The following is a 56796-nucleotide window of genomic DNA, read 5'->3' on the forward strand; positions in this document are numbered from 1 at the left end:
CCGGTCGACCGTACGCGGCCGAGGCACGCGGCGCGAACAATCGGACATGCGAAAACCCAGATCGACGTTGAACGGGCGGACCAGACGCAGATCCAGCACGCGCAGCCCGGTGCGGTCGCTGATCCGGGCCAGTGTGGCATCCACATGCGCCCGGTCGGGGCCGGTGGCCACGAACCACAGGTTCCAGTCATCCTCGCGCTGGTAATTGTGGTTCACGCCCGGTTCGGCGTCGATCAGGGCGGCGATCTGTTCCACCTTCTCCTCGGGCGCGGCGACGGCGGCCAGGGTGCTGGCCGAGGCCACGCCGGGCGCGACCGTCGCGCCGACGCGGGTGATGCGCCCGGCGGCGCGCATGCGGTCCAGGCGGTCGATCACTTCGGCCTCATCCAGCCCCAGCGCCGCGGCCAGCACTTGGAACGGCCGGTCGGTGACGGGAAAATCGCGCTGCCAGTCATCCAGCAGCCTTCGGTCGATCGGGTCGGTGATATGGCATCGCTTACAGCCCCGTTCTGTGCGCACGCGCGGTGAAGAAGATGCCCGAGGGCTGTCGGCCGGGATTTCCCGCAGCTTTTCAAAGCTGTGGGTGTCATAGACCATGATCTTGTTGGCATCGCGCACGCTGATCCAGACCTCGTGCCCACGCGGGGTGAACTCCATGTGCAGCACCGCCGGGCCGGGTTTGAACTCGTGGATGACCTGTTTGCTGACCGTGTCGATCACCTGGATCGTGTCGTTCAGCGGGTGGGCGAAGTTCACCCAGACCTGCCGGCCGTCGGGCCGCGCCATGGCAAAGACGGGCTGGCCATACGTCTGGGTGCGCCCGGTTTCCGTGAGTGTGTCGGCATCGACCCAGAGCACTTGGTGATGGCCGACGGCCGGCAATACGAATTCGGCGCCCGTATGCGCCCAGCCTTCCAGATGGGGCATCTTGTAGACGGGCATCTCTTGTTGGCCGCGCCCATAACCGGGCAGCACCCGGATCGGTTCGGGCGTGTCGTCCCACAAATCCAGAGCGGTCAGCCCGTCCTGCCCGAACAGGCCGGTGATGTAGGTGCGGCCATTGGCGGTGATCAGTGCGTCATAAGGATTTTTACCCATGTCGGTGATCTTGGTGATCTGAGGGTCGGTGCCGCGGGCGAAATCGGCGATCCAGGTCTCGCCCGTATCCCACATGGTGAACACGAAACGGCGGCCGGGTGCATCGACAAGGCCGATGGTCTTGCTGCCGGTAGGGATGTCGGCCACCAGATCCAGCGTGTCGGCGTCAAAGACGCGCACCCCGCCGGGTTCATAATTCGACACCGCCACCAGCTTGCCATCGTCAGAGATCGCCCCACCGATGGCGTTGCCGGCCTGTACGACGCGCTTGGCGATCTGACGGGTCACGATATCGACTTTGGTCAGCCCGCCGTCGCGCCCGAACACATAGGCAAAACGTTCATCCGGCGAATAGACCAGCGAGGCATGGGACAGATCGCCCAGCCCCTCGATCCGTGCCAGCGCGGCGCGGTCGGACTGATCGACCAGCAGGACCGAACCGGCGGCCCGCTCGATCACCAGCCCCAGGTCTCCGGTGGCGGTGGGTTCGGCATGGGCTGCGGTCATCAGCAGCGATGCCGCGAGGCCAAGGACAAACTGTTTCATTGCGCCTCCGGTTTCAGCAGATAACGGGTGATCCATTCGGCCTCTTCCTCGGTGATAAGGGGCCGCCAGGGCGGCATGGCCGTGTCGGGGATGCCGTCCAGGATTACGCCGGTCAGGATTTCGGGGTCATAGTGCTGCAGGTTTCCCGCACGCAGATCGGGGCCCAGCCCGCCTTTCAGGGTCAGTCCGTGGCAGGACCCGCAATCCTGATGCACCAAACGTTTCAACGCGTTGGGATCCAGCGTGTCGGCGGCAAAGGCCGAGGTGGCAACCAGCACGGCGGCGGTCAATACCGCGCGCCCGGACCAGTCCCGACGGGCCGGTTCAATGGGCAGAGTCCTAGCCATGAGCGTGCTCCAGCAACTCTGCAACGGGCCGTTCGGCATACAGCGACACGACCTTGCCGATAATGAACAGGGTGGGGGCGGCCAGACCGGCCGCGCGCACGTCGGCGGCGACACGGTCCAGACGCGAGACAAGGCGGCGCTCGTCCGGGGTGGTCGCCTTGCCGACGGCCAGGACGGGGGTCGATCCCGGCAGATTCTCGGTCATCAGGCCCATGGCGATCTGGCCGATATTGGCGACGCCCATGTAGATGACCAGGGTGGTGTCAGGGTCCGCCAGGCGCTTCCAGTCGAGGTCCAACACCTTGTCGGCCTGACGATGGCCGGTGACATATTGCACCGATGTGGCCAACCCGCGATGGGTCAGCGGCACGCCGGTCGAACAGCTTGCCCCCTGCGCCGCGGTGATGCCGGGCGCGTATTCCACGGCGATGCCATGGTCCGTCAGAAACGCCGCCTCTTCCGAACCGCGGCCAAAGATCATCGGATCGCCCCCCTTGAGGCGGGCAACTATGTGGCCCGCGCGGGCCTGTTCCAGCAGGATCTGGTTGATCCGGTCCTGGGGCACGGTATGGCATTTGGGCGCCTTGCCCACGGGGATAAGCCGCGCGCCGGGGGCGTGCATGGCCAGGATCTCGTCCGAGACCAGGCGGTCGTAGACCACCACATCCGCCTCGCGCAGCATCCGCAGGGCGCGCAGGGTCATCAACTCGGGGTCTCCGGGTCCGGCGCCGATCAGAAAAACCTTACCGCTCATGGTGCAATCTCGCTTGGTCTGAATGTCATCGGGACCCGGGTGTTCCGGTCGGTTCCGAGCGCGGACAGAGCGGCGGATCGGGACGTTGCTGGGGTGGCCGGGCGTGTCATGGCCGCAGACTGGCGCATTCGCAAAGGGGCCTCCTTGACATAAGTTAAGGAGCGCGGGATTTGCGCCCGCGCTCCTGTTGTTTGCCTGTATGTCTGCCTGCGTTCAGGGTTCGACGGTGACCATACCGACCATGTTCTGGGTTTCCCAATGAGGGCCGCACAGATAGTCCTGCGGGCCGGGCTCAAGGAACGTCATATCGATCGTTTCCTCGGGGAAGATGCGGTCGGATCGGGCTGACTGCCATCTTTAAGCAGCACCGAATGGCTGGTGCGCTTGTCCACGTTGACCCAGCGAACCGTGGTGCCGGGCTTGACCGTGATCCGGGCCGGGCAGAAGTTGTACTTGTACATCAGCACCACCTCGGCATCCTGCGCTGCGTCAGAGGGTTCGCCGAAGAGTTCGACATAGCGCTCCTCGGCCTCGGCGCAGATCTGGTCGGTTTCATCGGCCAGGGCAGGGCCGCAACAAGGGCCAGGACTGCGGTCAGAAGGGGCTTGGTCGTCATGGTCGCATGTCTCCTCGGTTGGGAAAAGGGCCGGATCGCCGGCCCCTTTTCGTTACTGTTTGACCACGTTGATGTCGGCGCTGTCGTCATCCAGCGCGAGGCTGGTGTTCAGCGTGACGTGGTGGAACCGCGCCGCCGTATGGTCATCGTGGATGGCAAAGCCCACCGTGTAGGTCTTGCCCGGCTCCAGCGGGACGTCGCCCGGCGCGCCCGAGTTCAGCGGACGTGAGAACACCACCGTCCACATGCCGCCCGACAGGCTGGCCGAGGCCGAGATCTCGCCATCATTGACCACGCGCTGTTCCAGCAGATAGCCGTTGGTGGCGCTGCCGTCGGCATAGACGCGCATCAGGTCAAGGAAAGTGCCGTCCTGCAGGTACTGCGCGATCTGCTCTTCGGCCTGCAGCTTGTCCCAGCCGCCCAGCGGCTTGCCGCGCCGGCCTTTGACTTCGACCTCGGTGCGGCTTTCGCTGATGTACTTGGTGACGGTGTCCTTGGCCGTCAGGCGTCCAGCCACGTCCGGGTTGGCGGCGATGGTTTCGACATCGGGCGCAAAGGGCATATAGGTGTTGTCGGCGTGGCACGAGGCCCAGCACCCCACCTGTTCGCCCAGCTCGATCCCGGTACCGGTGATCATCATGGCGACCTTGATCGGGTTGTCCGGGTCCATCTTGCCGCCGTCGACGAAGGGCACGGGATTGTGACCCGCATCCGCCCATTGCAACCGGATATACAGGTTTTCGTCGTCATGCGCGGCCTGAACCGTGGCGTCGATCACCCCGCGCTTGCCGGGGATCGGGGTCGGTTCGAGATCACCGCCGGCGACAATCTTGTTGCCGATCGCGTCCAGTTCCTTGGCGTGGCAGGTCGAGCACTGGTCGCCACCCTTGGTCAGCGGGCGTGCGCCGCCGTGGGTCTTGCCGTTCTGTACCCATTCGAACGAAGCCTGTCCCGGATAGAACAGTTTCAGATCGGTGCTGGCCACGGCGTTCCAGTCGATGTTGCCGCCCACGTCGCTACCGCCCGCGGCCGCGGCGTCGGTTGCGGTGCCATCGGCCTTGGCGCGCTCCTCGGCCACAGCCGCGTCGACCGCGGCGGCGATCTGTGCCTGCACAGCCTCCTGCTGGGCCTTGCGGGCGGCTTTCTCGGCCTCGGCTTCGGCGGCCTCCTTGGCTTCGATCCGTTCCAGGCTGGCCAGGTATTCCGGCGGGATCGGACGGGCGAAGGCCGGGTTCGGGGCTTCGAGCTCTTCCAGGAAATCTTCGGGTGCGCGGTCACGGATGTTCGAGTGTGCGATACCCTTGTGGCAGTCGATGCAGGTCTGGCCGACCTCCATCGCGTTCAGGTGCTGCTGCCGGGCGCGGGGCTTCTGGAACTCGGGCATCATCGACTCGAAATCGTGGCAGTTGCGGCACTCGCGCGAGTCGGTCTTTTTCATCCGCTGCCATTCGTTCATGGCCAGATGGATGCGCTTGGCCTCAAACTTCTCGGGCGTGCTGATCGAGCCGACCATCTTGCCGTACAGCTCTCTCGACGCTTTGATCTTGCGGATGATCTTGTGGGTCCAGTCCTTGGGCACGTGGCAGTCCGAACAGACCGCGCCCACGCCCGAGCGGTTCACGTCATGGATCGTGCCCTTGTACTCGGTATAGATGTAGTCGCGCATCTCATGGCACGAGACACAGAATTTCTCGGTGTTGGTGGCTTCCATGGCGGTGTTGAACCCGCCCCAGAAGATGATGCCGGCGACAAAGGCGGCGGCGATGCCGGCCACGGGCATTCCCCACAGGAAATACCGGCGCCAGATCGGTTTTTTCTTTTCCGGTTCGGACTGGGTCATGTCCAGGCTCCGTTTTGGCTGTCTTGTCTGGCCTTGGGTGTCAGGCCGGTGAAATTGGCTGAGGTTTCACCGGGCCAGAGCGGCCCCGCGAACGTGGAAAGGGCGGGCGAGGGGCCCGCCCTTTCCTGTGTTTGGTCCGAACCCGTCAGGTGACGTGGTTCGAGCGGTTGTAGACGTTGAACTTGCCGGTCGGCGCATAGAGCCCGTCGATGCGGCCGATCTCTTCCAGCGTCTTGGCGTCGAAGATCACGATCTGACCGTTGGGCTCCTTGGAGTCCGACAGGTTCCACTTGGAGACCCAGACCTCGGTGCCGTCGGCATTGAATTCAAAGTGAACGGCGGCACTGCCTTCGTCTTCGGTGATCTGGATGGTTTTCACGATCTCGCCGGTCTCTTTCGAGATGACCTGCACCGACTGCTGGATTTCCGGCTCGGGGTGTTTGGTCTGGTCAGCCCAGATGTAGTCCGAGTTCGGGTGGGTGCGGACAAACAGGCCGGGGCCGTCCGTCTCCACTTCGTAGCAGACCTTCCAAGCCTGATCCGGGTGGCCTTCGGGGTCGTTGCCCCAAACGGTCACGGTACCCACACCCAGGTGGGTCGTACCGGCGACGGGTCCACAGTTCGGATCGACCCAGTTTGCGCCCGGTCCGGGGTGCGGCAAGGCAGCGGTGTCGATCATCGCTTCCAGCTTGTGGGTTTCGGTATCGACGACCACCATTTTGTTCGACGCGTTCGCGGCGATCTGGAAATAGCGGCCTGTCGGGTCAAAGAACCCGTCATGCAGGAACTTGGCGCTGTCGATCTTATCGATGCGCAGGTTGTCGAGGTCTGTGTAATCGACCTGCCACAACTGGCCCAGTTCTTTCACGGCGACGATCCAAGTGGGTTCGTTCGGTGTCGTGTAGATCGCGGCCACGCGGCTCTCTTCGACATAGTCGCCGTCCACGTTCACGCCGCGGGTCGAAACGACCTTGAGCGGTTCCATGGTTTTGGCGTCAACGATCGCGAAGTGCGGCGGCCAGTAACCACCACCGATGACGTATTTGCCATCGCCGGAAACTGCGACGTCGCGGGCGTCATAGGCGATCTTGACCTCCGAGACCAACATCTTGTCCGGCGTCTGCCAGAGGTCGATCTTGGTCATCTTGCCGTCGCGACCCATGGTGTACCAGAAACGGCCCGGGTGTTCCGGTTCGGTCAGGTTGTGGTGTTCGGACGCTTTCAGAACGTGCACGGCATAGCCGGTGGGGATGTGGGTCAGCACCTCTTGGTGTCGCCGTCGATTACGGCAACCTTGCCCACGTCACGTTCGATGACGACGAAGAAGTTCTCCAGTTGCGACCGTGCAGCGGCTCGGTCGGATAGTCTGCCTCTTCGACATAGACCTTGCGGGTCGCCTTCATCTGTTCCAGCGACATTTCCGGCGGCTTGGGCGCGTCCATCATGATGTAGGTCGCCATGTCGCGAATCTGCTCCTCGGTCATGATGTCCGAGAAGTTGTTCATGCCGCCTTCGGTGCCCCACGCGATGATCTTTTCAAGGCGCTCCTGGCCCAGTTGCAGGGTGCCGCCTTCGGTCACGGTGCCGTCGGCTGCGGTTTTCTTCCAGTGCGGCTCGAGGTTCTTGCCGGTGGCGCCCTTGCGCAGCACGCCGTGGCAACCGGCACATTGTTCGAAGTAGAGCTGTTTCGAAGCCTCGAAGGCCTCGTCGCTCAGGGTTGGCTCTTCGGCGAATGTCGGAGCAGCGACGCTGCCCAACAACATGGCCAGACCGACCCTGAAGGCGCGGCCGGTGGTGTAATGGCTGATTCCAAGTGACATGATCACTCTCCGTTTGCTGGTGAGGCAGGCCGGACACTGCGCCGGGACGGCGTCTTCTCCTTGACGAAAGTCAACGGAGGGGGTGTTCAGACGGAAATGGGGCCGAAAAAGCCATGAAAATAAGTGCTTTTGGGGTCATGTTTTCGCCGACGCTTGATTTTGGTTAAGGGGGGCGGGCCCGGCGGTTGCTAGTGCTTGGCCATCGAACAGTTTGGCCAAGGAGAGCAGGCATGCCATCGGCAATCACGCGCGTTATGGGTGAGGGGTTCCGGGTCTTTTTTCTGTTTGCAGGTCTTTACGGCGTGTTTGCCGGTTTGGCCTGGGGAGGGTGGCTGGCAACGCTGGCCGGGGTCGAAATGTGGACCGAGGCGCCCTATGCCATGAGCCCGCCGATGTGGCACGCGCACGAGATGGTTTTCGGCTATGCCAGTGCCGCACTGGGCGGGTTCTTTCTGACCGCCGTCCCCAACTGGACCGGCGCCCCCGAGGCGCGGCGCTTGTTTATTGCCGCTGCAGCGGCGCTGTGGTTGGTCGGGCGCGTGGCACTGTGGTTCTCGGGTGCGATCGACCCGGTGATTGTCGCGGTGCTCGACCTCGCCTTCGTGCCGGTTCTTGCCGCCAAGATCGCCACCCAGTTGATCCGGCGACCAAAACCGCAGAATATGATCTTTCTTCTGTTGCTGGCCTACATCTGGGTCTCAAACCTGTTGACCCATCTGGACTGGATCGGTGTGACAGCCGGAACCCTGGATGTCGGTCTGCGCACAGGTTTGCTGGCCTTGTGTTCCATGATCGCCATTCTGGGTGGTCGGATCACTCCGGCCTTTACGCGCAACGCAATGAAGCGCGCAGGCGTGCCCGAAGCTGAGTGGCCTGTCAGTCGCGATTGGATGGAAAAAAGCAATATGGTCTTGGCCCTGCTGCTGCCCGCTGCGATGCTGATCTTCGGGGCCGGGTACGCAGTCGCGATAATGGCACTGGTCCTCGGAGTGATACAGGGCTTGCGCCTGTCAGGTTGGCGGGGGGCTTGGGCGCTCCGGCAGCCGATCCTGTTTGCGCTGCATCTGGCCCTGGGGATGCTGGGCCTTGGCTTGGTTCTGTGGGGAATGAGCCTGTTGGGCCTCGGCAGCGAACTCGGTGCGCTGCATGTGTTGGGCATCGGCTGTGTGGGCGGGATGACCCTGGCGGTCATGAGCCGCGCTGCGCTTGGCCATAGCGGCAGGGCGCTGGTCGCCCCCGCTCCGGTGGTCGTCGCCTACGGAGCGATGGCTTTGGCTGCGATCTTGCGCTGGATTGGGTCCGGGTTGGACGCGCAATTTCTGACCACCATGCTGGTCGCCGACGGGCTGTGGATCAGCGCGATGGCGCTGTATGTGGTGGCGATGTGGCCGGCCTTGGTGGGTCCGCGTGCAGTACCGTCCTGAGAGGCTCAGGCCCGGTCGATCAATGGTCGCGCGTTTTTGACATGCCGATGGATCATGTGCCGCGCACGCTTGCCGGTTTCGGGAATGGGCCGAGCGGCGATCGGGACATGATCCGGGTCGTCAAGTTCGGGGAATATCTCGAAGATCTCGTCTCGGGCATCGCAGCCAATGCTTTTGAGAGCCTCGGGCCCGGTGTACAGGCTTTCCGACGGAGCCCCCTCGGCGGTCACGATTTCATGGCGGTCGAACAGAATGTGGTAGTACGTCACGCTGCTGGCAGTTTCATCGACATGAACGCCGGGAACGCCGACCAGCTTATGGGCGGGGATCAGCACTTCTTGGGCGTCGAACATGCGCACGGCAATCGCCGAGCGGACCAGCATCCGGTGCTGCGGAGAGACCCGCAGATCGCGCCGCGGTAGACCCGCCCCCAGCGCACCCGCAGACACGCAGACCGGCCGCAGCCGTGGCTTGGCTCGCAGCTCGGCCGACGTCAAGGTGCGCGAGCCGATCCAGCGAATCGGTTGCGGGCCGTGATCGAGCGTCAGAACCAGGTCGCCTTCCGCCAGATCTTCTATCGCCTTGGCGCCGGTGGGCGTATCGATCAGCGTACCGGCGGTAAAGCAGGGCACGTCGACGATCGCTGTAGGATCGGTGGTGTCCGGCGCGTTCGACGGGGTCACATTCGAACGAATGAAGGAATAGGCGGTACCGGGTACCAAAGGTTCGGACGTGATGTATCCTACAAGACTTCCTTCAACCTCGACCCGAAAAACATCGATCGTACCGCCGCCCGGTTTGGTCAGGGCGTAGGATTCTTCCAGATAGATAGCGCCGGAATCAAAGGTGGTTGATCCGTCAAGACTGGTGACAATGCCTGTCTGTGTCAGGTCATCGCCGACTTCGTTGTTGAAACGGTCGCCGTTAAAATCAGTTCCATTGTCCGGGTCCCCGTTCACGAGCGTTCCACCGGCCGCATCGGTTACGTCAAATACCCGGCGATCGGTGTTCGGATCGTAGCCTGAACTCAGAGTGATGGTCCCGGAGTTAAACCCGGTAAAACTAAGTGAAATCACCCCCGGCGCGTAGCCGATATAGGAATAGTTCGCCATCTTTTACTCGTTCACTCACTCATTCAAAGACACTGGAACCGCACAACACAGACCCGGCAACTCCATCTGACTTGGCACCCTGATAGACGCGGTTCAAGGCGATTTCGGGGCATTTCACGCTTATTTTAAGGGAATGTAGCCTATTGGCCGCGTGCGGGGCAGAGTCTTGACTTTCGTTAAGGCGGCAAACCGCCCATCCCGCCATTGTCCCACTACCAGCAAAGCGGCGCAAAGGAGAGCGCAATGCGAGAAGTCATGACCAAGAGCATGGCCCGCAACATATTCTATGGCGGGTCACTGTTCTTCATCTTAATCTTTCTGGCCCTGTCGGCCCACTCACACCTCTACATCGTCAATTCGCCGAACTCGGCGAAGCTGGATGAAAGCGTGATCCGGGGCAAGCATGTCTGGGAAAAACACGCCTGCATCAACTGCCACTCGATCATGGGTGAGGGTGCCTATTTCGCCCCCGAGGTCGCCAACGTGATGACCCGCTGGGGCGTTCTGGACGACCCGGAATCGGCCTTTGAATCCCTCAAGGGCTGGATGGAGGCGCAACCCACCGGCATTCCCGGTCGCCGGCAGATGCCCCAATTCAACCTCAGCGACGAAGAGATCCGTGATCTGGCCAACTTCCTGATCTGGACGGACAATATCGACGCTCAGGACTGGCCCCCGAATGACGCGGGCTGAGAAGGGAACGGAGCAATGAAATACGAATCCCAAAAAGTGGCCTATGCCTATTTCGCATTCGCAATGGCCCTGTTCGCGATCCAGGTGATCGGCGGTCTGCTGGCCGGCTGGATCTATGTAGCCCCCAACTTTCTGAGCGAGCTTCTGCCGTTCAACATCGTGCGGATGCTGCACACCAACGCGCTGATCGTATGGCTGATCACCGGCTTTTTCGGCGCGGCCTATTTCCTGATCCCCGAAGAGGCCGAGCGCGAGATCCACTCGACCAAGCTGGCCTATATCCAGCTGGCGATCCTGATTCTGGGCACGCTGGGTGTGGTGCTGACCTATGTCTTCAACCTGTTCGAAGGCAACTGGCTGCTGGGCAAAGAGGGGCGCGAGTTCCTTGAGCAACCCAAATGGGTCAAGGCCGGCATCGTCGTGGCGGCGCTGATCTTCCTCTACAACGTGTCGTTGACCGTTCTTAAGGGCAAGAAGACCGCCATCACAAACATCCTGCTGCTGGGCCTGTGGGGTCTGGCTCTGCTGTTCCTGTTCGCCTTCTACAACCCGGGCAACCTGTCGCTGGACAAGCAGTACTGGTGGTATGTCGTCCACCTGTGGGTCGAAGGCGTGTGGGAGCTGATCATGGCCTCGATCCTGGCCTACCTGATGCTCAAGCTGACCGGTGTTGACCGCGAAGTGGTCGAGAAATGGCTTTATGTCATCGTCGCCGCCGCGCTGTTCTCGGGCATTCTGGGTACCGGGCACCACTATTACTGGATCGGTACGCCGGGCTACTGGCAGTGGATCGGGTCGATCTTCTCGAGCCTCGAGGTAATCCCGTTCTTCGCGATGATGGCCTTTGCCTTCGTCATGGTCTGGAAAGGCCGTCGGGACCATCCCAACAAGGCCGCACTGCTGTGGTCGCTGGGCTGTGCCACGCTGGCCTTTTTCGGCGCCGGTGTCTGGGGCTTCCTGCACACGTTGCACGGGGTGAACTATTACACCCACGGCACGCAGATCACCGCGGCTCACGGGCACCTGGCCTTCTACGGCGCCTATGTCTGCCTCAACCTGGCGATCTTCACCTATGCGATGCCGATCCTGAAAAACCGGGATCCGTACAACCAGGTGCTGAACATGGCCTCGTTCTGGCTGATGACCAGCGGCATGGTCTTCATGACCTTCGTGCTGACCTTCGCCGGTACCGTCCAGACGCACATGCAGCGCGTGGTGGGTGACTACTACATGGATGTGCAGGATCAGATCGCGATCTTCTACTGGATGCGCTTCGGCTCCGGTCTGGTCGCGGTCATCGGTGCGCTGCTGTTCATCTACTCGATCTGGGTTCCGCGCAAAGAGATCGTCGAACCAGGACCGGTCGAACGCGAGCGTCTGGAAAGCGATCCTGACCATGTGGCAGCGGAGTCATGAACATGGATGGATCGATGCAACTGGGAAAGGGGGCGGCAGACGCCCCCTTCTACCTGCCCCAAGGCGATGAATGCGACGTGTTCGCCGCCGCCTATACCAACAAGCTGCCGGTCCTGCTGAAAGGGCCGACAGGTTGCGGCAAGACCCGCTTCGTGGCCCATATGGCCGCCAGCCTTGGCCGGCCGCTCTATACCGTGGCCTGCCACGACGACCTGGCCGCCGCCGACCTGATCGGGCGTTACCTGCTGAAGGGCGGCGAGACGGTCTGGGTCGATGGTCCCTTGACCCGCGCGGTGCGGGAAGGCGCGATCTGTTACCTTGACGAGGTGGTCGAGGCGCGCAAGGACGTGACCGTGGTGTTGCACCCGCTGACCGACGATCGTCGCATCCTGCCGATCGACCGCACCGGAGAAGAGCTTGAGGCCGCGCCCGGCTTCATGCTGGTGGCGTCCTACAACCCCGGCTATCAGAACATTCTGAAAACCCTCAAACCCTCGACCCGGCAGCGGTTCATCTCGCTGGAATTCGACTTTCCCTCGCCTCAGATGGAGGCCGAGGTGGTCGCGCAGGAAAGCGGACTGCCGCTGGAACGCTGTAAGCCGCTGGTGCGGCTGGCGGGAAAACTGCGCGGGCTCAAGGGTCAGGACCTCGAGGAAGGCGTATCCACCCGCCTGGTCGTCTATGCCGCGACGCTGATCGCGCAGGGCATGTCCACCGACCGCGCCATCCTTGCCGCCATGATCGAACCTCTGACCGATGATGAGGATATCAAACGCGGGCTCCTCGATCTTGTCACCGCCGTCTTTGGGTGAGGCCGGCGATGGTCAGGATCGACTTTGAGCCATGGGAACCCGAAGAAACGATCGGGAAACTGTGGCACACCCTTGCCAGCCGCCTTGATGCACCAGAGGTGCACGAAGGAGCCGCGGTCGACCTGTCGCAGGTCGCGGGGCGGCTGGCCGTTCTTTTCCGGGGGCTGGGCGGCAGTCCGGGCGTCGAGCTGCGTCCGGTTTCGCCTGAGCTCTCGCGCCACCGGCTGAGCTGGCGGCGCAAGCTGGCCACCGAGGCCGAGCTGATCCCGCGCGCCAGTTTCGACGGCGAGGTCCTGCGCCTGCCCGATCGGCTGGCCGTATTTCCCGCGCGCGAAGCCAATGGCGCGCTTTATGTCTGGCTGGCGGCGGTGGCCGCCCATGCCGGAACCCGCATCGACGAGGACGATCCCCTGCGCGCCGATCTGCGCGCCCTGCAGGCGGCCGGCGCGATGGTCGCCGCAACGCTCGAAGACGCGCCGGGCCTGCGCCCGCTTTACGCCGAGCTGTGCAAGGGCTTGCTGTATCAGCGCGACCTGCCCGGCCTGCCCCCGGCCGAGGCCGCCGTCGAAGACCTGATCCGCCGGATGCTGGGCGACCCAGCGCCCCTGTCCGCCCGCGCCCAGGCCTACGACGCCCTGGGCGATGACGTGGCCGCCCCGCGCGGGTACCAGCCGTTCCGCCCGGTGCCCCTGTGGCCCGAGCTGCGCGCGGTCGCCTTTTCCGAACACACCGAGGTCGAAAGCCGCGACACCGACGGCCCACCCGAGGAATCGGGCGAAAAGACCCACCGCGCCCGTCGCCGCAAATCCGACCAGGCCGAGCGGCAGGACAGCCTGATCCTGCACAAGTTCGAGGCGATCCTCAGCTGGGCCGAGTTCCTCAACCTCAACCGCCGGGTCGACGATGACGATCCCGACAACGCCAAGAAGGCCGCCGACGACCAGGATGAGATCGGGTTGGGCCAGATCTCGAAGGCCCCGCCGACCCGGCTGAAACTGCATCTGGATCTCGCGCCCGAGGACGTGAACCGCGAGCGCCTGTCGGGGCGTGTGCTGTACCCGGAATGGGATGTGCGCACGGGGCAGTATCTGCCCGATCACGTCAACGTTCTGACCTCGGAAGCCGAGATCCGCGAGGATGCCGCCGAGTTCGGCAAGGACCCGGCCACCGCTCGCCGGATCCGCGCCGTCAAGCGCCAGTTCGAGGCGCTGCGTCCGGGCCGGGTGATGACCCGCGGCCATCTGGACGGCGACCAGCTGGATATCGAGGCCGCCGTGCGCAGCGCCGTGGACCGCCACGCCAATGGCGAGGGCAACGAGCGCGTCTGGATGCAATCCCGCCCCGAGGCGCGCGACCTGGCGGTGTCGATCCTGCTGGATGTCAGCCGCTCGACCGAAAGCGCGGTCGCGGGGCGTGCGGTGATTGACATCGAACGCGAGGCGCTGGCGGCGCTGGCCTGGGGTCTGAACGCCTGCGGCGACGATTTCGCCATCCACGCCTTCAGTTCACTGAAACGCCAGCGGGTCTATGTGCAGCGCTGCAAAAAGTTTAATGAGCCCATGACCGCCACCGTGGAACAGCGTATCGCGTCGCTGCGGCCGGGCCATTACACGCGGCTGGGGGCGGCGATCCGTCATGTCTCGGCCGATCTGGCGGCGCAGGCGCGCAAGCGCCGGCTGCTGCTGGTGATCACCGATGGCAAGCCCAATGATCTGGACCACTACGAGGGCCGCCACGGCATCGAAGACACCTGCATGGCCGTGCGCGAGGCGCGCCGGGCGGGGCAGTCGGTCTTTGGCGTCACCATCGACAAGACCGGCAAAAGCTGGTTCCCGCGCATGTTCGGGCAGGGCGGGTTCGCGGTGATCCCCGACCCCAACCGCCTGACCATGGCGCTGCCGCAGATCTATCGCCAACTGGTCGGCGCATGAGCGATGCGTCCCTGATCGACGAGCTGCCCGGCGAATTGCTGATGTGGGTTCTGATCGTTTCGGAACTGTTGGTGTTCGGGGCCGGGCTGACCGCCTTCATGGGCGTCCGCCTGACCGACCCGGCAGGCTTTGCCGAGGCGCAAGCCCATCTCTACCGCACCGGGGCCGCGCTCAATACGGGGGTTCTGGTCACCTCGGGCTTTCTGGTGGCGCGGGCCCTGCGCTGGCGACAGGCGGCACGCCGCGGCGCCGCAAGGCTGGCCCTGATCGGCGCGGCCCTGCTGGGTGTGGTATTCCTGATCATCAAGGGCGCGGAATATGGCGGCAAGGCCGCGCAGGGCATCAGCTACGAGACCCACCCGTTTTTCCTGTTCTACTACCTTCTCACCGGGTTTCACGCCGCGCATGTGCTGGCCGGGGTCGCCATTCTGCTGCTGGTCGCCTGGCGCGACGATCCCCGCAATATCGAGGCCGGCGGCCAGTTCTGGCACATGGTCGATCTGGTCTGGATCCTGCTGTTTCCGGTGATCTACCTGCTGGGGTGACGCGATGCCGAGTTTTTCCTTTGTCCGAGACACCCATGCGGATCGCCTGACCCGCGCCTGGGCCGGCCTGATCGCGCTCAGCCTGGTCTCGGCCCTGCTGACCCTCGTGCCCGTTGGGCCCCGGCTGGTCGGGGGCGGCATCCTGCTGCTGGCCTTGTTCAAGGCCCGCATCATCCTGGCGCGGTATCTCGACCTTGAATGCAGCCCGGCCTGGCTGCGGGGCTTCACGCTGGTGCTGAGCACCTTTGCGGCACTGATCTTCGCGCTCTATCTGGTCTGAGGCAAAAAGAACCGCCGCGCACAGGGGCACGGCGGCTTGCCAGTTCAGGGACAGAAATCTATTGCGCGGCCATCGGCATCCGGGCGATCTGGCACCGCTGCCACAGCGCCGAGAGCGCGCCGACCAGATGGTCGATATCGGCATCGGTATGCACGGGCGAAGGCGTGATGCGCAGCCGCTCGGTGCCCTTGGGGACGGTGGGATAGTTGATTGGCTGGATGTAGATGCCGAACTCTTCCAACAGCGTGTCCGAGATGAACTTGCACTTGACCGGGTCGCCCACCATCACCGGGATGATGTGGCTGGGGTTGGGCAGATGCGGGATGCCCTCGGCGTCGAGCCAGGCGCGAACCTGGGCCACGCGTTCCTTCTGCAGGTCGCGTTCCGCATTTGATTGTTTCAGATGCCGGATCGAGGCCGCAGCCCCGGCGGCGATCGCCGGCGGCAGGGCGGTGGTGAAGATGAAGCCGCTGGCAAAGCTGCGGACGAAATCGCACAGCGCGGCCGAAGCGGCGATATAGCCGCCCACAACACCGAACGCCTTGCCCAGCGTGCCCTCGATCACGGTCAGGCGGTCCATCAGACCCTCGCGTTCGGCGATGCCGCCGCCGCGCGGGCCGTAGAGGCCGACGGCATGGACCTCGTCCAGATAGGTCATGGCGCCGAATTCATCGGCCAGGTCGCAGATTTCCTTGATCGGCGCGATGTCGCCATCCATCGAATAGACCGATTCAAAGGCGATCATCTTGGGCGCCTCGGGGTCGGCGGCGGCCAGCTTGGCGCGCAGGTCGTCCAGATCGTTGTGCTTCCAGATCACCTTCTGCGCCCGCGAATGGCGGATGCCCTCGATCATCGAGGCATGGTTCAGCGCGTCCGAGAACACGATCAGGCCGGGGATCTTCGCCGCCAGCGTCCCCAGCGCGGCCCAGTTCGAGACGTAGCCGGAGGTGAACAGCAGCGCCGCCTCTTTCCCGTGCAGGTCGGCCAGTTCCTGCTCCAGCAGGACGTGGTCATGAGTGGTGCCGGAAATGTTGCGGGTACCGCCCGCACCGGCGCCGCAACGGTCCAGCGCGTCATGCATCGCCGCCAGCACCGAGGGGTGCTGGCCCATGCCCAGATAGTCGTTCGAACACCAGATGCGGACGTCCCGTGCCGCCGCGCCATCAGTCTGGCGGGCATTGGGAAAGGCGCCGCATTTGCGCTGCAGGTCGATGAAGACACGATAGTTGCCCTCGGCCTTCAGGTCGCTGAGGCTCTGGCTGAAGAAACGCTCGTAATCCATGTCTCGATCTCCCCGGAAAACTGGCTGCTGGACCGAAAACTAGGGGTGCGCGCGCGTCGGGAACATGACAATAGTCAAGCGACGCCGGGAAAAGGGTGGTGCGCGGCGCGCGGGTTTGGCATAGGCTGGCGCAGGGATGAATGGGCCGGTTATTCGGCCGGACAAAAGGGGATGCCTTCGTGGCGCATGAAGCACAAAAAGCCATTGCGCGGCAGTCGCTGCTGCTCAAAAGCCTGCCGGATCAGCATGTCGAAACCCTGCTGAGCCACGCGATCTGGCGTCAGTATGACCGTGGCGAGACGATCTTTGTTCAGGAAGAAAGCGCTCAGGCTGTGCATGTGGTGCTGGCCGGATGGGTCAAGCTGTTCCGCATGTCGCCCACCGGGGCTGAGGCCGTGGTCAGCGTCTTTACCCGCGGCGAAAGCTTTGGTGAGGCGGTGGCGCTGCGCAACGTGCCCTATCCGGTTTCGGCCGAGGCTGTCTCGGCCTGCGAGATCATGCACATTCCCAGCCCGGTGCTGATTTCCTTGATGAAGACCGATCCCGAAATCGGGATCTCGATCCTGGCTTCGACCTTCACCCATCTGCATTCGCTGGTGTCCCAGCTGGAACAGCTCAAGGCCCAGACCGGGGCGCAGCGGGTGGCCGAGTTCCTGCTGAACCTGTGTGACTGCGACGAAGGCGCCTGCGAAGTCGAGCTGCCTTATGACAAGATGCTGATCGCCGGGCGTTTGGGCATGAAACCCGAAAGCCTGAGCCGTGCGTTTTCGCGGCTCAAGGCGGTGGGGGTGAAGATCAACCGCAACCACGCGGAAATCTCGGATATTCCGCAGCTACGCGACTATGCCGACAGCGACCCGGCCGACAATTGGGGGCGCTGAACGCGCCCGATCAAAGCCGCAACCCGTCCTCTCCGAACGTCAGTGCATTGGCCGGATCATAGTCGATGCCGACCTGTGTCCCCGGGGACACCTGATGCTGACCAAAGGCCCGAACGGTAAAAGGCTTTTCGGTACCGATATCGACCAACACGTTGGTATCTGCGCCAAGGTTTTCCACGTGAACGACTGTGCCCGAAAGCGGACCCGACTGCCCAAGGCGAGCGTATTCAGGGCGAATGCCGATGAGTTGCCGGCCAGATCCACCGACCCGATCGGCGGGCACGAAATTCATCGCCGGAGACCCGATGAACTCGGCCACGAACCGGTTGGCGGGGTTGTTGTACAGCTCCATCGGGCTGCCGATCTGTTCGACTCGGCCGTCCCGCAACACGACGATCTTGTCCGCCAAAGTCATCGCCTCGGTCTGGTCGTGGGTCACGTAGATCATGCTGGCGTCGATCTGGCGGTGCAGGTTTGCGATTTCGACCCGGGTGTTCAGGCGCAACGCGGCATCCAGATTGGACAATGGCTCGTCAAAAAGGAAAAGCTTCGGGTTCCGCACGATCGCGCGGCCGATCGCGACGCGCTGGCGTTGACCGCCGGACAACTCTGCCGGGCGACGTTCAAGATAGGGATCCAGTGACAACATGCGGCTGGCTTCGGTGATGCGGCGCGCGATTTCGTCCTTGGGATGACCGGCCTGCTTCAAGCCCAGTTCCATGTTCCCCCGAACAGTCAGATGCGGATACAGCGCATAAGACTGGAACACCATTGCGATGCCGCGCTTGGCCGGTGGGACCTCGTTGACGGTCTGGCCATCGATTTCCACCGTTCCCGAGGTCGCCTCTTCAAGCCCCGCGATCACGCGCAACAGGGTGGACTTGCCGCAACCCGAGGGGCCAACAAAGACCACGAATTCGTTTTCCTCGACGGTCAGGTCGATGTTTTTCAGCACGTTTACCTGTCCGAAGGACTTGCACACATTGGTCAGTTTCAGGGCGGTCACGTCACGTCTCCTTCAGGTCGACCGGCTGGCCGGATCGAATGCTTTGGTCGGCGGCAAGGCAGATCCGCAGGGATTGCACCGCGTCATTCATGTGGCGGGTCAGGTCGATGTCCTGCGCGATGGCTCGCAGCATGTAGGCTTGTTCGGCGTCGCACAGTTCCTGGTGGCCGGGTTCGCCATCCATCTCGATCAGGGTGTCGCCGCTGGCTTTGTGCACAAGAATGCCGCCCACCTTCGTGTGGCCGTCCACATCATCGGATGCGCCCTTGTTGCCTTCGGTAATGGAAACCGCGCCATTGGGTGAAACGATGTCCTTCACGAAGAACGCCGTTTCGGACATCATAGGACCCCAACCGGCCTCGTACCAACCAACCGAGCCATCTTCGAACACCACTTGAACTGGCCGTAATTGTACATGTCGGGTGCGATTTCGTCCGACAGTCGCAGGCCCATGCCGTTGACCCGAACCGGCCGGGCATCGGTAATCTGGCACATGACGTCGACGTAATGCACACCGCAGTCCACGATGGGTGAGGTGGTTTGCATCAGCGCCTTGTGCGTCTCCCATGTCGGGCCGTCGGACTGCTGGTTCAGGTTCAGGCGAAAGACATAGGGGCCGCCCAGGTCACGCGCCTCGGATATCAACCGCATCCACGAGGGGTGATGCCGAAGGATGTAACCAACCACCAGCTTTCGGTTGGCGTCAGTGGCCTTCTCGACGACACGGCGTGCGTCTGCGACCGTGGTGGCCAGGGGTTTCTCGACAAATACATGCGCACCGGCGTCCATTGCGGCACAGGCATAGTCGGCATGGCTGTCGGAATAGGTGGCAATCACGGCCAGATCAGGGTTGGTGTCTGCAAGCGCCGTATGGAAATCGGTGAAGACCGGATACCCCTGCAAATCCGGGTGATCCACTGTCCCGGATCGGTTCACCAGACCCACGATCTGGGCGTCGGGATGGTGATGATGCGCCAGCGCATGGCTGAGGCCCATGTTGCCCAAACCTGCGATCAGAACCCGGATCATTTGACCGCCCCGAAGTGATCCCGCGGATCAGTTGCCGCGAGAAGATGACATACAGAACCATGACCGGCAGGATCGCCATGCTGAGTGCCGAAAGCACCGCGTTCCAGTCGGTGACGAACTGACCGATGAAGACCTGGCTACCGAGGGTCAGGGTCTTGGTCTCTTCGGCCGGGGCCAGGATCAGCGGGAACCACAGGTCGTTCCAGATCGGGATCATGTTGAACACCGCCACGGTCGCCATCGCCGGACGCACCAGCGGCAGAACAAGGCGGAAGAAGATGGTGTATTCGCTCAGCCCGTCGATGCGGCCTGCATTCTTGAGGTCGTCGCTGACTTGGCGCATGAACTCGGACAGGATGAATACGGCCAGCGGCAGGCCCTGTGCGGTGTAGACGAGGATCAGCGCCATCAGCGTGTTGACCAGCCCGGTCGCCACCATCATGTCCAGGATCGCAACCGTGCCGATGCGGATCGGAATCATGATACCCAATGCAAGGTACAGGCCCATCAGCGTGTTGCCCTTGAACCGGTATTCGCTGAGCGCAAAAGCCGCCATTGCGCCGAACAGCAGGATCAGGAACAGCGACACGACGGTGACAATCATCGAATTCTGGAAATACAGGAAGAAGTCGCCCTGTTTCATCACCGTCTGGTATCCGATCATCGAGAACGAGTCGGCATCGGGCAGGGCCAGCGGTTCACGGAAGATCGCCTTGCGCGACTTGAAGCTGTTGATCACGATCACGAAGACCGGAAACAGGGCGATCAGCGTATAGAGGATCAGCGCGCCATGCATGGCAGCGATGTTGAAGGGGTTTCTGCGGGCTTTGTTCATGCTCTTCGGGCCCCTCAGAACTGATACCGGCGGATGCGGGTCTGGATCAGGAACAGATAGATGCAGACCCCTGTCAGGATGATGGCGAACATGCCCGTTGCGATGGCCGATCCCATGTGCGGATCACCGAGTTGCAATTGGAACCCGAAGAAGGTCCGGTACATGAACGTGCCAAGGATGTCGGTCGAGAAATCCGGCCCCGCCAGAGCGCCCTGGGATGCGTAGATCAGATCGAACGCATTGAAATTGCCGACAAATGTCAGGATCGAGATGATGCCGATAGAAGGCAGGATCAGCGGCAGCTTGATCTTCCAGAAGGCGGACATGCCGGTGACGCCTTCGACTTCGGCAGCCTCGAGGATCTCTTCGGGGATCGACAGCAGGGCGGCATAGATCAACATCATCGGAATGCCCACGAACTGCCAGACCGAAATCAGGGCCAGCGTGGTCAGCGCGTATTCTTCTTTGCCGAGCCAAGGCGCGAACAGAGATTTGAGTCCCACCGCGGCCAGCATATCGGGGCGATGCCCCAGATCGGCGACAGGATCAGCTTCCAGGCGAAGCCAACGATCACGAAGGACAGGATCGTCGGGATGAAGATGGCCGATCGATAAAACGCAGCAAAGCGCAGGCGTGGGTGGCTGAGGATTGCCGCCAGTGCGATCCCGATCGGATTCTGCACCAGCATGTGAATGAAGAAGAACCAGAAATTGTTGCCCAGTGCGTTCCAGAACGCATCCGACCAAATCGGGTCGCCGAACAGGGTGCGGAAGTTGTCCAGGCCTACGAAAACACGGGCCTGATCGACCTCGGTGTACAGTGCCAGCCGCAGCGTGTTGAACAGCGGAAAGACCATGACGGCCGAGTAGACCAGCACTGCGGGTGCCAGAAACACCACGATGTGCCATTTGATCCGGCGATTGCCCATGTTGTTCCTCGAAAGCTCAGGGTGGCTCTGGCCGCCTGGCCAGAGCCGATTGTGTCACGATAGACGGGTTACTGGTGCGGGGCGTACCAGCTGGCCAACCCGTCCTGCAGGCGCTTGCCGGCGTCCTCTGGCGATTCCTCACCCTTGATCACCTGAGCCGATGCGTTCCAGGTCTCGTTCTCAAGGTTGGGCGTTCCACGCGACAGGATCTGATAGGTGGACCGGATGGTCGAGTTGCACTCGTTCCGCCAGCTGACGAATTCCTGTGCCAATGGGTCCTCCATCGCCACATCGAAGCTGGAGAGAGAGAAGAAGCCGGGCAGGGCGTTTGCATAGATCTGCGCGAATTCCTCGGACCCGACCCAGTTCAGGAAGGTGCGTGCCGCATCGGCGTTGGGCGACGCCGCGTTCAGACCAATGGCGATGTCGGTGTGATCCGAGATATAGCACTCGTCCCCGGCATTCTGGACTGGCGGCTTGAAAGCGCCCATCTCGAAATCGGCCAGGTTGTTGAAGCCGCTGATCTCCCAGCTGCCGGCCGGATAGATGGCGGCGCGGCCCAGCGTGAACAGGTTCTGGCTGTCGGGATAGGTCTGCGCTTCGAACCCGTCGCCCAGATAGGCACCCCATTTGGCCAGCTGGCGGTAGGGGGCGACCCACGGCTCGTCCGTCAGTTTCTGAGAACCTTCGATCAGGGCGAGGCGACCTTCTTCGCCCTTCCAATAGTTCGGCCCGATGTTGTTGTAACCCATGGTGGCCGCTTCCCACTGGTCATTGGTGCCCATGGCCATGGGGATATAGGTGCCGTCTTCCTTGATCTTGTCCAGAACAGCAAAGAACTCGGCTTCGGTTTCCGGAACCGACAGGCCCAACTCGTCGAACGCGTCCTTGTTGTAGATGAACCCATGGATCACCGAGGCCATCGGCACGCAGAAGGTGGCCGAGCCGTCATCGGTCTGCCACGCCGATTTGGCGACGTCCGAGAAGTTCGCCATGCCTTCAAGGTCCGAAAGATCGGCCAGCTTGCCCGCCTCGTACAGGCCAAGTGAGGTGTCGAAGGGGCGGCAGGTGATCAGGTCTCCGGCCGAACCGGCATCCAGCTTGGCGTTCAGGGCGGCATTGTACTCCGCCGGGGCCGATGGGGTGAACTTGATCTTGATGTCGGGATGCTTGGCCTCAAAGGCCGGGATGATCTTTTCCTGCCACAGGGCCAGGTCGTCGTTGCGCCAGCTTTCGATGGTCAGCGTGGTTTCGGCCATTGCCGCACCGGCCAGGGCCGATGACGCCAGCAGCACGGCGGTCAGTGTGGTTGTTCTCATGATGTATTCTCCCTTTTGGTCTTCTTCTTGGTTCAAATCTGGTCCAACGCAGGGCGCAGATGGCCGCCCGATGCCGTCAGCAGTTCACTGGCCTGCGCCGGTGTTGCGGCACCGGCGGCCAAAAGTACGGCAAGCTTCAGGTTGCCTTCGGCACGATCCAGGGCATCAGCGGCGTGCTGAGGCGTGGCGCCGGTTATGTTCCGGATGATTCCTTCTGCGCGCTGACGCAGCTTGGCATTGTCGGCCACCACGTTGACCATCATGCCGTCATGCACATGGCCCAACCTGACACCCATGAGGGTCGAGAGCATGTTGAGCGCCGCCTTTTGCGCGGTTGCGGCGCCCAGTCGGGTCGATCCGGCAATGACTTCGGGCGGGGTGTTCAGGCAAATTGCGCAATCGGCGTGCTCGAACAGCAAAGCGTCGGCGTTGTTGGCAATGCAGATGGTTTTGGCGCCGCGGGACCTTGCAATTCCGGCAAAGGTCAACGGGTAAGGCGTGGTGCCGCTGGCGGATATCGCGATCACCGTGTCCGTGGGGAGGAGGTCGGCGGCTGCGATTTCGGCAGTTCGGGTGTCATCTTCGGTGTGACCCGGCATCTCTGCCCCGGTCGGTATGCCGCCGGCCATGCAGATGGCGATCGACTCTGGAGACAGGCCGAATGTCCCCGGTATCTCCGCCCCATCGGCCAAGCCCATCAGCCCGGACGACCCGGCGGCGGCATAATAGAGCCGCCCCCCGGTGCGGATGGTTTCTGCCATCAATGCCGCACCTCTTGAGATATCCTGAAGGCATGCATCCAGCCCGTTCAGTGCGGCTTTCTGCGCATCCAGCAGCAGGCGCAGAACTTCGGCGTCCGGGCGCAGGTCCAGTCCCTCGGATTCGTCGCGCAGCATTTCGGTTTGCGGCAGCATGTGCGGCGTCATGTGATTCCCCTTTGGCATCGAAGATAATACCTATATAATACCTTTTGTCTACCATTCGTTTTAAATCGCGAAATATCGACCGATAAGCATGAAAAATCACGATCTCGGCACACAAGAGGTCTTTTTTTCAGACAAAAGGTATCGTAAAGGTATCTATATGGATGAGTCCCTCCAATATCTCATAGCAATTGACGGTGGCGGTACACGCTGCCGGTTTGCCATGGTCGGCCCCACCGGGCGGCATGATCTGATTCTGGGAAGCGCCAATGTCTATTCCGATCGTGCGGCGGCTATCTCAACGCTGAATGCCGGGCTGCGGGCTCTGGCCGAGCGTGCTGCGATGCCCGAAGCGGCTTTGACCGGGATTCCGATCTACGCAGGGCTGGCTGGCGTGACCGACGCGGACACCGGTGCTGAAATCGCACGGCACCTGCCATCGCGCATTGTGCAAGTCGAGGATGACCGTCGCTCGGCCGTGGTTGGGGCGTTGGGTCCGGTCGATGGATGTTTGATCGGGATCGGCACAGGATCGTTCCTGGCCCGGCAAAGTGATGGCGAAATCCGGTTGCTTGGCGGTTACGGGGCGCTCATCGGTGATGATGCGTCCGGATATTGGCTGGGAAAGCAGTTGCTGCGGCGGGTGTTGCTTGCAGCGGACGGAATAATCCCCGACAGCGCGCTGACGCGGTCCATACGCAGACGTTTTGACGATGACCCGATGCAGATCGTGCGATTTGCGGGGCAGGCGCGGCCGGCCGAAATCGCAGACTTCGCGCCCGAAATCATTGCGGCGGCTCAAAAAGGCGATGTGGTGGCCGTGGCCCTGATGCGCGAGGGCGCCGACTATGTCGCTGCAGGGCTTCAGGCCCTTGGTCGCGATGATGCCGAGCCGGTCTGTGCAGTGGGCGGTGTGGCATCGCATTACATCGCCTATCTTTCCGCCGAGGTGCAGAGCGCGGTGATCGAACCGGCGGGCACCGCCCTTGACGGGGCGCTGCAGCTCGCCGCACAGCTGGCCGAGCGCGCCAGATTGGGGGCAGCATGACCGCCGAAACGATCGAAACCTTCCTCAGGACCGGTGACTGGATGCAGCAGGCCGTGGGGCCTCGGTACGTTCGGCTGCGCAAGCGGATCGAAGAGGGCATCGAGAATGGTCTGCTGGCGGAAAGTGCACCGCTCCCGGCCGAACGCGAGATCGCAAACCTTACGGGCCTTTCCCGCGTCACCGTGCGCCGGGCGATGCAGGATCTGGTAGATCGGGGAATCGTCATTCAGCGCCAGGGCTCGGGCAGTTTTGTGGCCGACGGAACGCCTCGGGTCGAGCAATCCCTGTCACGGCTGACCTCGTTCACCGAGGACATGAACCGACGCGGTCTTGAATCCACAAGCGAGTGGCTTGAGCGCGGTGTTCACACTCCGTCGCCCGAGGAGGTGATGGCGCTGGCCCTGTCCTCGGGCGAAGCGGTCGCGCGCATCTCGCGCCTGCGTATGGCCAACGATCGGCCCATGGCGATCGAACGGGCCTCGCTGCCAATCGACATTCTGCCGCGCCCGCAGGAGGTCGAAGCCTCGTTGTACGAAGTCTTGGAGCGGGATGGAAACCGGCCCGTACGGGCGCTGCAGCGGATATCGGCGATCAATCTGGACAGCGCCGACGCAGGCTTGCTGGGGGTCGAACCCGGTGCGGCCGGGCTGCGCATCGTTCGAACATCATACCTGTCCAACCGGCGGGTCGTTGAATTCACTCGGTCGATCTATCGCGGCGACGCCTATGATTTTGTCGCCGAGTTGCGGTTGGCCAACAGCTAGGACACATCATGCAACAGCAGATCACCCGGATGCGCCGGGAAATTGATGAAATCCCCGTGGCCGTAGAGCGGCTTCTGAGCCGGGGTCAGGCAGATATTGAGGCGGTCGCCTCGGTTGCCCGCGAACTGGACCCGACATTTGTCGTGACGGTCGCACGCGGGTCTTCCGATCACGTCTGCACCTATCTCAAATACGCCTCGGAAATCCTGTTGGGTGTGCCGGTGGCCTCGGTCGGGCCGTCGATCGGATCGATCTACGACTCGGTTCTGCGCATGCGCCAGGCGATGTGCCTGTCGGTGTCGCAATCCGGCAAAAGCCCCGACATCGTGGCCATGGCCCGCAATGCCCGACGCGACGGCGCATTGACAGTAGCGTTGACCAACGACGCGGCTTCACCGTTGGCCGAAGTCAGCGATCACGCCATAGACATACAGGCGGGCCCCGAACTGAGTGTTGCGGCAACCAAGACCTTCGTCACATCGGCGGTGGCCGGCTTGTGGCTGTTGGCAGAGTGGGGGCAGGATGCGGCGCTGCTGGCGGCGTTGCGCGACCTGCCCGAGCAGCTGGATCAGGCGGCCCGGATCGATTGGCCCGAAGTGCGTGACGCTATCGGTGCTCACCCGTCGCTGTTCACGCTTGGCCGAGGTCAGGCACTGGCCGTATCGAACGAAGCTGCGCTGAAATTCAAGGAGACCTGCCAGCTGCACGCTGAAAGCTATTCCTCGGCCGAGGTTCTGCACGGGCCGGTGTCCATCGTCGAGGACGGTTTTCCGGTACTCAGCTTTGCAGCGGCAGATGCGGCGGAGCCTGCGTTGGCGGAGGTGGCCGACGCAATCAGCGCCAAGGGTGCCCGTGTCTTTGCAACCACGGACAGGGTTACTGCCGCGACGCGCATTCCGCATGTCCGCACGGGGCATGCTCTGACCGACCCGCTGAGCCTGATCGTCTCCTTCTACGCGATGGTCGAGGCCTTTGCCGCTTCGCGCGGGATCGACCCGGACGCACCGCGGCATCTGAACAAGGTGACGGAAACCGTATGACCAGCGAACTGCAGGCTCTGGCGGGCGCGGACATTCTGACCCCTGCAGGTATCCTGCAGGATCATGCCCTTCTGTTCGCGGAAGGGCGTATCGAGGGCGTGACGCTTGTCTCGGATATTCCTGGCACAGCGAGGGTGTCGCGGCTGGACGGTGGCCTGCTGGTTCCGGGCTTCGTCGATCTGCAGGTGAATGGCGGCGGCGGGGCAATGCTGAACAACGCCCCCGATCTGGAAACGCTCCGCACCATGTCGCGGGCACATGCGCGTATCGGAGCAACGTCGATCTTGCCAACGCTGATCACGGATACGCCTGGGGTCACGCGGCGGGCCATCGCGGCCACGATTGCCGCGGTGAACGAAGGTATTGCCGGCATTGTCGGGCTTCATCTGGAAGGCCCGCACCTGTCCCAAGCCCGCAAGGGCGCACATGATGCTGCCCTGATCCGACCGATGGCGCAGGCTGATCTGGATTTGTTGCTGGATACAGTCGCGCGGTTGCCGATTCTCAAGGTTACGGTGGCGCCGGAAAGCGTGACGGATGATCAGATACACGCCATGACCCAAGCGGGGATCGTCGTCTCGCTGGGCCATACGGATGCGAGTTTTGAAACCTGTCAGAAAGCGGCTCAGGCCGGGGCGCGTTGCGTCACACATTTGTTCAATGCTCAGAGCCAGATGGGTAACCGAGAGCCCGGCGTCGTAGGCGCGGCGCTGGCGCTTGGCGAGCTGTCTGCGGGCCTGATCGCTGATGGAATTCACGTCCACCCGGTTTCAGTGCGCAATGCCATCCGGGCAAAAAATGGGCCGGGTAGTGTCTTCCTTGTCAGCGACGCGATGGCGACCGCCGGATCGGATATCGACAGCTTCCTGCTGAACGGACGGCAGATCTTGCGCGACGGCAACCGGTTGACCCTCGCCGATGGAACGCTCGCCGGTGCGCATCTCGAGCTGTTGGACGCGGTTCGCAACGTGGTTGCATTTGCGCAACTGCCTTTGCAAGCTGCTTTCGACATGGCGACCCGGTTGCCTGCGGACTTGATCGGTAGATCGGATCTTGGCCGTTTGGCGGCCGGTGCCCGCGCCAATGTGCTGCATGTCTCCGATCATGGGCTTCTCCGGGTCTGGCAGGAAGGTCAGGCACTGGACTGACGGTGTCCACGGCGACCCATGGTCGTCTGATTTTCCTCGACATGTCGGACCCTGGGCCGTTCATGTCGGGAATCTACATTGTGCACATCTTGTATTTTTCTTAGCCTTGGTGTCGGGCGCAAGCTTCACGCGCGCCCGGCAAGAGGATTGAGATGACGCCCGTGTTCAGATTTCAGGGGATCTATACCCCGGTGGTGACGCCCTATGCGGATGATTATAGCGTCGATTGGGATGCCTTGGCCGAGGTGATCGAATACCTGGTCGAGAATGGCGTGCACGGTCTGATCTCGGGCGGATCCACCGGCGAAAACTATGCCCAGACCGTCGATGAAAGGCTGGAACTGGCGCGTTTTACCCACCAACGACTGAAGGGTCGGCTGCCTTTGGTGGTCGGGACCGGCGCGATGTTGACGCCGGATTCGATCGCGTTGGCCCAAGGCGCGCGCCAGATCGGGGCCGATGCCATCCTGCTGGCCAGCCCGCCCTATTCGGTGCCGACCGACCGGGAAAACGCCCTTAATGCGCTGGCCATCGACAAGGCGGCCGATCTGCCGGTGATGCTGTACAATTATCCGCACCGCACCGGCACGATGATGGGGGCTGAGTTCCTCGACCGTGTGGGACGCAGCCGCAATTTCTGCGGCATCAAGGAAAGCTCGGGCGACATCAACCGTGTACACATGCTGGCGCGGGACTATCCGCATATCCAGCTGGGCTGCGGCATGGACGATCAGGCGCTGGAATTCTTCGCCTGGGGCGCGCCGTTCTGGGTCTGTGGCGGGTCGAATTTTCTGCCGCGCGAGCATGTGGCGCTGTATGAGACCTGCGTGCTGAAGGGCGATTTCGCCAAGGGCCGCCGGATCATGTCGGCGCTGATGCCGTTGATGCGGGTGCTCGAACAGGGCGGCAAGTTCATCCAGACCATCAAGCATGGGGTCACGATGAACGGCATCCCGGCGGGCGCGGTGCGGCCGCCTCTGAAGGGGCTGAACAAGGATGACACGCGCGCGCTGGAACAGGTGACCCGCGTGCTGAAACGCAAGATCGCAGACATCATGGCGGAGGGCTGAGGCATGGGCTTGCTGACACGGGACGAATACGCATCCATCGCCGCCGGGCTGGACCTGCCCACCGGCGCCTTCATCGACGGCGGCTATCGCCCGGCGATATCGGGCGCGGTGTTTCCCACCGTGAACCCGGCCACCGGCGCGGAGCTGACCGAGGTCGCGGCCTGCGCCGCCGCCGATGTGGACCTGGCCGTGGAAAAGGCGCGCGAGTCCTTCGATGACGGCCGCTGGTCGCGCCTGCACCCGTCGGCGCGCAAGGATGTGTTGATCCGGCTGGCCAAGCTGATGACCCGCAATGCCCGCGAACTGGCGGTGATGGAGAGCGTCGACAGCGGCAAGACGATCCATGACTGCGAAACCGTCGATGTGCCCGAGGCGATCCACTGCCTGAAATGGCATGCCGAGGCGATCGACAAGATCTATGACCAGGTCGCGCCCGCCAGCGACCACCACATCGCGATGATCCTGCGAGAACCGATCGGGGTGGTGGGGTTGGTGCTGCCGTGGAACTTCCCCCTGCTGATGCTGGCCTGGAAGATCGGCCCGGCGCTGGCGGCCGGGTGCTCGGTTGTTGTGAAGCCGGCGACGGAAACCCCGCTGACCGCCCTGCGTCTGGCCGAACTGGCGGCCGAGGCCGGGCTGCCGCGCGGGGTTCTGAACGTGGTTCCGGGTGGCGGCGCCGAGGTGGGCGAACCCATCGGGCGGCATATGGATGTCGACATGGTGTCCTTCACCGGCTCGACCGTAACGGGCAAGAAATTCCTGTCCTATGCCGCCGAAAGCAACGCCAAGGAGGTGGTGCTGGAGATGGGCGGCAAGAACCCGGCCATCGTGCTGGAGGATGCCGAGAACCTCGACCGGGTTGCCGCCCATGTGGTGAACGGGGCGTTCTGGAACATGGGCGAGAATTGCTCGGCCACGTCGCGCCTGATCGTGCACCGCGCGGTCAAGGCTGACCTGCTGGAGCGCATCGCCCACCACGCCCGCCAGTGGACTGTGGGCGACCCGCTGGACCCTGCAACCCGTCTGGGCGCGCTGGTCAGCAAAGACCATTTCAACAAGGTCTGCGGTTATCTGGACAAGGCGCCGTCAGTCCTTCTGGGCGGCAAGGCCGAAAACGGGTTCGTCGAAGCAACCGTGGTCGAGCTGCCCGACAATGACGCGCCGCTGGCGCGTGAGGAAATCTTTGGGCCCGTTCTGTCGGTGATCGAGGTCGCGGGGTTCGACGAGGCCATCGCGATGGCCAATGACACGGCATATGGGCTGTGCGCATCGCTGTTCACCGCCAACGCCAAGCGCGCTCTGCGCGGCGCCCGCGCGATCCGGGCCGGGACCGTGACGGTGAACAGCTTTGGCGAGGGCGACATCTCGACCCCGTTTGGCGGCTACAAGCAGTCTGGTTTTGGCGGGCGGGACAACGGGCTGCACGCGCATGACCAGTACACGCAGCTGAAGACGCTGTGGATCGACCTGTCGGATGATGCCGACGAGGCGGTGGATTGACGCGGTTCACCGCTTGCCGCCTGCCGGTGCAGCGCGGTCCGGCTGCGTGGAATGCCCTGCTGGGCCCGCAACCTCCCGCGCGGCAGCTTTCGGGCAATATCACCGCAGATTTCACCATCGTGGGCGCCGGTTTTGCCGGGCTGTCGGCGGCGCGGCGTCTGCGGCAGCTGGTGCCCGATGCGCGGATCGTGGTGCTTGAAGCTGGGCGCGTGGCGGAAGGCGCGGCGGCGCGCAACTCGGGCTTCATGATCGATCTGCCCCATGACCTAGCCTCGGACGACTATGCCGGGGCGGGCGATGACGGGGCGATGATCGGGCTGAACCGGCGGGCCATCGCCTTTGCCCGCGCGGCGGTTGAAGAATACGGCATCGACCCTAACTATTTCGATCCGGCGGGCAAGGTGAACGGCGCGGCCAGCCCGACGGGACATGCGCACAACCAAAGCTATGCCCGTCATCTGGACAGCCTCGGCGAGCGGTCCGAGATGCTGGACCGGCAGCAGATGCAGGAACTTACCGGGTCCGGGCACTATGTCTCGGGGCTGTATACGCCGGGCACGGTCATGCTGCAGCCGGCGGGCTTTGTGCGCGGTTTGGCGGCGGGGTTGGCGGCCGATGGGGTGCAGATTTTTGAACACGGCGCGGTCACGGGGTTCCAGCGCGACGGGGCGGGCTGGCGCGTTCAGACCGCGCGCGGGCAGGTCTCGACCGGCCGGCTGATCCTGTCGGTGAACGGTCACCTGGAAAGTTTCGGGGTGGAACGTGGCCGGCTGATGCAGCTGTATCTGTTCGCGGCGATGACGCGAGAATTGGAGGCCGATGCGCTGGCCCAGCTGGGTGGCCAGCCGCGCTGGGGCGTGACCCCGTCCGATCCGATGGGCACCACCATGCGCCGGATCGACACCGGGCAGGGCGGCAACCGGATCATCACCCGCACCTGCGCCGTGCTGCGCCCGGGCATGGAGGCGCGGGCAGCGGACCTGCGGCGCGCAGTTGCGGTGATGCGGCGCAAGTTCGACCGGCGCTTTCCACAGCTGCGCGGCATCGCGATGGAGTACGAATGGGCCGGCCATCTGTGCCTGAGCCTGAACGGCGTCTCGGTCACCCGCGAGATCGAGACCGGCGTTTATTCCGCCTGCGTCCAGAACGGGTTGGGCACCGCGCGCGGCACCCTGACCGGGATCGCCGCGGCCGAGATGGCCTGTGGCGTGCGGTCCGGGATCAGCGATCATTTCGGTGCCGAGGACCGGCCCAAACGCCTGCCGCCCCGACCGTTGTCTGAGATCAGTGCCAATATGGTGCTGCGCTGGAAGGAATGGCGCGCGCGCGACGAATGAAAAAGGCCCGCCTGACAGGCAGGCGGGCAAGTGGAGTGTTCCTAATAGTGCTGGTTCAATTCGTCGGCGGCGGGAATTTCCCGCTCGCGCCGGGCGATGTAATCGCGCAGCGCCTCGTCGGTGGCCGGGTCCATTCGGGGCTCTTGATACTCGGCCAGCAGCTTGCGGGCGTGGTTCAGGGCGCGCTCGGTGATCTCGACCCCGCCCTCGGCCACCCATTGTTCGATCGAGTTGTTGTCGAACAGTTCGGGCATGAAGAACGCCTCCTGGAAATTGTCCTGCGTGTGCGGATGGCCTAGGTAATGCCCGCCGGGGCCGATATCGGATACGGCGGCGACGGCCTCGTCGAAATCGTGCCATTTGGGGCCCTCGGCCATGCGGTAGGCCATGGCGCATTGCTCGGCATCGACAACGAACTTGGCGGTCGAGCAATGCATCCCGGCCTCGTTCCAGCCCGCCGAATGCCAGATATAGTTGGCCCCCGCATGGATCACCGCCGACAGCGTCGTGGCGGATTCGTAGCCCGCCTGCGCATCGAACGTCTTGGCCCCGCCCAGCGTGTTCGAACTGCGCCAGGGCACGCCGTAGTGCCGGGCCATCTGGCCGATCATGAAGTTCATCAGGCTGATCTCGGGCGTACCCGCCATCGGCGCGCCGGATTTCATGCTGACGGTCGACAGGTAATGCCCATAGATCGCCGGACAGCCGCGCTGGATCACCTGCGTATAGGCCAGCGCGCTCAGCGCCTCGGCGTTCAGCTGCGCGACCGTTGCCGGCACGCTGGCCGGCGTGTTGGCCCCGCCCAGCACGAAGGGCGAGCACAGCACCGGCTGGTTGCGGCGGCAGAAGGCGCGCATAGCCCCCAGCATGGTCTCGTCCCAGACCAGCGGCGAGTTGCCGTTGCAGTTGCCGGTGGTGACCGGGTGATCCTCCATTAACTTCTCGCCGAACAGGATCGCGCACATCTCCATCACGTCTTCGGCGTTTTTGGGCGAGGTGGTCATGCCCATGAAGGTCTTGTCGGAATACTTCATCGACGAATAGGTGATGCGCAGGTGGCGCTGGCTGATCGGGTGATCATAGGGTTCCACGATGTGATGTGCGCTGGAATGCAGCGCGGGCAGCATGTGGCTGAGCTTGTGAAACATCGCCAGATCGTCCAGCGTCGGATTGCGGCGCACGTCGTCGAGATCGCGCAGAAACGGCGCGCCGGTCATCGGCACGAAAACCGCGTGCGGCCCGCCAAGGCGCACATTCTTGTGCGGGTCACGGGCGTGATAGGTGAAATCCGAGGGGATCATCGCGATCAAGTCGCGGACCAAGCCGCGATCAAGATACACCCGCTCGCCGTCAACTTTGGCACCGGCCGCCTTCCAGTCGGCCAGCGCGATCGGGTCGCGGAACTGCACGCCTACGTTTTCGAGGATATCCATCGAAGCCGCGTCGATCCGCTCGACCTGTGATCCGTCCATCACTTCGCACAGCGGGATGTTGCGGGTCAGGCCCGGCAACATGTCAAAGCTGGGTGCGGTGCGCAGGGCGCGGCGGGCGGCGCGGCCTCCGGTGCGGACGCGAGTGGCGGTCTGGGTCATTCTGGGCCTCCTTTGATCCCAGTCTGACCGCCGGCCGGGGGCGCGACCTGCAGGATTGCGAAATACTGTTGCGGAATGCGACATCGGACCCGTGCATTGCCCGCAGCAGCTGCTAAGCTGCGCTCTGCAGGATCAGGAACAATGCACAGAGCAGACCGAGAATGAATTCCGCCACATCTGAAACCGCCCGGCTTGAGGGTGAATACGACTATGTCATCGTAGGCGCGGGTACCGCGGGCTGCGTGCTGGCCAACCGGCTGACCGAGGACCCCAGGACACGGGTTCTGCTGCTTGAGGCGGGCAAGTCGGACAATTACCATTGGGTCCACATCCCGGTGGGGTATCTGTACTGCATCGGCAATACGCGCACCGACTGGATGATGAAAACCGCGCCCGAGCCGGGTCTGAACGGGCGGTCGCTGGTCTATCCGCGCGGCAAGGTGCTGGGCGGGTGCAGCTCGGTCAACGGGATGATCTACATGCGCGGGCAGGCGGCCGACTATGACCATTGGCGGCAGCTGGGCAATGCGGGCTGGGGCTGGGACGACGTGCTGCCCTATTTTCTGAGATCCGAAGATCACCACGCCGGCGACAGCAAAATGCACAGGTCCGGCGGCGAGTGGAAGGTTCAGAAACAGCGGCTGAGCTGGGAGATCCTGAAAGCCGTTCAGGACGGCGCGCGCGAGATCGGCATCCAGCCGCGCGCCGATTTCAATGACGGCAACAACGAGGGCTCGGGGTTTTTCGAGGTCAACCAGAAGAACGGCGTGCGCTGGAACACGGCCAAGGGATTTCTGCGCCCAGCGATGAAGCGGCCCAACCTGCGGGTCCTGACCGAGGCCGAGACTCTGGGCCTGATCCTCGAGGGCAAGGCCGTGCGCGGCGTACGCTTTGCGCGGGGGGGCACCGAATACCGCGCTGTGGCCGGGGCCGAAGTTCTGCTGGCGGCGGGGTCGATCAACTCGCCCAAGCTGCTGGAACTGTCGGGGATCGGCGACCCCCAGGTGCTGGCGGCGCACGGAATCGCGGTTCAGCATGAAAGCGCGGGCGTGGGGGCGAACCTGCAGGACCACCTGCAGATCCGAACCGTGTTCAAGGTGCAAAACGCCAAAACCCTGAACACCATGGCCAACAGCCTGTGGGGCAAGGCGCGCATCGCGGCGCAGTACGCCCTGACCCGGTCGGGCCCGATGGCGATGGCGCCCAGCCAGTTCGGCATGTTCACCAAATCCGACCCGATGCTGGCCACGCCGGATCTGGAATATCACGTACAGCCACTGTCGACCGACCGTCTGGGCGATCCGCTGCATCCGTTCCCCGCGATCACCGTTTCGGTCTGCAATCTGCGGCCCGAAAGCCGGGGGCACTGCCACATCACCACGCCCGATCCGACGGCCCAGCCCGAGATCAGGTTGAACTACCTCTCGGCCGAGCGTGACCGGCAGGTGGCGGTCAAATCCGTGCAGCAGGCCCGGCAGGTGATGGCCGCGCGGGCGCTGGCACCCTATCACCCGCAAGAGGTTCTGCCCGGCCCCGAGATCAACGACCAACAGGGTCTGCTGGATGCGGTGGGCGACATCGCCACCACGATCTTTCACCCGGTCGGCACCTGCCGCATGGGCAGCGACGCCGCCGCGGTGGTCGATCCACAATTGCGCGTTCGGGGTCTGGAGGGGCTGCGGGTGGTCGATGCCTCGGTCATGCCGAAGATCGTGTCGGGCAATACCGCCTCGCCCGTGATCATGATCGCGGAAAAGGCTGCCGACATGATACGCGGACGGGCATGAGCGCGGGGCTTGCGCCTTGGCCCGTCGGACATAAATGACCGCCAGCCTCATCAACCGGAAAAGCTGAACCGATGCAGGACACATTGATTTTTGAACGCCGGTCGCTGAACGCGGCAAAATGGGCCAGCCTGTTCATGGCGGGTGCCGGGGTTGTGGCCGGGTTGCTGGCAAACTCCGATGCGCTGTTGCTGGACGGGCTGTTCTCGGGGCTCAATTTCGCAACGGCTGTGGTGGCGGGATGGGTCGCCGCCTCGATCCGACGGGCCCCGGACCAGAACCGCCCCTTCGGATACGAGATCGACGAATCCGTCTTCGTGATGTTCCGCAGCCTGCTGCTGTTCGGGATCATCCTGATGGCGGCTGGTTCGGCGGTGAACCGTCTGCTGGTCTATGCCAAGACGGGCGAAGCCGCGCCGGTGGTTCTGGAATGGATCCTGATCTATGCCGGGTCGATGGCGGCGATCTGCCTGGCGCTGTTCGCCTATCACCGCTGGAACTGGCGCCGCACGGGAAAGACCAGCGATCTGCTGCGGGTCGAGTCCCGGGCCGCGATGGTCGACGGGGTGCTGAGCCTTGGGGCCGGGGCGGCGTTTTTTGCGATCAACCTACTTGAGGGCGGGCCGCTTGCCGGTCTGGTTCCGGTGTCGGATGCGCTGGTGGTGTTGCTGCTGTGCCTGGCGCTGCTGCCTCAGCCGATCAAGGTATTTCTGGGCGCGCTGCGCGATGTCGTGGGTGTGGCGCTGCCGGTTGATGCCCGGGCCGAGATCATTGCGCAGGCCCGCCGGATCTGTGCCGACAGCCCGTTTCAGGTGCTGGACGTGGCGACGGTGCGCAGCGGGCGGGCACTGTTCCACCTTGTCTATCTGAAACCCGCCGAACCCGTGACGATCGAAGCCTTCGAGGCCGTCCGCGACCGGCTGGCCCAGGCCGCAAGCCCGGGCCGGGTCGCGTTGACACTGGCCTCGGACCCGCCGTTTGGTCCGGCCCCGCGCGCTCAGTAATCGGCGACCAGCAGGAATTCGGGCGCGGTGTCTTCCTCGATCGTGGCAAAGCGCGGGATCGGCTGTTCGAACACGTTATCGGTGCGGTCGTCATTGACGGTCGAGACTTCGCCGATCAGACAATCGCCCTTTTCCGCCCAGAAGGCGTGCCAGATGCCGGGCATCAGCGTGACGCTTTCGCCCGGTTTCAGGCGCAGATGCTCGCCCGGCTGGATGGTCACCGGGCAGGCGTCGCTGGGTACGGTGACGGGGGTATCGCGGTCGATGCTGCCATCGGGGGCCGAGGCGTAGATCTCCATCACCAGATCGCCGCCGCCGCGGTTGATGATGTCCTCGGCCTTGACGATGTGGCGATGCATCGGCGACAGCTGTTTGTCACGCGAAATCAGCAGCTTCTCGGCATAGAGCATACCCCGGCCCGCGCTCAGGTCCTTTTCGTCGCCATTGCGCAGGGTGAACAGGAACAGGCCCAGTTCATCGAACTCGCCCTGGCCGTAATCGGTGATGTCCCAGCCAAGACCACGGGCGCGGATGCCGGCGGCCTGCGGGCTGCGCATCTGCTCGGGCGTCCAGTCGGCAAAGGGCGGCAGGGCAAAGCCGAAAGAATTGATGAAGGCCTGCGCCTCGGCCTTGATGCGGTTGATCTCGGATCGTTTCATATCGGTGCTTTCGATGAATTACAGCTCGTGCGCCCAGGGCGGGTTGGCGCCGGCGCGGGATACGGTGACGGCGGCGACCTTGCCGCCCAGCTCCAGCGCGGTGCGCAGGTCGTCGGGCGAGATCGCACGGAGCGCCTGTTTTGTCAGCAGCCCGGCGCGGTGCAGTTGCGCCAACACCCCGGCGTTGAACGTGTCGCCCGCGCCCACCGTATCGACCACCTGAACCGGCGTGACCGGCACCGAAACCGTGCGGCCATCGGCCAGATACCCGGCCGCGCCCTGACTGCCGCGCGTGACGATCACCACGGCGGGGCCGGCCTGCAGCAGCAGCGGCACTTTTTCCTCCAGCGTTTCAGGGCCGGGGACGATCCAGTCCAGATCTTCGTCCGAGACCTTGACGATGTCGGCCTGCGCGATCATCCGGTTCAGCCGGGTGCGATAGCGGGTCTGGTCCTGGATGAAACCGGGGCGGATGTTGGGGTCGATCATCACTGCGCGCTCGGCGCCGTGGCGGTCCAGCAGGGCGGCATAGGCATCGGCGCAGGGCTCGCAGGCCAGGCTGATGCCGCCGAAATACAGCGCCGAGGTCGCGGTCAGCTGGTCCGGCATGTCCTCGGGGCGCAGCATCCGCCCGGCCGAGTTTTCATCGACGAAGGAATAGGTTGCGTGCCCGTCCTGCAGTTGCACGAAGGCCAACGTGGTCGGACGGTCCGATAGAACAACCTGCGAGCCATCCACATGACTGTCTTTCAGGGCCTGCGCCAGTTGCTGGCCGAACATGTCGCGCGACAACCCGGTCAGCATTCCGGCAGGCGCACCCAGCCGGCCCAGGGCGATGGCGGTGTTGAACACCGCGCCACCCGAATGCGGCACGAAACCTTGCGCGCCCGAAACCGTCGGCTCCGCGATCATGTCGATCAGGGCCTCGCCACAGCACAGGATCATGTCCCGGCTCCTTCCTTCTGCAAAGATCTGGCGGTGAGTTTACCGCGCGAGCGCATTTTTGCAGAAGTTGTTAGCGCCAACAATGCCAAATTCGGCCTGTTCCGACACATAAACGCCAAAGCCCTGCCGCAGCGCGTCGAACCTGCCTCCGGCGTTGAAGGCCGCCAGGAAGTCGTCGCCGAACAGCCAGCGGTTCTTCTCGGCCACGCCGCCCACAAGGAAGACGCCGCCGGTGGGCATCACGGTGACGGCCATGTCGCCCATCACGGCACCCAGATGGGTGGTGAAGATCTGCGCGGCGCGCATGGCGAGCGGATCAGACCCGTCGCGTGCGACCTGCAGGATGTCCTTGGCGGGCAGGACGGGCGTTTCGGGCTGGCCTGCGGCCATGCCCACGGCACGATACAGGATCGGCAGGCCCGTGCCGCTGAGGAACATCTCGGCCTCGAGCGTCAGGCTGTCGCCAAAGAAACACTCGGGCGCGATCCGGCGGGCGGCTTCGAACACGTCCACCTCGTCGCGGGTACGGGGCGACAGACCGACATGGCCGCCCTCGCCCGAGACGGTGTGATAGTGGCCTTCGGAATACAAAAGCGCGCCGACGCCCAGCCCGGTGCCGGGGCCGACCACCAGTCGGGTGCCCTTGGGCGGGGTCGGGTCGCCCTGCAGGGCTTGCACGTCATCGCCGGTGATCTCGGCCACTGACCACGCGGCGGCGGTGAAGTCGTTGATGACAAAGGTATGGTCCGCGCCGGTGGCCGAGGCGATGTCAGCCTCGGACAGGTCCAGATTGGCATTGGTCAGACGGATCGTGCCATTGCGCACCGGGCCCGCGCCGGCGGCGACCACGGCGCGCGGCGGCGTTCCGATCTCGGCGCACAGGTCGTGCAGGGCGGCCAGAAACTCGGGCAGGGTGCCGGTGGGCGATTTGCGCAGATCGGTGAGGGTGCCATTGGTGACGACCCCCAGCCGCGTGTTGGTGCCGCCGATATCGGCCACCAGGTTCCAGTGGTCGTGCATTGCGCCCCTGGGCTGCGCCATCGGAACCGAGACCGGATCGCCCTGGGCCAAAGCGGCCTGCATCGCCCGGAACGAGGCCTTGGGGCGGCGTTCCAGCGTGTCGAAATCGACATCGACCAGGCCGAACCGCTTTTCGAATCCCAGCGCCCATTCGTAGTTGTCCAACAACGACCAGATGAAATAGCCCTTGACCCGAACGCCCTGATCCAGCGCGTCCTGCACCGCAGCCAGATGCTGATTCAGATAGTCGATTCGGTCGTCATCCTGCTGCCGCTCGGGGCTGGCCATGCCGTTTTCGGTGACATAGATCGGCAGATCGCCCGTGTAGTCCCGGGCCGTACGGGTCAGAAACCGGGTCAGCGCGCTTGGCTCGATCTCCCACCCCATCTGCGTCTTGGGCAGGGGGCCGGGGATCTCTTGGAGGCTGGGCCAGGGCGTGTCGGCGGGCGCGATCAGCTTGCGGGTATAGTAGTTCAGCCCGCACCAGTCGACCGGCGTGCCGATCGTGTCGAAATCATCCTGCCACCCGTCGGGCAGGTGGGCCTGCAGCCCCTGCAGGACGTTCTCGGGGTAGGCCTTGTTGAAAACACCGCCCAGGAAGAACCGGTTGTAGATACCGTCGTACAGATCGGCGGCTTCGCGGGCCTCGGGGGTGTCATCGGCAGGTTCGGCCCATTCCAGGTTGAACACCGCGCCCAGGTTCGACATGCCAAGGCCCCGCATCGCCTGAATCGCGCGGCCGTGGGCCAGAAGGACGTGATGCATGGCGCGGGCCGTGGCGCGGATGTCGCGCAGGCCGGGGGCGTGGTGGCCTTCGAAATGGCTCAGCCAGCTGACGCACCAAGGCTCGTTGATCGGGGCGACGCTGTACATGCGGTCGCCGATGCGGCCCATGATGATCTCGGTGAAATCGGCGAACCAGTCGGCGATGTCGCGGTTGCGCCAGCCGCCCAGATCAGCCAGCGCCGAGGGCAGCTCCCAATGATACAGAGTGGCGCAGGGGCGGATGCCGCGTTCCAGCAGGGCGTCGGCCAGCCGGTCATAATAGTCCAACCCGGCCTGGTTCACCGGACCGCGCCCTTCGGGCAGCACGCGCGCCCAGCTGGTGGAAAAGCGATAGCAGTCGAACCCGGCCTCGCGGATCAGGTCGAAATCCTGTTCGAACCGGTGCAGGTGGTCGCAGGCCAGATCGCCGTTTTCGGCACGCACAACGTTGCCGGGCGTGGCCGCGAAACTGTCCCAATGGGTCGGGCCGGCGCCGCCCTGTGCGTGGCCTTCGATCTGATAGGCCGAGGTTGCGACACCAAAGAGGAAGTCTTTGGGGAAATCAGCGCGGGTGTATTTCATGTTCAGAACCTGTTGGGGGCGGGACCGGTCGAGCCGCCGACTACCAGTTCGGCCTCGAGCAATCTAGTCTTGGCCGGATCGTGGGGTGCGCGGATGCGCTCGATCAGCATCTCGGCGGCCAGTTCGCCGGCGTGGCGTACCGAAGATCGGGTGGCGGTAAAGATCGGAACGTCCTGCCCGTTCTTCAGATAGGACAGGTCATCGTCATGGGCGATCACCGATACGTCGCGGCCCATTTTCAGCCCGGCCTCGTCCAGCGCGCGCCGCACCCCGATCGCCGAGATCATCGACGAGGTCAGGATCGCGGTCGGCGGATCGTCCAGCCGCAGCATGTCGCGGGTTTCGTGATGGCCATAGACTTCGGTCATCTCGGCGCTGCGCATCAGAGCCGGGTCGGGCGACAGACCGGCCTGTTTCAGCGCCTCGAGATACCCGTCGCGGCGCCTTTGGGCAAAGTCCATGTCCTCCAGCCCGTTGATCAGCGCGATCCGCCGGTGGCCCAGGTCGATCAGGAACCGGGTGGCGCGAAGGAACGAGCTTTTGTTGTTCACGTCGATCCAGTCATAGGGCACGCTGACGCTGGTCGACCGGCCATGCACGATGAACGGCACCTGCATGCGGGTCAGAACCTCGATCCGCGGCTCGTTCACTTTGGGGCCCTGCAACACTACGCCGTCGACTGCCCCGCGTTGGAACAGGCTGCGATAGGCGTCCTCGATCGAGGTGTCGTCAGCATTGGTGAACATCATGTCATAGCCGTGCTCGGCATATTTTTTGACCGCGCCGGCGACGAAATCGCCGAAGATCGGGTTCACCATCTCGTGGCGCGACGAGATGGGGATCACGTGGCCGATCACCATCGACCGACCCGTCGCCAGCCCCTTGGCGCGCGCGTTCGGTCGATAGCCATGTTTGGCCGCCGCCGCCTGAACCCGCATGCGAGTCTCTTCGTTCACCTCTGGGTAACCGTTCAGCGCGCGGCTGACTGTCGTCTGTGACAGACCCAGGATCTGAGAGAGCTGCTTGAGGTTCATAGCGGTTTCAAAACGCTTTCAATGCTTGTGTGCGCCCTGTTGTGTGGGGATTTGCCGCTTGCGTCAAGTTGTTTTGCCATTCTCTGCAATATACTATGAAAACATGGGCACAGGCGGCCCAAGCCAAAATCTAGCCATTGACAGGGCCAACATGTTAGCGGATAACGGCCACATTCAAAGCGCTTTGAAAACTGAGTCTCACACGCGCGGATACAGTTGGGAGGAAAATCAATGAAACACTCGCTTTTGGCAGGTGCGGCCACGTTTGCCCTGATGGCGGGCGCGGCGCAGGCCGAAAAGGTCACCGTGTTCGGCCCGTGGCTTGGCCCGGACCAGGAGAATGTCGAAAAGGTTCTGGACGGCTTTGCCGCGGCCACCGGTCATGAATATGCCTATGTCGGGTCGGACAGCTTCGAGCAGCAGATCCGCATCGACGCCGAGGCCGGATCGGCACCGAACATCGCCGTGTTCCCCCAGCCGGGTCTTGCTGCCGACATGGCGAAGGCCGGGTTTCTGACACCGCTTGCTGACGGGACCGCTGACTGGATCCGGGACAACTATGCCGCGGGCCAGTCCTGGGTCGATCTGGGCACTTACGCTGGGCCGGACGGTCAGGATCATCTCTACGGCTTCTTCTACAAGGTCGATGTGAAATCGCTGGTCTGGTACGTGCCCGAGAATTTCGAGGACGCGGGATATGAAGTCCCGACCACGATGGAAGAACTCAAGGCCCTGACCGACCAGATCGTCGCAGATGGTGGCACGCCCTGGTGCATCGGCCTGGGGTCGGGTGGCGCAACTGGCTGGCCTGCGACCGACTGGGTCGAGGACATGATGCTGCGCACCCAATCCCCCGAGGATTATGACGCGTGGGTTGCCAACGAGCTGAAGTTCAACGATCCCAAGGTCGTGGCCGCGATCGAGGAATTCGGCGCATTCGCCCGCAATGACGACTACGTCGCCGGTGGGGCCGGTGCGGTTGCAACCACGGATTTCCGCGACAGCCCCAAAGGCATGTTCAGCTCGCCGCCGCAGTGCTACATGCACCGTCAGGCCTCGTTCATCCCGGCCTTCTTCCCCGAAGGCACGGTCGTGGGCGAAGATGCCGATTTCTTCTACTTCCCGGCCTATGAAGGCAAGGATCTGGGCAGCCCGGTTCTGGGCGCGGGCACCCTGTGGGCGATCACCAATGACAGCCCCGCCGCGCATGACCTGATCGCCTATCTGCAGACGCCCGAGGCGCATGAGACCTGGATGGCGCTCAGCGGTTTTTTGACCCCGCACAAGGGTGTCGATACCTCGGCCTTCTCGGACCCGACCCTGAAGAAGATGAACGACATTCTTCTGGGTGCGACCACCTTCCGCTTTGACGGGTCCGACCTGATGCCGGGTGCGGTTGGCGCAGGCACGTTCTGGACGGGCATGGTCGACTATGCCGGTGGCAAACCCGCGCAAGAAGTGGCCGACGAGATCCAGGCGTCTTGGGACGCGATCCAGTAAAGCCGTAAAACCGGGCAATCCGACCTTCGGGTTGCCCGACCCATTGTCGCCAGGGAGGGTGACATGCATCCCGCATTGCAAGGTCTGCTGACGATCGCCATCGGCGTATCCGCCTGCGTTGGTTACTTCTATCTGTCCAACCAGTTTCTGGACAAGATTCTGTTCCCGCCGCGCGGCCCGAACGCCGGGCGCAACATCAATCGGGCAAACATGGTCCGGCCATGGTTGTTTCTATTCCCCGCTCTGGTCGCGCTGGGGCTGTACCTGGCCTATCCTGTGGTGGAAACGCTGCGCCTGTCTCTGACCGACCGGGTGCCCGGCGGCGGATACGAATGGGTGGGTCTGGACAACTACGCCCAGATGATGGGAGAGCCCAAATTTTGGGAAGCGATGCGCAACAACATGCTGTGGCTGATCGTGGTCCCGGCGCTGTCGACAGCGTTTGGCCTATTGGTCGCCCAGCTGACCGACCGCATCCGTTGGGGCAATATCGCCAAGTCGTTGATCTTCATGCCGATGGCGATCTCGTTCGTGGGCGCATCGGTGATCTGGAAGCTTGTCTATGACACTCGCCCGGTCGAGCAGGACCAGATCGGCATGCTGAATGCCCTGTACATCTTCTTTGGCGGAACCGACCCGCAGACCTGGCTGACGATTCCGTTCTGGAACAATTTCTTCCTGATGATCGTGCTGGTCTGGATTCAGACGGGCTTTGCCATGGTGATCCTGTCGGCGGCCCTGCGTGGCATTCCCGAAGAAACGGTCGAAGCCGCCATTCTGGATGGCGCCAGCCCGTTTCAGATTTTCTTCAAGATCAAGGTACCGCAGATCAAGACCACGATCCTGGTGGTGTGGACAACGATCACCATCGTCGTGCTGAAGGTGTTCGACATCGTGTTCGCCATGACCAACGGCCAGTGGGAGACACAGGTCTTGGCCAACTACATGTTCGACAAGCTGTTCCGCGCCAATGACTGGGGCGTGGGCTCGGCCTCGGCCATGGTGATCATGCTGCTGGTGACGCCGATCCTGGTCTGGAACGTGCGCAACGCGCGCAAGGAAATGGAATAGGAGGGTGCGTCATGAGTGAGATCGCAGGAACCCGCCCGGCGCTCAGATGGGCCGTACATGCCTCGGTTCTGTTTCTGGTGGTGCTGTGGGTGGTGCCCACGCTGGGCCTGTTCATCTCGTCCTTCCGCACGGCGGACCAGATCGCGACCAGCGGCTGGTGGCGGGCGATTTTCCCGTCCGAGCAGAACCTGACGCTGCGCAGCGCCGCGCCCGACACCCAGGTGCAGGAAAACGGCCTGTATGTGATCGAGGGCAACCTGTTTGACGCCGGAACCACGGCGCGCATCTCGAAATGGGGCATCAGCTCGCGCGAGATCGATGCGTTTGAGCCGGGCCAGACGGCCGAGTTGCGCAAGGGCGGCACGGTCACCGTTCAGGCCAATGGCGACTACCGGATGGAGAACACCGAGGAATTCACCGGCAGCCGGGGCACGCGGGTCTTCGTGACCGCCGAACTGCCGCCCGAATTCACGCTGGACAATTACCACAAGGTCCTGCTGGCCGAGGACAGCACTGACAGCATGGCCAAGGCGTTCTTCAACACGTTGACGGTCACGATTCCGGCCACGATCATCCCGATCCTGGTGGCGGCTTTCGCGGCCTATGCGCTGGCCTGGATGGATTTCCCGGGCCGTGCGCTGTTGATCGCCGCGGTGGTCGGTCTGCTGGTGGTACCTTTGCAACTGGCGCTGATCCCGCTGCTGAAATTCCACCTGAACATCGGCATCGGCAAAGGGTATCTGGGCGTCTGGCTGGCCCATACCGGCTTTGGCATGCCGCTGGCGATCTATCTTCTGCGCAACTACATGGCCGGGCTGCCCCGCGACCTGATCGAGAATGCGCGGGTCGATGGCGCCACCGAGTTTCAAATCTTCACCAAGCTGATCCTGCCGCTGAGCTTTCCGGCGCTGGCCTCGTTCGCCATCTTCCAGTTCCTGTGGACATGGAACGACCTGCTGGTGGCCAAGGTGTTCCTGATCGACGCATCCGGCGAAACCACCGTGATGACCAACAGTATCGTCGAGCTTCTGGGCACAAGGGGCGGCAATTGGGAAATCCTGGCAACGGCCGCATTCGTGTCGATCGCGGTGCCGCTGGTCGTCTTCTTTGCAATGCAGAAATACCTGGTCCGCGGATTGCTGGCCGGTTCAGTCAAATAAGGGCGTGTGATGAACGTGCAGAACAACGTGGACCTCAAGCACTCAACCAAGACGGCGTCCGACTGGTGGCGCGGCGGCGTGATCTATCAGATCTACCCGCGCAGCTTTCAGGACAGCAACGGCGACGGCATCGGAGACCTGCGGGGCATTACCCAGCGGCTGGATTACATCGCTGGTCTGGGGGTCGATGCGATCTGGATCTCGCCCTTCTTCAAGTCGCCGATGAAGGATTTCGGGTACGATGTCAGCGACTATCGCGCCATCGATCCGATGTTCGGCACGATGGAGGATTTCCAGACGTTGCTGGACCGCGCCCATGGTCTGGGTCTGCGGGTGATGATCGACCTGGTTCTGTCGCATACCTCGGACCAGCATCCGTGGTTCGTCGAAAGCCGCAGCAACCGCGAAAACCCCAAGGCCGACTGGTATGTCTGGGCCGACCCCAAGCCTGACGGGACCCCGCCCAACAACTGGCTGTCGATCTTCGGCGGCTCGGCCTGGCAGTGGGATACGCGCCGGCAGCAGTATTACCTGCACAACTTCCTGACCTCGCAGCCGGACCTGAATTTCCACAACCCCGATGTGCAGGACGCGCTGCTGGACGTGGCGCGGTTCTGGCTGGACATGGGCGTTGACGGGTTCCGACTGGACACGATCAACTTCTACTTCCACGACGCGCAACTGCGCGACAACCCGGCGCTGCCGCTGGATCAGCGCAACGCAACCATCGCGCCGATGGTCAACCCCTACAACCATCAGGACCACCTGTATTCCAAGAGCCAGCCCGAAAACATCGCCTTCCTGGAACGGCTGCGCGCCCTGACCGATCAATATGACGGTCGCGCCTGTCTGGGCGAGGTGGGCGACGCACAGCGCGGGCTCGAGATCATGGGCGAATACACCCGTGGCGACAAGCGTATGCACATGTGCTATGCCTTTGAATTTCTGGAAAAACGCCGCCTGACGGCAGAATACACCAAGCATGTGTTCGACCAGCTTCTGTCCAAGGCCGGCGACGCCTGGCCGTGCTGGGCGTTCTCCAACCACGACGTGCAGCGCCACGCCTCGCGCTGGGATCTGGATGAGGCCGGCATCCGGCAGCACGCGGTTCTGATGATGTGCCTGCGCGGCTCGGCCTGCCTGTATCAGGGCGAAGAGCTGGGCTTGCCCGAGGCCGACGTGCCCTTTGAGCACCTGCAGGACCCCTATGGCATCGAGTTCTGGCCTGAATACAAGGGCCGCGACGGCTGCCGCACGCCCATGGTCTGGGCTGCGCAGGACGAACAGTCGGGCTTTACCACCGGTGCGCCCTGGCTGCCCGTCAGCACCGCGCAGGCCGAGCGCGCCGTGGACCGGATGGACGCAGACCCGCGATCGGCGCTGAACCATTATCGTCGCGCCATCGCTTTGCGCCATGAGTATCCGGCGCTGATGTCGGGCACCCAGTCCGACATGCGCGAAACCGGCCCGATCCTCAGCTTCCTGCGCGAGGATGATACTCAGCAGGTGTTCTGCGCCTTCAATCTGGGCGATGGCGCCGCGGAAATCGACCTGCCCGAAGGCAACTGGCGCTGCATCGCTCAGGATCTGGGCGCTATCGAGGCGCAGGGCCGCGTCACGCTGGCGCCGTCGCAATTCTGCCTGATGGTCCGAGAGAAAGGGTAACCCATGTCCGAACTCAAGCTGACCGATGTCGCCAAGACCTATGGCAATGTCGATGTCCTCAAGGACATCAACCTCGAGATCGAGCGCGGCGAGTTGATCGTGTTCGTCGGCCCCTCGGGCTGCGGCAAGTCCACCCTGCTGCGGATGATCGCGGGTCTGGAGAAAATATCGGGCGGGACGTTGGAAATCGAGGGGCAGGTGATGAACGACGTGCCCCCGGCACAACGCGGCATCGCCATGGTGTTCCAAAGCTATGCGCTGTATCCGCACATGACCGTGCGCGAGAACATGGCCTTTGCCCTGAAGATCGCCAAGATGCCCGCCGATCAGATCGACGCCGCGGTGAACCGCGCGGCGCAGATCCTGCAGCTGGAACCGTTTCTGGACCGTCTGCCCAAAGCTCTGTCGGGCGGTCAGCGTCAGCGGGTCGCCATCGGCCGGGCCATCGTGCGCGACCCCAAGGTCTATCTGTTCGACGAGCCGTTGTCGAACCTGGATGCCGCGCTGCGGGTGGCCACGCGGATCGAGATCGCGCGCTTGAAAGAGGCGATGCCCGACAGCACGATGATCTATGTGACCCACGATCAGGTCGAGGCGATGACCCTGGCCAGCCGGATCGTGGTTCTGGCCAACAAGGGCATCGCACAGGTTGGTACGCCGCTGGAGCTGTACGAGACGCCCGACAATGAATTCGTGGCCCAGTTCATCGGCTCGCCCGCCATGAATCTGCTGCCGGGCACGATCACCGGCACCGGTGCCACCACGACCGTTGCGTTGGACTGTGGCGGAACGGCAGTTTCGGCCATACCGACCGAGGACGCCGACGCCGGCAAGAAGGTCAACGTGGGTGTGCGGCCCGAGGATCTGGTGGTCGCCGATGGTGACCCCATCCTGACCGGGACCGTGGACTTTACCGAAGCGTTGGGCGAGGTGACGCTGCTCTATTTCGCGAAAGCCCCCGGCGCTGAGTCGGTGATCGGCAAACTGCCGGGCATCCATCGTGGCTTGCGTGGTCAGACGGTTTCGGTGACTGCCGCGCCGGAGAAGATCCACCTGTTCCATGACGGTCGGTCAATGCGCAAATAGCTCCAACCGCGTCGTGATTCTGGTCTGAATTTGTCGCAAATCGATTTTTGCGGCTGAAATGATGCGCATCGATTAGGCGGCTGCGTAAAAAATTCGCGTGATCTCCCTTCGCGACATGAGGCCAGTTCCGATGCGCCGTTAGGTATCGTCGGCCCTTTTGATATATGATCCTCGCGCGAATTCCCGCAGAGTCGCGTGCTGTTTGGGCGGGCTCCGGGCTTGGGCTTCCGAGGGAACTGGACCTAAGATTTTCGCAAACTGTCACTTTTTGGACTGACGGGGCGATCGCAAAACTCTAACGTGACGCACGGATAAAAAACAAAACTCAGTCCAAACACGGGAGAAACACGAATGACCAACTCGTCAAACTTCAGCCGTCGTACGGTGTTGAAAGGGGCCGGCGCCGCAGCGCTGGCGGCACCTCTGTACAGCAAAAGCGCCCTGGCATCTTCGGGCGAAGTCAACATCCTGATGTGGTCGGATTACCTGCCGCCCAGCTTCATCGAAGAGTTCGAAACCCTGACCGGGATCAAGGTGAACTACACCGGTATCGGCTCGAACGAAGAGATCATCAACAAGATGAAGGCCACCAAGGGCCAGGGCTTTGACATCGTTTCGCCGACCAACAACCGGTCGCTGCAGTGGGAGCCGCTGGAGCTTCTGCAGCCGTTCGACATGAACAGGGTTCCGATCGACAAGGTCAACCCGGCGATGGCCAAGATCGGCACCGATGCCTGGAACTTTGGTGACAGCGGCGCGCATTGGCTGCCGCATATCTGGGGTACCGAAGGCATAGCCTATCGGACCGACCTGTGGCTGCCCGAAGGCGACGCTCCGTCCTATGGTGACGTCTGGTCGGAAGAAAACGCCGGCAAGACCATGGGTCGCGCGCATTCGATGATGCTGGGCGCGGGTCTGTACATGGAGCGCATCGGCGAGATGGAGCCCGGCTCGGTCTGGGCCGCATATGGCGACGAAGACACCATGCGTAAGGTCTGGGGTCAGATCACCGACTGGTGCATCGCCCGCAAGGACCGGATCAAACTGATCTGGAACGACGCCGACACCCAGAAGAACGGCCTGCTGAACGAAGGGGTTGTCGTCGGACAGACTTGGGATGGCCCGCCGCTGGCACTGAAATCCGCGGGCGAACCGGTGCACTACCAGGCTCCGGTCGAGGGTGCGATGGCTTGGGTCGACGGCATGTCGATGCCGACCGGTGCAACCAATATCGACCAGGTCTACGCCTTCATCGACTTCGCCTATCAGGCCAAGCCGGCCGGTGTCGCGATCGACAGCCACGGCTACAACTCGCCGGTTCTGGGTGCCGACCAGTATTCGGGCGACACCTACAAGAAGAACTTTGCCGAGGCCTATCCGGGCGACTCGCTGGCCAACCTGAACCCGTGGCCTGCCGAAGCACCTTGGTACGCCGAGACCCGGACCGAGTTCGTCAACAAGTTCAAGAGCGCCTGATCGCCTTGAGATCGCGCCCCTCGCGTTGTCGCGCGGGGGGCCTTTGGACCCCGCACGCGTTTGCCCCGCGTGACGGACAACGATGCGGTGCGGCCTGAGGCTGCATCACAGGGAGATACCAAAAATGAGTGCAGGGATCGGAGTTGATCTGGAAAACCTGTGGATCCGCTTCGGCGATTTTGTCGCTGTGCGAGATGCGAACGTGAACATCAACGGGGGCGATTTCTTTTCGTTCCTTGGGCCTTCGGGCTGCGGCAAGACCACGATCCTTCGAGCGGTCTCGGGGTTCCTCGAGCCCAGCGAAGGCAATGTCCTGATCGGCGGCAAGAACATGAAGGGCATCGGGCCGAACAAGCGTCCTACTGCTCTGATCTTTCAGAACCTCGCGCTGTTTCCGCTCATGAAGGTGTGGGAGAACATAACTTTTTCGATGGAGATCAAAGGGGCCAGCGCCGCCGAACGGCGCAAACGCGCGGACGAGCTGCTGGACATGATCGCCCTGCCGGATCAGGGCGACAAGCTGCCCAGCGAATTGTCGGGCGGTCAGCGCCAACGAGTGGCCATCGCGCGCGCTCTATGCGCCGAGCCAGACGTGCTGCTGCTGGACGAACCGCTGTCGGCGCTGGATCTCAAGCTGCGCCAGCACATGCGCACCGAGCTGCGCGAAATCCAAAAGCGTGTGGGCATCACATTCATCTACATCACCCATGACCAGGGCGAGGCCCTGACCATGTCGGACAACATCGCCGTGATGCGCGCTGGCGTGATCGACCAGATCGCCGATGGCAAGACCATCTACAACGACCCGACAACCGCTTTTGCCGCCTCGTTCGTGGGCGAAAACAACGTCTTCCGCGGCAAGGTCAAAAGAGTGATGGGCGAAGAGGCCCTGATCTCGACCAACCGGTCCGGCGATCTGGTGGCGCGGATATCGACCGCCAATCAGGGCAAGTTGGCCGAAGGTGACGACGCCATGATGTTCATCCGACCCGAGGCGTTCTCGATTGCACCCGAGGGGACGAGCGGCGATCATTTCGTCACGGCACGGGTGACCCACGAGGAATTCGAAGGCAACGTCTTCAACATCTTCACCGAAGGAGAGGGCGGCAAGGAGATTAAGGTCTCGATCCCGAACCACGGGCAGTCGTTCAAAGATCACACCGGGCAGAACATCACGTTGGAATACGAAACCCGCAACGCGGTCGTCGTTCCGGCGGGTGAGCTGGCTGCGGAATAAGGAGGCCCGACGATGCCTGGCTTCCTCAGGGACTTCTTCAACCGCAACGGTTTCGGCATGGGGCTCGCGATTCTGGGACTTGTCCTGTTCTGGACGATCGGCCTGATCATCCTGCCGCAGCTGTCGATGCTGGACTTTTCCTTCCGTCCCAACCTGCCGCCGCCGGAAATCGGCGGCCCCAAGGACGTGTACACGCTGGAGAACTACAAATACCTGATCTACGGCCCGGAAGGCGGTAGCCAGTCCTACAACGCCGTTGATCTGCGCGTGTTCTTCCGGACGTTGATCGCCGCGGTCTGCGTGACGATCTTCAACCTGATCATTTGCTATCCGATTGCCTATTACCTGGGCCAGTCCAAGGGCAATCACATCCGTATCTTCGCGATCATGCTGATCATCCCCTATTGGATCAACGAGATCCTGCGCGCCTTTGCGCTGCGCATCATCTTCGGAGAGACGGGTGTTTTGAACACGCTGTTCGTCGGATTGGGGATCTGGGACACGCCGTTTGATTTCATCCGCAACGACATCGCGCTCTATGCGGGCCTCGGCTACGCGTACATCCTGCTGATGATCTTCCCGATGTACAATGTCATCGAAAGCCTGGATGGAAACCAGATCGAAGCGGCGCGCGACTTGGGCGCTCCGTGGTGGCGGATCCACTGGAGGGTGGTCATCCCCTATGCCAAGCCCGGCATCAGTTCCGGCTGTACGATGGTGTTCATGCTGTCGGCCGGTGCGCTGGCCGCACCGCAAATCCTGGGCGGGCCATCCAGTCTGTGGTTCACGCAACTGATCTATCAGCAGTTCAATGACAACAACGACTGGCCACAAGGCGCAGCCTACGCCATCGTTCTGCTGGTCACCTGTATCCTGTTCGTGCTGGCAATGATGCGCCTGTTCAAGGTGAACATGGGGGATATCGGGAAATGAACATGTCCTTCCTCCGTATCAGCATCTGGGTCTATCTGGCGATCTTCTTCGCCTACCTGCTGGGTCCGCTGGTGATCATGTCGATCACCGCCTTCAACTCATCTGGATTCCCGCGCATAAGCCCGTGGGAATGCCTGACCTTCCAGTGGTTCGGCGAGTTGTTTCAGGACCAACGCATCCTGAACGGCATCAAGAACTCGTTGATCATCGGCACGGGAACCGTGGTTCTGTCGGTGGCGATGGGCTTGGCTGGAGCGTTGATGCTGACCCAGATCTGGCCCAAGCTGCGCGCCACCTACTACACGATCATCATCGCACCGATCCTGATCCCGGGCGTTGTTCTGGGTATCTCGACGCTGGTCTTCTGGGACCGGATCAACCGGATGCTGGGGCTGGGTGCCGACAGCTTCTTGTCGAACGGTATTTTCCTGACCGTGATTGGCCAATCCACCTTCATCGCCAGCTATTGCATGTTGGTTCTGGTGGCTCGGTTGCAGCGATATGACCTGGCGCTGACCGAGGCGGCACTGGACCTTGGCGCAACGCATGCACAGGCGTTTCGCAAGATCCTGCTCCCGTTCATGCGCCCGGCGATTGCTTCGGCGGCGGTGCTGGCGTTTCTTGCCTCGTTCGAGAACTACAACACCACCACCTTCACGTTCGGCGAATATCCGACACTGACAATCGAATTGGCTCAGAAGGTGCGCTACGGCATTACACCTGCGATTTCGGCGCTGGCCTTTATCATCGTGGCGCTGACCGTTTTCTTCGCCCTGTTGAACGAAGCCAAGTTGAAGCGTCAGGAACTGGTCGCCGCCGCGCGCAAGGAAGCCACGGTCGAGGAGCTGGCGGGCAAGATCAAGTTGCCCAGCTTTTTCTCGGGGAACATGGCGGCCGTGCTGCTGGTCATGTTCGCCGTGGCAACGATCACTGTCGTCGGGACGGCCATGGCCTACAACCCGGCCCAGTGTATCGCGGACGTCAAGGAAGAAAAGCGTCTGGAAGCCGAGCAGCGCATTCAGGAATTGCGCAAGCAACGCGAGGAGCAGCGCAAGCAGCGCGAGGCCGAGCAAGGCGACGCTCAGCAATCCACGCCCAAACCGTCTAACAACAGCGGTTTTGGCAATGTGTTCGCTCCGAACACATTGGGTGGTCAGGACGACGAAAGCTCAGCCGAGCCTGACGATCAGCCTTCGGGCAACAGTGGGTTCGGCAACGTCTTCGATCCAAACAGTCTGAAGACCGACGAGTAGGAAGAAGCGCCTACCAGAGCACCACATCCGCCCGGTTCAGGTTCATTCCTGGCCGGGCGGATTGCGTTTCAGGATGGCGACTCCGCAGGCAGCGATGCTGTGGCCGTTCCAATCCACCGGTGTGGCGTTGTAGTTGATCAGGAAGTCATGGGTCGCGGTCTCGCGCCGCCGCAGGCCAGGCGGCATCGGGTGCAGGGTCAGCCCGACCTTCTGCGCGGCCATTTCAATGATCCGGTCCCACAGGTCCTCGTCCGGGAACCCGGCCAGATACCAAAGCTGGTCACTGCCCTTCAGCGCAGGGGTCCCGTCTTCGAAGGTCTGCAGGTCGGGCGCGTCACCGGTCAGCCGCTCGACCCAGTGCTGCGCCGCTCCGCCGCTCTGAACCGGGCGGGTGATTTCGGGCGGCAGGGATTCCACCAGCGCCACATCGCAGTCTAGCGCTTGCAGGCCGGGGCGGCCTTGGGCCGGGATCTGAAAATCAGCCGTGATTGCCCCGCTGCGCGGGCCCAGAACCGTCAATTTGGCGGCCGTCTGCAAGCGGTCGGCCAGCGCGTCGTCCAGCGTGGCCAGCCCGGGGGCGAGGATCAGATCATAGTCCGCGCTTGACAGGCCCGAGGCCGGTAAGACATCGATCGACAGCCCGGCGCGGCGCAGGGCGCGATAAGCGGAAAACACCAGCCGGAAATAGTTGAACCCCGCGCCTTGAGGCTGGGTCGCCCAGGCCCAGTCCGACGGATAGTCGAACAGGATGGCCACCCGCGCCTGCACCGGTTCGACCGGTCCCAGCGTGGCCAGATCCGCGGCCGTCTGCTGCGCCTCGGCCAGACCGGGCGCGGGGTGGTTGTTCGGCGTCAGCAAGCCCGCGTGCATCTGTTCCTGCGCAAAGGGCGCCTGCCGCCAGCGGAAATAGCTGACCACCTCGGCCCCGTGGGCCACGGCCTCAAGCGACCAAAGCCGCACCATGCCTGGCAAGGGGGCCGGGTTGTAGGGCGCCCAGTTCACCGGTCCGGGCTGTTGTTCCATCACCCACCAGCGGCCGCGTCCGACGGCGCGGTACAGATCGTGGTGAAAGGCCTGCATGTCCGGGTCGCCCTGTTGCAGAAAGGCTGCCTTGTGCGCCGCGTCGGCCTCTAGCCGGTCGGACAGGAACCCGATCGGGTAGCTGTCCCAGGTGGCGATATCCAGATCGGCGCCCACCTCGAAATGGTCGAAATCCAGAATCCGGCCCATGTAGTTGTGCAGCAGCGGCGCGTCGGTCAGGGGCCGCAGCACCTGAACCTGTGCCCGGTTGAAGGCCACCACCTGATCCGAGCTGAACCGGCGGAAGGCCAGCACATGCGCTGGGTTGGGTTCGGTCACAGTCAGGTTGGGCAGGTCGATCTGATCGAAATCGCCGTATTCCATCGACCAGAACACGTTGCCCCAGGCCGCGTTCAGCGCCTCGACCGAGCCATAGCGTTCGGCCAACCAGCGGCGGAAGGCCTGCCGCGCGGGCTCGCAATAGCTGACGGTGGTGTCGTGGCAACCATATTCATTGTCGATCTGCCAGGCGGCCACATGCGGGTTGCGGCCATAGCGTTCGCCCATGATCCGGGCGATGCGGACGCACTCATCGATATATCCGGGATGGCTGAAGCAATAGTGCCGGCGCGAGCCGAACTTGCGCGGCTGCCCGTTTTCGTCCACCGCCAGCATGTCCGGGTGCCGGTCCAGCATCCAGCGCGGCGGCGTGGCGGTGGGGGTTCCCAGCACCACTTTCAGCCCGGCCGCACCAAGGGTCTCGATGGCCTGATCCAGCCAGTCGAATGTCAGCCGGCCCGGTTCCGGCTCCATCCGGCTCCATCCGAATTCGCCGATCCGGACCCAGCGCAGACCGGCCTCGACCATGCGCGCGGCATCTTCGGCCCACATTTCTTGCGGCCAGTGTTCAGGGTAATAGCAAACGCCAAGTTCGGGGTTCATAGGATGACTCTGTATTCCGCCTGACCTTGGCCCGCGTTTTCGGCGGCAAAGGTCATTCCGTTGGTGGGGTGCGACGCAATGGTGTCCGCATCCAGCCCTTCGCGGGCCGAGGTGCAGAACAGCGTCGTAAGTTCCGGCCCGCCGAATGCGGGGCACGAGGTATGGGCCGCCGCGAAAGGCACCGCGCGCAGGAAGGCTCCGCCGGCGTCATAGGCCGCAACCCGCGCCGCGCCCCATTGCGCGAGCCACAGATTGCCCATGGCATCGACGACCGCGCCATCGGGGTTCAAACCCTCGGCGCGCAGGTCCAGAAACACCGCGCTGTCGCCCTCGGGCCAGCCGGTTTCCGGGTCCAGACCCCAGCGCCGCACCTGCCCGGTGGCCGTGTCGCAGAAATAGGCGCAGGACCGGTCGGGCGCGAAACTGATCGCGTTCGAGATGGTCACATCCGGCACCAGCTGCCGCAGCTCACCCCGCCACAAGCGATAGATCGCCCCCGCGCCCCGTTCCGCGCGCTTGCCCATTGTGCCGATCCAGAACCCGCCCCACGGATCAGCCCGCCCGTCATTCGAGCGGGTCACCGGGTTGTCGGCCTCGAGCGCGACGATGCGGTCCTTGTGACCGGTCTCAAGCCCGAACCGCCACAGGCCGGTTTCCGACGCGATCAGCAGTGTGTCGCGGTCGATCCAGCCTGCAGCCGAGACGTGCTCGGCAAAATCCCAGCTCTGCGGGCCATCCGCGTCGCGGGTCATCAGGCGCTTGTTGACGATGTCGAACCAGAACAGCTGTTGCCGTTCGGGGTGCCACAGCGGGCCTTCGCCCAACGCGCACGGGCGGTCGTCAAAGACCTGGCTCATCGCGTGGCCTCGTCAAAGGCGGCGACGATCCGGCGTGCGTTGTCGGCGATCTGGTCCACGGACATTCCGGGTTTGAACAGCGCCGAGCCGATGCCGAACCCGTCGGCCCCGGCCTTGAGCCAGTCGCCGAAATTCTCGGGCCCCGCGCCGCCAACGGCATAGACCTGCGTGCCCTTGGGCAGGATCGGGCGCATGGCAGCCAGCCCCACCGGTCCGGCCATCACGCCGGGAAACAGTTTCAACCCGGTGGCCCCTGCGCGCAGGGCGGTGAAGGCCTCGGTCGGGGTATAGACTCCGGGCCAGCTTTGCAGGCCCAGACCCACCGTACGCGCGATAACGTCGGCATCGCAATTGGGCGACACGATCAGCTTGCCACCCACGGCAGCCACCTGTTCGACCTCATCCATGGTCAGGACGGTTCCGGCCCCGACCAGCGCGCGGTCGCCGATCGCGCGGGCCAGACGGCCGATGCTGTCCAGCGGGTCGGGCGAGTTCAGCGGCACCTCGATCCGGTCGATGCCGGAGTCCAGAATGGCCTGGCCGACGGCCTCGGCCTGCACCGGGTCAAGCCCGCGCAGAATGGCGATGATGGGGCGGCTCATGCGGTTTGCCTCGTGAGGGTGCGGGCCTGCAGCAGACCGGCCAGCGTGGCCTGGGTCGCGTCGGCGGTTTCGACGAACGCGCCCTGTTGCTGCAGCGCCGTGGCATAGATGTGCGACAGGGCTTCGGCGCCGATGATGGCCAGTTGCTGACCCAGCCAATAGGGGCGGGTGGCGGCCAGTTCGGCACCGATCAGAGCGCCCGACAGGCGGGCGCGGGCGGTGGCCGGATCCTGCCCGTGCAGCAGGTCGGCCGCGCGCAGCCCGAACAGCCGCCCGGCCAGTTGCTCGGGCTTTGACAGCGTGTCCGCGACGGCCGTGGCAAAGGCGTCGTCGTCCCAACCTTCGCCAACCGAGTGTTTCAGCACCGAGTGCTGGCCCAGCAGATCGAACAGTTCACCCGTCATGAAGGTGCGGAAGCTGACGACCTCGCCGGCGCTGACCTGCACCCATTTGGTGTGGGTGCCGGGCAGGCAGATCACGCCATCCCAATGCGGGCGCGTGGACAGGTAGCCGGCGATCTGGGTTTCCTCGCCGCGCATCACGTCGGCGGGATCGTCCTGTTTCAGGCCGGGCACCACGAAGGCGCGGATGCGCGGATCGGTGCCGGGCACGCGCACCGGAACGGTCGAGATCGGCTTGGCCGGCACCGCCACATAGGGCGCCTCGACCCAGCCTTGCCGGGCACCGACCATGCCGCAGGCGATCACGTCGACCGGCGCCGCGTCCAGCCAGCCCTGGACCAGCGTCAGCAGCGCGTCCTGGAACTGATCCCGGCCCAGCGTTGCCATGCCCCGGTCGCATTGGGCGTGGTCCAGCACCGTGTCGCCCTGCATCGCCCAGGCGCGCAGATGCGAGGTGCCCCAGTCTACTGCGATCCACTCGGTGTTCATGTCCTCACCCCGTTGTGACCACGCCGCCATCGACGACCATGCATTGCCCGGTCATGGCGCGGCTGGCCGTCGATGCCAGAAACAGCGTCGGCGCGATCATGTCGTCCGGGCTCAGATGCTCCTTCAGGCATTGGCGTTCCATATGCGCGGCCAGATCTTCGGGCGTGGCCCACATGTCCAGTTGTTTCTGCGTCAGCACCCAGCCGGGCGCCAGCGCGTTGACGCGGATGTTCTTCGGCCCCAGCTCGCGCGCGAGCGAACGGGTCATGCCGGTGATTCCGGCGTTGGCCGTCGTATAGATCGGATAGCCTGCATTGCCCATCATGTAGCTGATCGAACTGAAGTTGATGATCGACCCGCCGGTTTCGGCCATCT

Annotated in this window: 48 protein-coding genes and 4 pseudogenes (1 of these 52 only partly in view); 26 read left to right on the forward strand and 26 right to left on the reverse strand. The window is 63.3% G+C overall.

The window, feature by feature from the left end; translation table 11 throughout:
- The 8 genes and pseudogenes from ACR3EL_RS17455 to ACR3EL_RS17490 all read right to left on the reverse strand — a co-directional run.
- Positions 1-519, reverse strand: a 519-nt coding sequence (locus tag ACR3EL_RS17455; RefSeq protein WP_480722471.1) for an AsnC family transcriptional regulator, incomplete at its 3' end; no start/stop codon positions are given.
- A pseudogene (locus ACR3EL_RS17460) lies at positions 497-1644 on the reverse strand (cytochrome D1 domain-containing protein). The pseudogene ACR3EL_RS17460 and the gene ACR3EL_RS17455, both read right to left, overlap by 23 nt.
- Positions 1641-1991, reverse strand: coding sequence for a c-type cytochrome (locus ACR3EL_RS17465; protein WP_170369467.1), 351 nt, complete (start codon positions 1989-1991; stop codon positions 1641-1643). The pseudogene ACR3EL_RS17460 and the gene ACR3EL_RS17465 overlap by 4 nt, the downstream one beginning before the upstream one ends.
- Positions 1984-2745, reverse strand: coding sequence for a uroporphyrinogen-III C-methyltransferase (gene cobA, locus ACR3EL_RS17470; RefSeq protein ID WP_170461611.1), 762 nt, complete (start codon positions 2743-2745; stop codon positions 1984-1986). Before cobA ends, ACR3EL_RS17465 begins: the two co-directional genes overlap by 8 nt.
- 302 nt (positions 2746-3047) lie before the next feature.
- Entirely contained in the window at positions 3048-3206 is a 159-nt protein-coding gene (locus ACR3EL_RS17475; RefSeq protein WP_480722472.1) for a cupredoxin domain-containing protein, read from the reverse strand.
- A 207-nt stretch (positions 3207-3413) separates the two neighbouring features.
- A complete protein-coding gene (locus tag ACR3EL_RS17480; RefSeq protein ID WP_170369460.1) occupies positions 3414-5201 on the reverse strand; it encodes a NapC/NirT family cytochrome c in 1788 nt (595 codons plus the stop codon).
- Positions 5202-5346: 145 nt separating this feature from the next.
- Entirely contained in the window at positions 5347-6465 is a 1119-nt protein-coding gene (locus ACR3EL_RS17485) for a cytochrome D1 domain-containing protein (protein WP_480722473.1), read from the reverse strand.
- Positions 6466-6484: 19 nt separating this feature from the next.
- The gene (locus ACR3EL_RS17490) at positions 6485-7021 is read right to left on the reverse strand and encodes a c-type cytochrome (RefSeq protein ID WP_480722474.1); all 537 of its coding nucleotides are present in this window, start codon (positions 7019-7021) and stop codon (positions 6485-6487) included.
- A gap of 230 nt (positions 7022-7251) precedes the next feature.
- Here ACR3EL_RS17490 and ACR3EL_RS17495 point away from each other — a divergent pair, with 230 nt between their 5' ends.
- Positions 7252-8445, forward strand: a complete 1194-nt coding sequence (locus ACR3EL_RS17495) for an NnrS family protein (protein WP_480722475.1) — start codon at positions 7252-7254, stop codon at positions 8443-8445.
- Between the two features lie 5 nt (positions 8446-8450).
- Here the strand turns inward: ACR3EL_RS17495 and ACR3EL_RS17500 are convergent, their stop codons facing one another.
- A complete protein-coding gene (locus ACR3EL_RS17500) occupies positions 8451-9557 on the reverse strand; it encodes a Hint domain-containing protein (RefSeq protein WP_480722476.1) in 1107 nt (368 codons plus the stop codon).
- A gap of 243 nt (positions 9558-9800) precedes the next feature.
- Here ACR3EL_RS17500 and ACR3EL_RS17505 point away from each other — a divergent pair, with 243 nt between their 5' ends.
- The 6 genes from ACR3EL_RS17505 to ACR3EL_RS17530 are packed head-to-tail and all read left to right on the forward strand — an operon-like array spanning position 9801 to position 15234.
- Entirely contained in the window at positions 9801-10250 is a 450-nt protein-coding gene (locus ACR3EL_RS17505) for a c-type cytochrome (RefSeq protein ID WP_093963737.1), read from the forward strand.
- Between the two features lie 15 nt (positions 10251-10265).
- Positions 10266-11666 (forward strand): cbb3-type cytochrome c oxidase subunit I, encoded by a 1401-nt coding sequence (locus ACR3EL_RS17510; RefSeq protein WP_170341777.1) that lies wholly within the window; start codon positions 10266-10268, stop codon positions 11664-11666.
- Positions 11663-12478, forward strand: coding sequence for a CbbQ/NirQ/NorQ/GpvN family protein (locus ACR3EL_RS17515; RefSeq protein WP_093963187.1), 816 nt, complete (start codon positions 11663-11665; stop codon positions 12476-12478). The genes ACR3EL_RS17510 and ACR3EL_RS17515 overlap by 4 nt, the downstream gene beginning before the upstream one ends.
- 8 nt (positions 12479-12486) lie before the next feature.
- Positions 12487-14409 (forward strand): nitric oxide reductase activation protein NorD, encoded by a 1923-nt coding sequence (locus ACR3EL_RS17520; RefSeq protein WP_170369452.1) that lies wholly within the window; start codon positions 12487-12489, stop codon positions 14407-14409.
- Positions 14406-14954, forward strand: a complete 549-nt coding sequence (locus tag ACR3EL_RS17525) for a cytochrome c oxidase subunit 3 (protein WP_170341781.1) — start codon at positions 14406-14408, stop codon at positions 14952-14954. The genes ACR3EL_RS17520 and ACR3EL_RS17525 overlap by 4 nt, the downstream gene beginning before the upstream one ends.
- A 4-nt stretch (positions 14955-14958) precedes the next feature.
- Entirely contained in the window at positions 14959-15234 is a 276-nt protein-coding gene (locus ACR3EL_RS17530; protein WP_170341783.1) for a cytochrome C oxidase subunit IV family protein, read from the forward strand.
- A 58-nt stretch (positions 15235-15292) separates the two neighbouring features.
- Here the strand turns inward: ACR3EL_RS17530 and hemA are convergent, their stop codons facing one another.
- The gene (gene hemA / locus ACR3EL_RS17535) at positions 15293-16516 is read right to left on the reverse strand and encodes a 5-aminolevulinate synthase (protein WP_480722477.1); all 1224 of its coding nucleotides are present in this window, start codon (positions 16514-16516) and stop codon (positions 15293-15295) included.
- Between the two features lie 179 nt (positions 16517-16695).
- On the opposite strand from hemA, the gene ACR3EL_RS17540 reads away from it, so the two are divergent.
- Positions 16696-17397 (forward strand): Crp/Fnr family transcriptional regulator, encoded by a 702-nt coding sequence (locus tag ACR3EL_RS17540; RefSeq protein WP_093963736.1) that lies wholly within the window; start codon positions 16696-16698, stop codon positions 17395-17397.
- A 10-nt stretch (positions 17398-17407) separates the two neighbouring features.
- Here the strand turns inward: ACR3EL_RS17540 and ACR3EL_RS17545 are convergent, their stop codons facing one another.
- From ACR3EL_RS17545 to ACR3EL_RS17570, 6 genes and pseudogenes are all read right to left on the reverse strand, one after another.
- Complete coding sequence (locus ACR3EL_RS17545) at positions 17408-18403, reverse strand: ABC transporter ATP-binding protein (protein WP_480722478.1); 996 nt, start codon at positions 18401-18403, stop codon at positions 17408-17410.
- Between the two features lies 1 nt (position 18404).
- A pseudogene (locus tag ACR3EL_RS17550) lies at positions 18405-19432 on the reverse strand (Gfo/Idh/MocA family protein).
- 7 nt (positions 19433-19439) lie between these two features.
- Positions 19440-20267 (reverse strand): annotated as a pseudogene (locus ACR3EL_RS17555) (carbohydrate ABC transporter permease); the annotation flags it as partial.
- Positions 20268-20281: 14 nt separating this feature from the next.
- Positions 20282-21195, reverse strand: a pseudogene (locus tag ACR3EL_RS17560) (carbohydrate ABC transporter permease).
- Positions 21196-21263: 68 nt separating this feature from the next.
- Positions 21264-22514, reverse strand: a complete 1251-nt coding sequence (locus ACR3EL_RS17565) for an ABC transporter substrate-binding protein (RefSeq protein WP_170341178.1) — start codon at positions 22512-22514, stop codon at positions 21264-21266.
- A gap of 32 nt (positions 22515-22546) precedes the next feature.
- The gene (locus ACR3EL_RS17570) at positions 22547-23440 is read right to left on the reverse strand and encodes an N-acetylmuramic acid 6-phosphate etherase (protein WP_254432959.1); all 894 of its coding nucleotides are present in this window, start codon (positions 23438-23440) and stop codon (positions 22547-22549) included.
- A 157-nt stretch (positions 23441-23597) separates the two neighbouring features.
- On the opposite strand from ACR3EL_RS17570, the gene ACR3EL_RS17575 reads away from it, so the two are divergent.
- The 7 genes from ACR3EL_RS17575 (at position 23598) to ACR3EL_RS17605 (ending at position 31344) form a co-directional block, all read left to right on the forward strand.
- Positions 23598-24485, forward strand: coding sequence for a glucosamine kinase nucleotide-binding domain-containing protein (locus ACR3EL_RS17575; RefSeq protein WP_480722479.1), 888 nt, complete (start codon positions 23598-23600; stop codon positions 24483-24485).
- Positions 24482-25249 carry a GntR family transcriptional regulator gene (locus ACR3EL_RS17580; protein WP_480722480.1) on the forward strand — a complete coding sequence of 256 codons (768 nt, stop codon included), beginning with the start codon at positions 24482-24484 and terminating at the stop codon, positions 25247-25249. Before ACR3EL_RS17575 ends, ACR3EL_RS17580 begins: the two co-directional genes overlap by 4 nt.
- An 8-nt stretch (positions 25250-25257) precedes the next feature.
- The gene (locus ACR3EL_RS17585; protein WP_170421532.1) at positions 25258-26289 is read left to right on the forward strand and encodes an SIS domain-containing protein; all 1032 of its coding nucleotides are present in this window, start codon (positions 25258-25260) and stop codon (positions 26287-26289) included.
- The gene (nagA, locus tag ACR3EL_RS17590; RefSeq protein ID WP_480722481.1) at positions 26286-27437 is read left to right on the forward strand and encodes an N-acetylglucosamine-6-phosphate deacetylase; all 1152 of its coding nucleotides are present in this window, start codon (positions 26286-26288) and stop codon (positions 27435-27437) included. The genes ACR3EL_RS17585 and nagA overlap by 4 nt, the downstream gene beginning before the upstream one ends.
- A 152-nt stretch (positions 27438-27589) precedes the next feature.
- The gene (locus ACR3EL_RS17595) at positions 27590-28507 is read left to right on the forward strand and encodes a dihydrodipicolinate synthase family protein (protein WP_170391617.1); all 918 of its coding nucleotides are present in this window, start codon (positions 27590-27592) and stop codon (positions 28505-28507) included.
- Positions 28508-28510: 3 nt separating this feature from the next.
- Complete coding sequence (locus ACR3EL_RS17600; protein ID WP_480722482.1) at positions 28511-30007, forward strand: aldehyde dehydrogenase; 1497 nt, start codon at positions 28511-28513, stop codon at positions 30005-30007.
- On the forward strand, positions 30004-31344 hold the full coding sequence (locus ACR3EL_RS17605) for an NAD(P)/FAD-dependent oxidoreductase (RefSeq protein WP_480722483.1): 1341 nt from the start codon (positions 30004-30006) through the stop codon (positions 31342-31344). Before ACR3EL_RS17600 ends, ACR3EL_RS17605 begins: the two co-directional genes overlap by 4 nt.
- A 41-nt stretch (positions 31345-31385) precedes the next feature.
- Here the strand turns inward: ACR3EL_RS17605 and ACR3EL_RS17610 are convergent, their stop codons facing one another.
- Complete coding sequence (locus ACR3EL_RS17610; RefSeq protein WP_480722484.1) at positions 31386-32936, reverse strand: trimethylamine methyltransferase family protein; 1551 nt, start codon at positions 32934-32936, stop codon at positions 31386-31388.
- 161 nt (positions 32937-33097) lie between these two features.
- Here ACR3EL_RS17610 and ACR3EL_RS17615 point away from each other — a divergent pair, with 161 nt between their 5' ends.
- Positions 33098-34723, forward strand: a complete 1626-nt coding sequence (locus ACR3EL_RS17615; protein WP_480722485.1) for a GMC family oxidoreductase — start codon at positions 33098-33100, stop codon at positions 34721-34723.
- Between the two features lie 71 nt (positions 34724-34794).
- Positions 34795-35724 carry a cation efflux transmembrane domain-containing protein gene (locus ACR3EL_RS17620; protein ID WP_170369430.1) on the forward strand — a complete coding sequence of 310 codons (930 nt, stop codon included), beginning with the start codon at positions 34795-34797 and terminating at the stop codon, positions 35722-35724.
- Here ACR3EL_RS17620 and ACR3EL_RS17625 read toward each other — a convergent pair.
- From ACR3EL_RS17625 to ACR3EL_RS17640, 4 genes are read right to left on the reverse strand one after another with little or no spacing between them, the layout of a single operon-like run.
- The gene (locus ACR3EL_RS17625) at positions 35718-36383 is read right to left on the reverse strand and encodes a D-lyxose/D-mannose family sugar isomerase (RefSeq protein ID WP_170341814.1); all 666 of its coding nucleotides are present in this window, start codon (positions 36381-36383) and stop codon (positions 35718-35720) included. The two genes, ACR3EL_RS17620 and ACR3EL_RS17625, sit on opposite strands and share 7 nt — an antisense overlap.
- An 18-nt stretch (positions 36384-36401) precedes the next feature.
- The gene (locus tag ACR3EL_RS17630) at positions 36402-37328 is read right to left on the reverse strand and encodes a carbohydrate kinase family protein (RefSeq protein ID WP_480722486.1); all 927 of its coding nucleotides are present in this window, start codon (positions 37326-37328) and stop codon (positions 36402-36404) included.
- 39 nt (positions 37329-37367) lie between these two features.
- Positions 37368-39695 (reverse strand): GH1 family beta-glucosidase, encoded by a 2328-nt coding sequence (locus ACR3EL_RS17635; RefSeq protein WP_480722487.1) that lies wholly within the window; start codon positions 39693-39695, stop codon positions 37368-37370.
- 2 nt (positions 39696-39697) lie between these two features.
- Positions 39698-40729, reverse strand: a complete 1032-nt coding sequence (locus ACR3EL_RS17640) for a LacI family DNA-binding transcriptional regulator (RefSeq protein WP_170341820.1) — start codon at positions 40727-40729, stop codon at positions 39698-39700.
- 231 nt (positions 40730-40960) lie between these two features.
- On the opposite strand from ACR3EL_RS17640, the gene ACR3EL_RS17645 reads away from it, so the two are divergent.
- The 9 genes from ACR3EL_RS17645 (at position 40961) to ACR3EL_RS17685 (ending at position 52110) form a co-directional block, all read left to right on the forward strand.
- On the forward strand, positions 40961-42229 hold the full coding sequence (locus tag ACR3EL_RS17645) for an ABC transporter substrate-binding protein (protein ID WP_093963165.1): 1269 nt from the start codon (positions 40961-40963) through the stop codon (positions 42227-42229).
- A 63-nt stretch (positions 42230-42292) separates the two neighbouring features.
- Complete coding sequence (locus ACR3EL_RS17650; protein ID WP_093963164.1) at positions 42293-43300, forward strand: carbohydrate ABC transporter permease; 1008 nt, start codon at positions 42293-42295, stop codon at positions 43298-43300.
- A gap of 11 nt (positions 43301-43311) precedes the next feature.
- The gene (locus ACR3EL_RS17655) at positions 43312-44460 is read left to right on the forward strand and encodes a carbohydrate ABC transporter permease (RefSeq protein ID WP_093963163.1); all 1149 of its coding nucleotides are present in this window, start codon (positions 43312-43314) and stop codon (positions 44458-44460) included.
- A 9-nt stretch (positions 44461-44469) separates the two neighbouring features.
- Positions 44470-46125 (forward strand): alpha-glucosidase, encoded by a 1656-nt coding sequence (locus tag ACR3EL_RS17660; RefSeq protein ID WP_480722488.1) that lies wholly within the window; start codon positions 44470-44472, stop codon positions 46123-46125.
- Positions 46126-46128: 3 nt separating this feature from the next.
- Positions 46129-47211, forward strand: coding sequence for an ABC transporter ATP-binding protein (locus ACR3EL_RS17665; RefSeq protein WP_480722489.1), 1083 nt, complete (start codon positions 46129-46131; stop codon positions 47209-47211).
- A 351-nt stretch (positions 47212-47562) separates the two neighbouring features.
- On the forward strand, positions 47563-48687 hold the full coding sequence (locus tag ACR3EL_RS17670; protein ID WP_170435569.1) for an extracellular solute-binding protein: 1125 nt from the start codon (positions 47563-47565) through the stop codon (positions 48685-48687).
- Positions 48688-48811: 124 nt separating this feature from the next.
- Positions 48812-49924 carry an ABC transporter ATP-binding protein gene (locus ACR3EL_RS17675; protein WP_093963159.1) on the forward strand — a complete coding sequence of 371 codons (1113 nt, stop codon included), beginning with the start codon at positions 48812-48814 and terminating at the stop codon, positions 49922-49924.
- Between the two features lie 12 nt (positions 49925-49936).
- Complete coding sequence (locus tag ACR3EL_RS17680; RefSeq protein WP_170341829.1) at positions 49937-50857, forward strand: ABC transporter permease; 921 nt, start codon at positions 49937-49939, stop codon at positions 50855-50857.
- Entirely contained in the window at positions 50854-52110 is a 1257-nt protein-coding gene (locus tag ACR3EL_RS17685) for an ABC transporter permease (protein WP_480722490.1), read from the forward strand. Before ACR3EL_RS17680 ends, ACR3EL_RS17685 begins: the two co-directional genes overlap by 4 nt.
- Positions 52111-52152: 42 nt before the next feature.
- Here ACR3EL_RS17685 and ACR3EL_RS17690 read toward each other — a convergent pair whose 3' ends face one another.
- The 5 genes in view from ACR3EL_RS17690 to ACR3EL_RS17710 are tightly spaced (at most 4 nt apart) and all read right to left on the reverse strand, a layout consistent with a single transcriptional unit that may run on beyond the window.
- Complete coding sequence (locus tag ACR3EL_RS17690) at positions 52153-54072, reverse strand: beta-galactosidase (protein ID WP_170341835.1); 1920 nt, start codon at positions 54070-54072, stop codon at positions 52153-52155.
- A complete protein-coding gene (locus tag ACR3EL_RS17695; RefSeq protein WP_170341837.1) occupies positions 54069-54929 on the reverse strand; it encodes an SMP-30/gluconolactonase/LRE family protein in 861 nt (286 codons plus the stop codon). Before ACR3EL_RS17695 ends, ACR3EL_RS17690 begins: the two co-directional genes overlap by 4 nt.
- Positions 54926-55531, reverse strand: a complete 606-nt coding sequence (locus ACR3EL_RS17700; RefSeq protein WP_170341839.1) for a 2-dehydro-3-deoxy-6-phosphogalactonate aldolase — start codon at positions 55529-55531, stop codon at positions 54926-54928. The genes ACR3EL_RS17695 and ACR3EL_RS17700 overlap by 4 nt, the downstream gene beginning before the upstream one ends.
- Positions 55528-56421, reverse strand: a complete 894-nt coding sequence (locus tag ACR3EL_RS17705; protein ID WP_170341841.1) for a 2-dehydro-3-deoxygalactonokinase — start codon at positions 56419-56421, stop codon at positions 55528-55530. The genes ACR3EL_RS17700 and ACR3EL_RS17705 overlap by 4 nt, the downstream gene beginning before the upstream one ends.
- A gap of 4 nt (positions 56422-56425) precedes the next feature.
- A protein-coding gene (locus tag ACR3EL_RS17710; protein WP_480722491.1) for an SDR family NAD(P)-dependent oxidoreductase crosses the window boundary here: on the reverse strand, positions 56426-56796 show its 3' end. The gene runs 397 nt beyond the window's last position; the window shows 371 of its 768 coding nt (coding positions 398-768); its start codon lies off the right edge, out of view — the gene reads right to left on this strand; the stop codon is at positions 56426-56428.

The organism is Ruegeria sp. BJ3, assembly GCF_056535665.1.

Bases quoted from the DNA above. Each gene is read 5' to 3' on its own strand.
- ACR3EL_RS17465 (WP_170369467.1), bottom strand. From the start codon at position 1,991: ATGGCTAGGACTCTGCCCATTGAACCGGCCCGTCGGGACTGGTCCGGG.
- cobA (WP_170461611.1), bottom strand. From the start codon at position 2,745: ATGAGCGGTAAGGTTTTTCTGATCGGCGCCGGACCCGGAGACCCCGAG.
- ACR3EL_RS17475 (WP_480722472.1), bottom strand. From the start codon at position 3,206: ATGTACAAGTACAACTTCTGCCCGGCCCGGATCACGGTCAAGCCCGGC.
- ACR3EL_RS17480 (WP_170369460.1), bottom strand. From the start codon at position 5,201: ATGACCCAGTCCGAACCGGAAAAGAAAAAACCGATCTGGCGCCGGTAT.
- ACR3EL_RS17490 (WP_480722474.1), bottom strand. From the start codon at position 7,021: ATGTCACTTGGAATCAGCCATTACACCACCGGCCGCGCCTTCAGGGTC.
- ACR3EL_RS17495 (WP_480722475.1), top strand. From the start codon at position 7,252: ATGCCATCGGCAATCACGCGCGTTATGGGTGAGGGGTTCCGGGTCTTT.
- ACR3EL_RS17500 (WP_480722476.1), bottom strand. From the start codon at position 9,557: ATGGCGAACTATTCCTATATCGGCTACGCGCCGGGGGTGATTTCACTT.
- ACR3EL_RS17505 (WP_093963737.1), top strand. From the start codon at position 9,801: ATGCGAGAAGTCATGACCAAGAGCATGGCCCGCAACATATTCTATGGC.
- ACR3EL_RS17510 (WP_170341777.1), top strand. From the start codon at position 10,266: ATGAAATACGAATCCCAAAAAGTGGCCTATGCCTATTTCGCATTCGCA.
- ACR3EL_RS17515 (WP_093963187.1), top strand. From the start codon at position 11,663: ATGAACATGGATGGATCGATGCAACTGGGAAAGGGGGCGGCAGACGCC.
- ACR3EL_RS17520 (WP_170369452.1), top strand. From the start codon at position 12,487: ATGGTCAGGATCGACTTTGAGCCATGGGAACCCGAAGAAACGATCGGG.
- ACR3EL_RS17525 (WP_170341781.1), top strand. From the start codon at position 14,406: ATGAGCGATGCGTCCCTGATCGACGAGCTGCCCGGCGAATTGCTGATG.
- ACR3EL_RS17530 (WP_170341783.1), top strand. From the start codon at position 14,959: ATGCCGAGTTTTTCCTTTGTCCGAGACACCCATGCGGATCGCCTGACC.
- hemA (WP_480722477.1), bottom strand. From the start codon at position 16,516: ATGGATTACGAGCGTTTCTTCAGCCAGAGCCTCAGCGACCTGAAGGCC.
- ACR3EL_RS17565 (WP_170341178.1), bottom strand. From the start codon at position 22,514: ATGAGAACAACCACACTGACCGCCGTGCTGCTGGCGTCATCGGCCCTG.
- ACR3EL_RS17570 (WP_254432959.1), bottom strand. From the start codon at position 23,440: ATGACGCCGCACATGCTGCCGCAAACCGAAATGCTGCGCGACGAATCC.
- ACR3EL_RS17575 (WP_480722479.1), top strand. From the start codon at position 23,598: ATGGATGAGTCCCTCCAATATCTCATAGCAATTGACGGTGGCGGTACA.
- ACR3EL_RS17580 (WP_480722480.1), top strand. From the start codon at position 24,482: ATGACCGCCGAAACGATCGAAACCTTCCTCAGGACCGGTGACTGGATG.
- ACR3EL_RS17585 (WP_170421532.1), top strand. From the start codon at position 25,258: ATGCAACAGCAGATCACCCGGATGCGCCGGGAAATTGATGAAATCCCC.
- nagA (WP_480722481.1), top strand. From the start codon at position 26,286: ATGACCAGCGAACTGCAGGCTCTGGCGGGCGCGGACATTCTGACCCCT.
- ACR3EL_RS17595 (WP_170391617.1), top strand. From the start codon at position 27,590: ATGACGCCCGTGTTCAGATTTCAGGGGATCTATACCCCGGTGGTGACG.
- ACR3EL_RS17600 (WP_480722482.1), top strand. From the start codon at position 28,511: ATGGGCTTGCTGACACGGGACGAATACGCATCCATCGCCGCCGGGCTG.
- ACR3EL_RS17610 (WP_480722484.1), bottom strand. From the start codon at position 32,936: ATGACCCAGACCGCCACTCGCGTCCGCACCGGAGGCCGCGCCGCCCGC.
- ACR3EL_RS17615 (WP_480722485.1), top strand. From the start codon at position 33,098: ATGAATTCCGCCACATCTGAAACCGCCCGGCTTGAGGGTGAATACGAC.
- ACR3EL_RS17620 (WP_170369430.1), top strand. From the start codon at position 34,795: ATGCAGGACACATTGATTTTTGAACGCCGGTCGCTGAACGCGGCAAAA.
- ACR3EL_RS17625 (WP_170341814.1), bottom strand. From the start codon at position 36,383: ATGAAACGATCCGAGATCAACCGCATCAAGGCCGAGGCGCAGGCCTTC.
- ACR3EL_RS17630 (WP_480722486.1), bottom strand. From the start codon at position 37,328: ATGATCCTGTGCTGTGGCGAGGCCCTGATCGACATGATCGCGGAGCCG.
- ACR3EL_RS17635 (WP_480722487.1), bottom strand. From the start codon at position 39,695: ATGAAATACACCCGCGCTGATTTCCCCAAAGACTTCCTCTTTGGTGTC.
- ACR3EL_RS17640 (WP_170341820.1), bottom strand. From the start codon at position 40,729: ATGAACCTCAAGCAGCTCTCTCAGATCCTGGGTCTGTCACAGACGACA.
- ACR3EL_RS17645 (WP_093963165.1), top strand. From the start codon at position 40,961: ATGAAACACTCGCTTTTGGCAGGTGCGGCCACGTTTGCCCTGATGGCG.
- ACR3EL_RS17650 (WP_093963164.1), top strand. From the start codon at position 42,293: ATGCATCCCGCATTGCAAGGTCTGCTGACGATCGCCATCGGCGTATCC.
- ACR3EL_RS17655 (WP_093963163.1), top strand. From the start codon at position 43,312: ATGAGTGAGATCGCAGGAACCCGCCCGGCGCTCAGATGGGCCGTACAT.
- ACR3EL_RS17660 (WP_480722488.1), top strand. From the start codon at position 44,470: ATGAACGTGCAGAACAACGTGGACCTCAAGCACTCAACCAAGACGGCG.
- ACR3EL_RS17665 (WP_480722489.1), top strand. From the start codon at position 46,129: ATGTCCGAACTCAAGCTGACCGATGTCGCCAAGACCTATGGCAATGTC.
- ACR3EL_RS17670 (WP_170435569.1), top strand. From the start codon at position 47,563: ATGACCAACTCGTCAAACTTCAGCCGTCGTACGGTGTTGAAAGGGGCC.
- ACR3EL_RS17675 (WP_093963159.1), top strand. From the start codon at position 48,812: ATGAGTGCAGGGATCGGAGTTGATCTGGAAAACCTGTGGATCCGCTTC.
- ACR3EL_RS17680 (WP_170341829.1), top strand. From the start codon at position 49,937: ATGCCTGGCTTCCTCAGGGACTTCTTCAACCGCAACGGTTTCGGCATG.
- ACR3EL_RS17685 (WP_480722490.1), top strand. From the start codon at position 50,854: ATGAACATGTCCTTCCTCCGTATCAGCATCTGGGTCTATCTGGCGATC.
- ACR3EL_RS17690 (WP_170341835.1), bottom strand. From the start codon at position 54,072: ATGAACCCCGAACTTGGCGTTTGCTATTACCCTGAACACTGGCCGCAA.
- ACR3EL_RS17695 (WP_170341837.1), bottom strand. From the start codon at position 54,929: ATGAGCCAGGTCTTTGACGACCGCCCGTGCGCGTTGGGCGAAGGCCCG.
- ACR3EL_RS17700 (WP_170341839.1), bottom strand. From the start codon at position 55,531: ATGAGCCGCCCCATCATCGCCATTCTGCGCGGGCTTGACCCGGTGCAG.
- ACR3EL_RS17705 (WP_170341841.1), bottom strand. From the start codon at position 56,421: ATGAACACCGAGTGGATCGCAGTAGACTGGGGCACCTCGCATCTGCGC.